General features: G+C 42.9%; 39 protein-coding genes and 1 pseudogene (2 of these 40 cut by a window edge). 18 read left to right on the top strand and 22 right to left on the bottom strand.

Annotated elements, in window-relative coordinates:
• A protein-coding gene (locus QWZ01_RS02660) for a phospholipase D-like domain-containing protein (protein ID WP_290321672.1) crosses the window boundary here: on the top strand, nt 1-1,703 show its 3' portion. The gene continues 10 nt to the left of window position 1, outside the view; only the last 1,703 of its 1,713 coding nucleotides appear in the window; the start codon falls outside the window, past its left edge; the stop codon is at nt 1,701-1,703.
• A 15-nt stretch (nt 1,704-1,718) separates the two neighbouring features.
• On the opposite strand, the gene QWZ01_RS02665 is transcribed toward QWZ01_RS02660, so the two are convergent.
• Nucleotides 1,719-2,699: a GlxA family transcriptional regulator gene (locus QWZ01_RS02665; RefSeq protein WP_290321673.1), complete on the bottom strand. Its 981-nt coding sequence runs from the start codon at nt 2,697-2,699 to the stop codon at nt 1,719-1,721.
• Nucleotides 2,700-2,845: 146 nt separating this feature from the next.
• Here QWZ01_RS02665 and QWZ01_RS02670 point away from each other — a divergent pair, with 146 nt between their 5' ends.
• Complete coding sequence (locus tag QWZ01_RS02670) at nt 2,846-3,787, top strand: SRPBCC family protein (protein WP_290321674.1); 942 nt, start codon at nt 2,846-2,848, stop codon at nt 3,785-3,787.
• Nucleotides 3,788-3,832: 45 nt separating this feature from the next.
• Here the strand turns inward: QWZ01_RS02670 and QWZ01_RS02675 are convergent, their stop codons facing one another.
• The gene (locus QWZ01_RS02675) at nt 3,833-4,768 is read right to left on the bottom strand and encodes a ketopantoate reductase family protein (protein WP_290321675.1); all 936 of its coding nucleotides are present in this window, start codon (nt 4,766-4,768) and stop codon (nt 3,833-3,835) included.
• A 180-nt stretch (nt 4,769-4,948) separates the two neighbouring features.
• Here QWZ01_RS02675 and QWZ01_RS02680 point away from each other — a divergent pair, with 180 nt between their 5' ends.
• The 5 genes from QWZ01_RS02680 (at nt 4,949) to QWZ01_RS02700 (ending at nt 10,579) form a co-directional block, all read left to right on the top strand.
• The gene (locus QWZ01_RS02680) at nt 4,949-5,749 is read left to right on the top strand and encodes a DUF5995 family protein (RefSeq protein WP_290321676.1); all 801 of its coding nucleotides are present in this window, start codon (nt 4,949-4,951) and stop codon (nt 5,747-5,749) included.
• A 165-nt stretch (nt 5,750-5,914) separates the two neighbouring features.
• Nucleotides 5,915-6,772: an alpha/beta fold hydrolase gene (locus QWZ01_RS02685; protein ID WP_290321677.1), complete on the top strand. Its 858-nt coding sequence runs from the start codon at nt 5,915-5,917 to the stop codon at nt 6,770-6,772.
• Nucleotides 6,773-6,828: 56 nt separating this feature from the next.
• On the top strand, nt 6,829-7,059 hold the full coding sequence (locus QWZ01_RS02690; protein ID WP_290321678.1) for a DUF4287 domain-containing protein: 231 nt from the start codon (nt 6,829-6,831) through the stop codon (nt 7,057-7,059).
• 696 nt (nt 7,060-7,755) lie between these two features.
• Nucleotides 7,756-9,606 (top strand): DNA topoisomerase 3, encoded by a 1,851-nt coding sequence (locus QWZ01_RS02695; RefSeq protein WP_290321679.1) that lies wholly within the window; start codon nt 7,756-7,758, stop codon nt 9,604-9,606.
• A gap of 370 nt (nt 9,607-9,976) precedes the next feature.
• Nucleotides 9,977-10,579 carry a phosphatase PAP2 family protein gene (locus tag QWZ01_RS02700; protein WP_290321680.1) on the top strand — a complete coding sequence of 201 codons (603 nt, stop codon included), beginning with the start codon at nt 9,977-9,979 and terminating at the stop codon, nt 10,577-10,579.
• A 266-nt stretch (nt 10,580-10,845) separates the two neighbouring features.
• On the opposite strand, the gene QWZ01_RS02705 is transcribed toward QWZ01_RS02700, so the two are convergent.
• The 4 genes from QWZ01_RS02705 to QWZ01_RS02720 form a co-directional block, all read right to left on the bottom strand.
• Nucleotides 10,846-11,667, bottom strand: a complete 822-nt coding sequence (locus tag QWZ01_RS02705; protein ID WP_290321681.1) for a DUF4249 domain-containing protein — start codon at nt 11,665-11,667, stop codon at nt 10,846-10,848.
• A 5-nt stretch (nt 11,668-11,672) separates the two neighbouring features.
• Nucleotides 11,673-14,354 carry a TonB-dependent receptor gene (locus QWZ01_RS02710; protein ID WP_290321682.1) on the bottom strand — a complete coding sequence of 894 codons (2,682 nt, stop codon included), beginning with the start codon at nt 14,352-14,354 and terminating at the stop codon, nt 11,673-11,675.
• A 188-nt stretch (nt 14,355-14,542) separates the two neighbouring features.
• Complete coding sequence (locus QWZ01_RS02715) at nt 14,543-15,517, bottom strand: FecR family protein (protein ID WP_290321683.1); 975 nt, start codon at nt 15,515-15,517, stop codon at nt 14,543-14,545.
• Nucleotides 15,518-15,594: 77 nt separating this feature from the next.
• Entirely contained in the window at nt 15,595-16,185 is a 591-nt protein-coding gene (locus QWZ01_RS02720) for an RNA polymerase sigma-70 factor (RefSeq protein WP_290321684.1), read from the bottom strand.
• Nucleotides 16,186-16,496: 311 nt separating this feature from the next.
• On the opposite strand from QWZ01_RS02720, the gene QWZ01_RS02725 reads away from it, so the two are divergent.
• Complete coding sequence (locus QWZ01_RS02725; protein WP_290321685.1) at nt 16,497-17,357, top strand: hypothetical protein; 861 nt, start codon at nt 16,497-16,499, stop codon at nt 17,355-17,357.
• Nucleotides 17,358-17,432: 75 nt separating this feature from the next.
• Here QWZ01_RS02725 and QWZ01_RS02730 read toward each other — a convergent pair whose 3' ends face one another.
• Both QWZ01_RS02730 and QWZ01_RS02735 read right to left on the bottom strand, forming a co-directional pair.
• Entirely contained in the window at nt 17,433-20,597 is a 3,165-nt protein-coding gene (locus tag QWZ01_RS02730; RefSeq protein WP_290321686.1) for a glycoside hydrolase family 2 TIM barrel-domain containing protein, read from the bottom strand.
• Between the two features lie 181 nt (nt 20,598-20,778).
• Nucleotides 20,779-21,525: an SGNH/GDSL hydrolase family protein gene (locus QWZ01_RS02735; RefSeq protein WP_290321687.1), complete on the bottom strand. Its 747-nt coding sequence runs from the start codon at nt 21,523-21,525 to the stop codon at nt 20,779-20,781.
• Between the two features lie 144 nt (nt 21,526-21,669).
• On the opposite strand from QWZ01_RS02735, the gene QWZ01_RS02740 reads away from it, so the two are divergent.
• Both QWZ01_RS02740 and QWZ01_RS02745 read left to right on the top strand, forming a co-directional pair.
• A complete protein-coding gene (locus tag QWZ01_RS02740) occupies nt 21,670-22,968 on the top strand; it encodes an esterase-like activity of phytase family protein (protein WP_290321688.1) in 1,299 nt (432 codons plus the stop codon).
• Nucleotides 22,969-23,480: 512 nt separating this feature from the next.
• Nucleotides 23,481-26,063, top strand: a complete 2,583-nt coding sequence (locus tag QWZ01_RS02745; protein ID WP_290321689.1) for a BamA/TamA family outer membrane protein — start codon at nt 23,481-23,483, stop codon at nt 26,061-26,063.
• Nucleotides 26,064-26,151: 88 nt separating this feature from the next.
• On the opposite strand, the gene QWZ01_RS02750 is transcribed toward QWZ01_RS02745, so the two are convergent.
• From QWZ01_RS02750 to QWZ01_RS02785, 7 genes and pseudogenes are all read right to left on the bottom strand, one after another.
• Nucleotides 26,152-28,884, bottom strand: a complete 2,733-nt coding sequence (locus tag QWZ01_RS02750) for a S8 family peptidase (RefSeq protein WP_290321690.1) — start codon at nt 28,882-28,884, stop codon at nt 26,152-26,154.
• A gap of 149 nt (nt 28,885-29,033) precedes the next feature.
• A complete protein-coding gene (locus tag QWZ01_RS02755; RefSeq protein ID WP_290321691.1) occupies nt 29,034-29,876 on the bottom strand; it encodes a M57 family metalloprotease in 843 nt (280 codons plus the stop codon).
• A gap of 575 nt (nt 29,877-30,451) precedes the next feature.
• Nucleotides 30,452-31,482, bottom strand: a pseudogene (locus QWZ01_RS02760) (Atu2307/SP_0267 family LLM class monooxygenase).
• A gap of 182 nt (nt 31,483-31,664) precedes the next feature.
• Nucleotides 31,665-32,588: a PorP/SprF family type IX secretion system membrane protein gene (locus QWZ01_RS02770; protein ID WP_290321694.1), complete on the bottom strand. Its 924-nt coding sequence runs from the start codon at nt 32,586-32,588 to the stop codon at nt 31,665-31,667.
• Between the two features lie 56 nt (nt 32,589-32,644).
• Nucleotides 32,645-40,846, bottom strand: coding sequence for an MBG domain-containing protein (locus QWZ01_RS02775; RefSeq protein WP_290321695.1), 8,202 nt, complete (start codon nt 40,844-40,846; stop codon nt 32,645-32,647).
• Nucleotides 40,847-40,918: 72 nt separating this feature from the next.
• Complete coding sequence (locus QWZ01_RS02780; RefSeq protein WP_290321696.1) at nt 40,919-41,890, bottom strand: methionyl-tRNA formyltransferase; 972 nt, start codon at nt 41,888-41,890, stop codon at nt 40,919-40,921.
• Between the two features lie 27 nt (nt 41,891-41,917).
• Nucleotides 41,918-42,463, bottom strand: coding sequence for a phage tail protein (locus QWZ01_RS02785; RefSeq protein ID WP_290321697.1), 546 nt, complete (start codon nt 42,461-42,463; stop codon nt 41,918-41,920).
• Between the two features lie 492 nt (nt 42,464-42,955).
• On the opposite strand from QWZ01_RS02785, the gene QWZ01_RS02790 reads away from it, so the two are divergent.
• A complete protein-coding gene (locus QWZ01_RS02790; RefSeq protein WP_290321698.1) occupies nt 42,956-43,654 on the top strand; it encodes an aspartyl/asparaginyl beta-hydroxylase domain-containing protein in 699 nt (232 codons plus the stop codon).
• A gap of 5 nt (nt 43,655-43,659) precedes the next feature.
• Nucleotides 43,660-44,604, top strand: a complete 945-nt coding sequence (locus QWZ01_RS02795; protein ID WP_290321699.1) for a sulfotransferase family protein — start codon at nt 43,660-43,662, stop codon at nt 44,602-44,604.
• 42 nt (nt 44,605-44,646) lie between these two features.
• On the opposite strand, the gene QWZ01_RS02800 is transcribed toward QWZ01_RS02795, so the two are convergent.
• From QWZ01_RS02800 to QWZ01_RS02810, 3 genes are all read right to left on the bottom strand, one after another.
• Nucleotides 44,647-45,249 (bottom strand): FMN-dependent NADH-azoreductase, encoded by a 603-nt coding sequence (locus tag QWZ01_RS02800; RefSeq protein WP_290321700.1) that lies wholly within the window; start codon nt 45,247-45,249, stop codon nt 44,647-44,649.
• A gap of 122 nt (nt 45,250-45,371) precedes the next feature.
• Nucleotides 45,372-48,377, bottom strand: coding sequence for a lantibiotic dehydratase (locus tag QWZ01_RS02805; protein WP_290321701.1), 3,006 nt, complete (start codon nt 48,375-48,377; stop codon nt 45,372-45,374).
• A gap of 104 nt (nt 48,378-48,481) precedes the next feature.
• On the bottom strand, nt 48,482-48,634 hold the full coding sequence (locus QWZ01_RS02810) for a hypothetical protein (RefSeq protein WP_290321702.1): 153 nt from the start codon (nt 48,632-48,634) through the stop codon (nt 48,482-48,484).
• Between the two features lie 74 nt (nt 48,635-48,708).
• On the opposite strand from QWZ01_RS02810, the gene QWZ01_RS02815 reads away from it, so the two are divergent.
• Nucleotides 48,709-49,815: a sensor histidine kinase gene (locus QWZ01_RS02815; RefSeq protein ID WP_290321703.1), complete on the top strand. Its 1,107-nt coding sequence runs from the start codon at nt 48,709-48,711 to the stop codon at nt 49,813-49,815.
• Nucleotides 49,793-50,563 (top strand): LytR/AlgR family response regulator transcription factor, encoded by a 771-nt coding sequence (locus QWZ01_RS02820; RefSeq protein WP_290321704.1) that lies wholly within the window; start codon nt 49,793-49,795, stop codon nt 50,561-50,563. Before QWZ01_RS02815 ends, QWZ01_RS02820 begins: the two co-directional genes overlap by 23 nt.
• A gap of 2 nt (nt 50,564-50,565) precedes the next feature.
• Here QWZ01_RS02820 and QWZ01_RS02825 read toward each other — a convergent pair whose 3' ends face one another.
• Nucleotides 50,566-51,297: a LytR/AlgR family response regulator transcription factor gene (locus QWZ01_RS02825; protein WP_290321705.1), complete on the bottom strand. Its 732-nt coding sequence runs from the start codon at nt 51,295-51,297 to the stop codon at nt 50,566-50,568.
• Nucleotides 51,298-51,477: 180 nt separating this feature from the next.
• Between QWZ01_RS02825 and QWZ01_RS02830 the strand changes: the two genes are divergently transcribed.
• Nucleotides 51,478-51,696, top strand: a complete 219-nt coding sequence (locus tag QWZ01_RS02830; protein WP_290321706.1) for a hypothetical protein — start codon at nt 51,478-51,480, stop codon at nt 51,694-51,696.
• Nucleotides 51,697-51,757: 61 nt separating this feature from the next.
• Here the strand turns inward: QWZ01_RS02830 and QWZ01_RS02835 are convergent, their stop codons facing one another.
• The 3 genes from QWZ01_RS02835 to QWZ01_RS02845 form a co-directional block, all read right to left on the bottom strand.
• Nucleotides 51,758-52,297, bottom strand: coding sequence for a hypothetical protein (locus tag QWZ01_RS02835; RefSeq protein ID WP_290321707.1), 540 nt, complete (start codon nt 52,295-52,297; stop codon nt 51,758-51,760).
• A gap of 579 nt (nt 52,298-52,876) precedes the next feature.
• Nucleotides 52,877-53,272 (bottom strand): response regulator, encoded by a 396-nt coding sequence (locus tag QWZ01_RS02840; protein WP_290321708.1) that lies wholly within the window; start codon nt 53,270-53,272, stop codon nt 52,877-52,879.
• A gap of 42 nt (nt 53,273-53,314) precedes the next feature.
• Nucleotides 53,315-55,546 (bottom strand): PAS domain S-box protein, encoded by a 2,232-nt coding sequence (locus QWZ01_RS02845; RefSeq protein ID WP_290321709.1) that lies wholly within the window; start codon nt 55,544-55,546, stop codon nt 53,315-53,317.
• Between the two features lie 274 nt (nt 55,547-55,820).
• Between QWZ01_RS02845 and QWZ01_RS02850 the strand changes: the two genes are divergently transcribed.
• From QWZ01_RS02850 to QWZ01_RS02860, 3 genes are all read left to right on the top strand, one after another.
• The gene (locus QWZ01_RS02850) at nt 55,821-56,423 is read left to right on the top strand and encodes an RNA polymerase sigma factor (RefSeq protein ID WP_290321710.1); all 603 of its coding nucleotides are present in this window, start codon (nt 55,821-55,823) and stop codon (nt 56,421-56,423) included.
• Between the two features lie 70 nt (nt 56,424-56,493).
• Entirely contained in the window at nt 56,494-57,450 is a 957-nt protein-coding gene (locus QWZ01_RS02855) for a FecR family protein (RefSeq protein WP_290321711.1), read from the top strand.
• A gap of 183 nt (nt 57,451-57,633) precedes the next feature.
• A protein-coding gene (locus QWZ01_RS02860) for a SusC/RagA family TonB-linked outer membrane protein (protein WP_290321712.1) crosses the window boundary here: on the top strand, nt 57,634-57,671 show its start. 3,208 nt of this gene lie beyond the right edge of the window; the window shows 38 of its 3,246 coding nt (coding positions 1-38); the start codon lies at nt 57,634-57,636; its stop codon lies off the right edge, out of view.

Below are 57,671 nucleotides of genomic sequence, written 5' to 3' on the forward strand. Positions count from 1 at the left end.
AAGATGAATTTCAGGTAAGCGGCACCAACGATAAAGCATTATTTACGTTGAAACTGCACCGCGGCGAGGGCATGGCCCTGATAGCCATAAATTGGAAAACCGGCGAACCTTCGCTTGATTTTGTAGGCTTCGCTATAGAATATCAGGAACCGGGAGGCAGTAAATTCTTTGCACTTAAAAACCGGCTGTCGTTCCCTGGCAATACCGGGATAAGCGAGAATCTAAAACTATCTACAAGGCTATCACCTATACAGAAATTCAGGTGGGTGCATTTTCCGCGTAATGCAGAAATGCCGGGCGAATTTATCTATCGGGTTTCCCCTGTGTTTATGAATAACCTTGGCGAACTCAGCTACGGCGATTACCAGGAAGCTGCCATCGCGTTACAGCGTGAAACCTACCCCGGCTTCCTGAATGTGGCTTTTACACGCGGCTTTGTTGCATCGCAGGCATTTGTAGATAATTATGATAAATACGGCCCCATAAGTACACTGCTACCCTCAAAAGCAAAACTGGGCCTTACCTTTAAACCCACTCACCCTAAAACAACAGAGGCCCTTAGCTGGATGGGCTTTGAAGCCCGCAGTGCCATTATAGAGGTGCTTACAAAAGCCATTAATGACCCTAAGGCTAAGGTAGATGTAATTGCTTATGACCTGAATGTACCTGATGTAGTTGACCTGTTGGAGCAACTGGGCAAAAAGCTGCGCTTGATTATCGATAACGACGGTGCTCATGGCAAAACCGACTCGGCCGAAAAACAAGCTGAAGACCGCTTAACGGTCAGCGCGCTTGAGGTTAAAAGGCAGCACATGGGTAAGCTGCAGCATAACAAAACCATCATTGTTAACAGCCCTACCCTCAAACTGGTTGTTTGCGGTTCAACCAATTTCTCATGGCGTGGTTTTTATGTACAAAATAATAACGCTATTGTACTTACCGGTAAAACCCCGGTAAAACTTTTTCAGGCGGCTTTTAACCAATATTGGGCAAGCAACAAAGCGGCAGACTTTGGCGCTTCTGCCCCGGCCCAATGGCATCCGCTTGGCATAAAAGATGTACATGCCAGCGTAAGCTTTTCACCGCACGCTGCCGATAATTCGGTATTGGATAGTATAGGTTCTGATATAGCCACTACCAAATCAAGCCTTTTCTATTCCATGGCTTTCCTCGCGCAAACCAGTGGCCCTGTGCGTAAGGCCCTTACCGATGTAACCCTGAACGAACATATTTTCGTTTACGGTATATCTGATAAAAAAGCCGGAGGCTTTGAACTCCTCACTCCCGATGGCAATTATGCGCCGGTAAGTCCGGCTTCTTTAGAAAAAGATGTACCTGAGCCCTTCAAGTCTGAACCAACCGGCGGTGGCGGCACCCGCATGCATCATAAATTTGTTGTGATAGATTTTAACCTGCCTACGGCCCGGGTTTATATGGGCTCGTACAATTTTTCGTTTGCTGCAGATGGCACTAACGGGGAGAATTTACTATTGATAAAAAATCGCAAAATAGCAGTTTCTTACATGATTGAGGCACTGCGCATATTTGATCATTATGAGTTCCGGGTGGCGCAAAAGGATGCTAAAAAAGCACGCAAAAAACTGAACCTGCAGCCGGCACCTCAAAACCCAGATATACTCCCCTGGTGGAAGGAGGATTACACCGACCCTATAAAGATCAAGGACCGCTTATTATTTGCCTGACGGTAAATGTGATTTTTATGCGAGCGATTCCTTATTGTATTTGCTTCTGTACTCCAAAGGCGATAATCCTGTAATTTTTCGGAACAGTTCACGAAATGCCTTTACATCAGAATAGCCTACCTCGTACATGGCTTCATTAATTGTTTTACGGCTGGTTTCAAATATCCTTTTGGCCGATTCTATTTTTACCCGCTGCAAATACTCCAAAGGCGTGTTTCCTGTAGCCTTAATAAACCTCCGGTCAAAATGCCGCCGCCCTACGGCAAACCTTGCGGATAGGTGTTCAACAGATATTTTTTCGTGCAGGTTATCCTCCATATATGATTGTGCCTCTTTCACCATCTCATCGCCATGAAGTTTTTGTCCTTTAAAAATAATAAACTCCGATTGGCTTTGCCTGTCCATCTCTATCTGAAAAACTTTGGAACAGTAAATGGCGGTTTGCCTATCGTAATATTTCTCAACCAGGTAAATCAGCAAGTTCAAAAATGAGTAAGCACCGCCATTGGTATAAATGCCGTTCTCATCGGTGATCAGCTTATCGGTTTGCAAATTCACTTCAGGAAACATCTTCCTGAAAACATCGGCCACAGCCCAATGCGTTGAGCAGGCTTTACCATTCAGCAAACCGGTTGATGCCAGCAGAAAAGCGCCGGTACAAACGCTTGCTATTTCGGCACCCTTTTTATTTTGTTCGGCAATCCAGGTTACCAGTTCGCCATTGCCCTTTAAGGCATTGTTATAATTATGATTTAATGACGGAATGATAACCAGATCGGTTTTTGCTATGGCCGATACATGGGTATGCGGTTTTACCGTAAACAGGCCATCATAAAACTCCACCTCTTTTGAAATACCGGCCAGTTCAATTTTAAACAATTCTTTATGCCCGGTTTCTTTCCAGTACTCATTGGCCCTTGTCAATATCTTATATGAACCTACAATACTGCTCAGGTTATTCGGCCCGTCGGGTACAAGTATCGTGATATGTTTCATGGCTTAATTTTTTATAGTAAAGATAAAGCTTTACCCCTGTCCAAATCAACCCGTAACAAAGTCCATTTTACACCCTGTTAATTGTTTATGAGGGTCTTAACTTTATATCACCGTTACAAACTTAAAGTTCAACAATAATTTTAACCATGGAAAATCAAGATTTCACTGTCACCATTTCGGTACCCCAAAGCCCCAAACAAGCACTCGATGCCATCACCAATCTTCGCGGATGGTGGTCGGAAGAAATTCAGGGCGATACACAAAAGCTTAACGACGAATTTATATACCATTTTCAGGATGTTCATTATTGCAAAATGAAAATGATAGAGCTGATACCCCATCAAAGGGTGGTTTGGCTGGTTTTGGATAACTATTTCAAATTCACTGATGATCAGAGCGAATGGGTAAATACAAAGGTAGTTTTTGACATTTCACAAAAAGATGGTCAAACGGTGATCAAGTTTACACATGAGGGCCTGGTTCCGCAGCATGAGTGCTACAAGATATGTCACGACGCCTGGACCGGCTATATCAAAGATAGCTTATACAGCCTTATCACTACCGGCAAAGGTAAACCCAACTCAAAGGAAGATGAAACCTTTAATACCCAGCTGGCCGAAAAATGGAAGCTGGAGAAACAAAAACAGGATTTTACCACCTCTTTTTTAGTTGATGAAACCGCTGAGGAAGTATTTAACGCCATTAATGATATTAAGGCCTGGTGGTCAGATGATTTTACAGGTAACTCCCAAAAACTGAATGACGAATTTGAGGTCCGTTTTGCAGACGTTCATTACTCAAGGCAAAAATTAATTGAGGTGATCCCTGATAAAAAAGTAGTTTGGTTGGTTACCGATAGCGATCTGAGCTTTCTGAAAAATAAAACCGAATGGACAGGGACCAAAATTGTTTTTGAAATTTACACTAAGGACAACGAAACACAACTCCTTTTCACCCACATTGGTTTGGTACCCGAAATTGAATGTTTTAACGATTGTTCAAAAGGCTGGAATTACTACCTGCAAAGTTTATTGAGCCTGATAACCACAGGAAAAGGGCAACCCAACCTAAAAGAGGCCACTATATAAATTAAGAAGCCCTTCTGATTAAAATCAGAAGGGCTTCTTAATAATTCAGTTAACAGGCCCCATAGCCTCCATAGCACGGATAACACTGAACAGGACTTCGTTAACCGGCGTTGGTATATTAAAAGTTTTACCAAGCGCTATAACTTTTCCGGCAAAAATATCCAGCTCGCTTTGGCGACCGGCTTCAATATCCTGCAGCATGGATGTTTTACCGGCAGGATTAAGTCCGTCCACAATATGCAGAAAAGCATCCATGTCTGTCTGGTCAATTCCAATGCCTGCTTTTTTGCCTATCGTTAATACCTCATTAGCTGCGGTCACCATTAGCTGGCGGGCCCCTTTATTTAGCTGAAATACACCGTAAGGCGCTTTAAGCACCGCGGAAACCTGGTTAATACCCGTATTCATCATAAATTTGGCCCATAGCGCCCTTTGCATGTCAACAGGAATTTTAAAGGGAATAGCCGCTTTTTCAAACAGCGTTTTTATGGCTGCAACCCGCTCAGAATACACCTCATTATTTTTTTCACCAAAATATATCCAACCCGGAAATTGGTAGTTAACCGAGTTGCCTGTGCGCACCGCATCCATCCCAACACCGTAGGCATACAGCAAATGCTCCATACCTATCTCCGCGCCAATGATTTCTTCGCTGGAGATACCATTCAGCAGGGATATTACTGTAGTATCCTGATTAACAAACGGCTTAATATCATCAATGGCCCTGGCAAGCTGATGAGCTTTTACAGCAATAATGATCAGGTCGGCAGGTGCCTGCACTTCATCCCCCAGCGATACATAAGTAAAATCATATCTTTTATCATTGATAGTAATACCCTCCTTATTAAACCTGGCTATCCGGTCGGCATCAGCAATAATTCTTACCGATGCTGGGTTCATATCATATAAATGCGCCGCGTATAAACTGCCTAAAGCCCCTAAACCTAAAATATATGTTGTAGCAATTTGCCCATTGTTCATATCCCAAAAGTATAATTATTAAAAAAACTTAACATCGGGTTATTGTAATTTATATGCTTTGCTAACCTTACTCATTTAAACGGCTCTCATTTTACGCCGTTTTAAACATCTTCATATCAGCTTATTTTATTTAAATTTATAAGGTCAACTCAGTATATAAACCTAACCAATCTTAAAAAAATGCAAGCTACTACCATTAGCCAGGTTATTGACGCGCTTGAGGCCATCATTACCGAAAGCATCAATACCAATAGCCGAGTTGGTTACTTTGCTGCCTTGTACTATAAAGTAACGGCCAGTGTGAGGGATGGTATTGCCAAGGGCCAGTTTGAGAATGGGCCCCGCATGGAAAAATTTGATGTGCTGTTTGCCAACCGCTACCTTGATGCTTATGCCTCCTGGAAAAATAAGCAACCGCTTACCGGCTCATGGCGCGTGGCCTTTGAGGCTACCGAACAATCATCGGCACTGGTTTTACAGCAGTTATTACTGGGCATGAACGCACACATTAACCTCGACCTTGGTATTGCGGCCGTAGAAGTATCAGGCGGTAATATGGATGGGGTTGAGCGGGATTTTGATTCTATCAACACCATTATATCTGCGTTAACTTATGAAGTGATCAATGAGCTTACACGGGTATCCCCGCTGCTGTCGCTCCTGGGGCTGCATTCCTCCAATTATTCCATACTCATACAGTTCAGCATTGGTAATGCCCGCGATGGCGCGTGGTGCTTTGCAGAGGATCTGTTAAAAAAACAGGGCACCAGCGGTTATGCCGACTTTATTAATGACCGTGATAAAACCATTACCCAGCTGGCGCAGGGCCTTGCACATGCCACCGGCATTATGCGCCTTACGCTTTGGATAATTCATGTTTTTGAGTGGAAAAAACCTGCCAACATTATCAAAACCCTGCATCAGTACCAAAAGGAAAAAATTGTGATTAATACGGCTAATACTGTCCCGGTGGCGGTTTAATTGGGGTATTTACTGTTTTAGCGTAACAATTAAGTGATTAAACCTATCCAATTATTATAAAAAACTGCTGCTGTTTTAATTGTCGCAATTGCCCCGATAATTGTCGGATATGCCCATTTAGCAATTAAAACACCGGCCGTACATTTGAATATAAAATTTATACAGATGAAAAACGCAGGCAACACACTCAGTCAAATCCCATTGTTAATTATGGCCATGATGACTGCAAGCACCATACAGGCCCAAACTACCGAAGCCGGGCAATACGCCAACATAAACGGTATTAAAATGTATTATGAAATACATGGCACAGGCAAACCGCTGGTGCTGATACATGGCGGCGGCTCAACCATTAAAACCTCCTTTGGTAAAATAATGCCCATACTGGCCAAAACTCACCAGGTTATTGCCGTAGAGTTACAGGCTCATGGCCATACCAGCGACAGGGACGCGCCCGAAACTTTTGTACAGGATGCCAATGACGTAGCCGAACTGCTAAAACAACTTAACATTCCTAAAGCTGATATTTTTGGTTTTAGCAATGGCGGCCAAACGGCCATGCAACTGGCTCTTGATCACCCGGGCCGGGTAAATAAGCTCATCATCGCTTCGGCGTTTTATAAACGCGATGCAGCGCCCGCAGGCTTTTGGGAAGGGTTTAAAAATCCGCAGTTCAGCAGTATGCCGCAGATTTACAAAGATGAGTTTGCCAAAATAAACAGCGACCCGGCTGCCCTCATGAATATGTTTAATAAGGACGCGCACCGCATGTTCATGTTTAAAGACTGGAGCGATGAGGAGCTCAAATCAATACAGGCTCCTGCCCTTGTAGTAATTGGCGACAGAGACCTTGCCAGCGCCGAACATGCAGCTAAGATGGCCCGCTTATTCCCGCATGGCAGGCTGGCTATATTACCAGGAGGCCATGGCGAGTATTTTGGTGAAATGTACTTTCCGGATAAAGGAAGCAAAATACCCGAATTATTTGCTGCCATGCTTGATGAGTTTTTAGCCGATTCCTGAAACAAAACCGTGCTACTTTTTTAACAAAATAATAAACCTTTAAAACATCCTGCAACATGTCATTTCAAGGATATCTTACCACCATCAAATCAAAAACGGGCAAAGGCCCCGCAGATTTCAGAAAACTGGCCGAAGAGAAAGGCTTTACCAAAAACGGCGAGCTTACACCGGCCACCAAGGCCGGCGATATCACCAACTGGCTTAAAAATGATTTTGAACTGGGTCATGGCCATGCCATGGCTATTTATGCCCTGCTCAAAGGCATCAAGAACGAGGATAGTGAATAGTTGTTAATAGTTTCGCTACAAATGCAAGGCAGAATTATAGAAATTGCATAGCATACAAACGACTCACCCGGTCTACGCTTCGCTGGACCACCCTCTCTTCGCCTGCGGCGGAAAGAGGGTAAGAAAAGGAAATTTGTCATTGCGAGGAACGAAGCAATCGCGAACTATGCAAATTTGCTCTGTAAAGTTCGCGATTGCCACGCTACGCTCGCAATGACAAGATTGTTTTACCCTCTTTGTGGCTAAGCTGTAGAGAGGGTCGACAAGCGTAGCGATGTCGGGGTGAGTCGATAATAACCTGATTTGATGCAACCGCGTATACCCTCCCTGCCATTACACAATTCCATCGCACCCCTCCCGAAGGAGGGAATTAAAAAATATTCAAGGTATTTTCGCTAATACCAACATGCTGTTCACTTGCTTTGGCTAAAGCCTCTATCTTATATTTATTATCCGTTGGCTAAAGCCAACGGCAATGAATGAAATCAATCAGGGAATGTGTTCAGAATGGTTTTACGCTGAACCGGCCATTATTTTTAATTCAACTCCATCCCCATTTATGGGACGGAATTGAGAGTTGATCGGGCAATGGCTTTAGCCAAACCCTTTGCCCCCATTCATTTTTCAACAGTCATTGCAGCGCTGGCTTGGTTTGTCTACCTTTCGCCCCTTATATTTTTTTGATAACACCTGCCCATGAAAGTTATAATTGCCGAAAAGCCATCCGTTGCCCGGGAGATAGCCAAAGTATTTGGCGCTACCACCAAAAAAGATGGCTATATGGAGGGCAAGGGATACACTTTTACCTGGGCATTCGGCCACCTTTTACAGCTGGCTCCCCCGCAGGAATATGGCTTTTATGGCTGGAGTATCCAAAACCTGCCCATGTTGCCCCCTAAGTTTAAGCTCAGCATCCGCAAGGTAAAAACCAAGGACGGTATTGTTGAAGACCCATCGGTAAAAAAACAGCTTGATACCATTAAAGCGCTTTTTGATGAGGCTACCGAAATTATTGTTGCTACGGATGCCGGGCGCGAGGGTGAACTGATTTTCCGTTACATATATTATTATCTGAAATGCAAAAAACCTTTTAAAAGGCTCTGGATCTCGTCGCAAACAGACGAAGCCATTAAGGAGGGCTTTCGCAACCTGAAACCCGGCAGCGATTATGATACCCTGTTCAACTCGGCACATTGCCGTTCACAATCAGACTGGCTGGTGGGCATGAACGCCACGCAGGCACTCAGCATTTCGTCGGGCACACGGTCTGTGTTATCCTTAGGCCGGGTGCAAACCCCAACGCTGGCCATGATCTGCTCACGCTATATCGAAAATAAAAACTTTGTGCCCCAGCTATATTACCAGGTGAGCATTCAGGTTGATAAGGAGGGGCAGGTTTTTAAAGCCATCTCTGCCGATAGTTTTAAAACTAAGGAAGAGGCCCAAACAGTAGTTGATAAAGTTGAGGATGTACCTGCCGGTTTCCCGAATGGCGGCCATATTGTGAGTGTGGAGGCTAAGCCCCGCAAAGAGCCACCTCCACTGCTGCACGATTTGAGCAGCCTGCAACAGGAGGCCAACAAACGCAAAGGTTTTACAGCCGATCAAACCCTTAACCTGCTGCAAACCCTGTATGAAAACAAGTTGGTTACCTACCCACGTACGGGCAGCCGCTATATTGGTGATGACGTTTTTGCTACCGTACCGGCACTGATCGATAAATTTAAAGATCATCCTGATTTTGGGAAGCAGGCTACCTTTTTAACAACTGCCAAGCTTAACAAGCGCAGTGTTAACGCCAAAAAGGTTACCGACCACCACGCTATTTTGCCTACCGGCGAAACCCCTTACCAGTTATCTAATGATCTGCAAGCGGTTTATGATCTTGTAGCGGCCCGCATGCTCGAAGCTTTTCACCAGGAATGTATCAAGGAGATCACCAAGATCACTGTTCAATCAGGGGCCATATTTACAGCCAGCGGAACGGTGATCAGCTCGGCCGGATGGCGCGCGGTGTTGAATGAGCCCGATGAAGAGAAAAAGGACGAGGAAAATGCAAGCCTTCCCAAAGTACAGCAAGATGAACGCCTGCCGGTTGTGGACAAGGCCTTGCTTGAAAAACAAACCAAGCCCAAGCCATTATATAACGAAGCTTCACTATTAAAGGCATTAGAAACGGCGGGAAAGGAAATTGAGGATGAAGAGTTGCGCTATGCCATGAAAGATAGCGGGCTGGGCACACCGGCCACACGAGCATCTATCATTGAAACACTCATCAAGAGAGATTATATTACCCGTGAAAAAAAGAACCTGGTACCTACCGAAACCGGACTTAACGTTTATCATGTGGTAAAAGATCAGAAAATAGCACAGGCTGAATTGACAGGCAATTGGGAAAAACGTTTGGAAGAAATCAGGTCGGGAGCATCAGTTAATGACTTTCAGCAGGAAATAAAAACCTATACCCGCAACATTACGCATGAATTACTGCAAGCAGGCAAAACTTTAATGGTCAAAAACAAAATAACAGCTGATATTAAACCTTAAAAGAATAAAATTTTTACTTCAAGTTACTAAATCGTTATTTGTTGGTAATTTTTTGGATAAAAAGTAACTCTGGTATATTGGCCTATGGATATTTTTTTTATACTTGCGGTATCTATAAGGGCAAACGCTCTGTTTGCCAATTGTGATAAGGTTTAGGTTGAAAGTCCCCGGCGGCGAGCGCTTAGGGGACTTTCGTTTTATATAGCCAAATATAATGATATGGTTTCAAAAATGATATTACCTTATTATTAATTTTTTAATTATTTAAATTAGGAATTAACATTACATAATACCCAGTAAATCAACTAACTTTGAACTGACTAACGCACAATTAGTAAATTATTATTCTTATTACAAACTATCAGTATTCATGAAGCTGATCAAAAAAACATATTTTTTTTCGCTGATATTCCTGTTTTCACTGTCAGTTAATTCCCGTTTAGTGGCTCAGTCAAGACTTCAGCAATGGGATGACCGCATCATGATTGATCTGCAAAATCAGCGCACGCCCGAACAAACCGGGATATTCCTGTTTCTGAGCAATACACATCTTTATGGAGATATAGGCGTACCGGCAGGCTTGCTGGTAGGCGGTATTATAGGTAATGATAAACAAATGAGGCAAAACTCATTGTACGTAGCCAGCAGCACAGTACTAACAACCGGGCTAACCTATTTAATTAAACACATTGTTAAGCGCCCAAGGCCTTTTGTGCAAAATTTGAACATTACCCCGGTTTACAGGGCTGGCAGCACCTCATTCCCTTCGGGGCATACTTCCAGCAGTTTTTCTACAGCAACGGCTTTATCCAGGGCATATCCTAAATGGTATGTGATAGCGCCCGCGTTTTTGTGGGCAGGCTCAGTTAGTTACTCGCGCATGTACCTTGGCGTGCATTACCCAACAGATGTTGCAGCCGGTGCCGCTTTGGGTGTAGGCTCAACCTTTATTTTACAATCCCTTAAAAAATAACCCGTTATTTATTTGTCGGAGTGATAACCACATCTATTCGATGCTGCCGCTCAACAGACTGTTTTCTACTTACCCCCGACATCGCTGCGCTTGTCACCCCTCTCTTCGCCTGCGGCGGAAAGAGGGGTTAAATGTTGGCTCAAACAGATTGATGTTTTTCCTTTTCCCACCCTCTTTACGGCGAAGCCGAAAAGAGGGTGGTCCAGCGCAGCGTAGACCGGGTGAGTCTATTACACGACATGCAATCTTTAATGTCGCCCCCTAATCTAATTAGCAGGTACCGTAATAGTTTTACGCGTAATACTGTACGCGCTGAAATACCCAAGTGCGCCGCCGGTGATATTACTCATGGGGTTTGATGGCGCCGCGTTATTACCATCGCCTGAGGCACCGTTGGTTAAGCTGTAAAAGTATTTATACACAGGCTTGTCTATACATTCCATTTCAACCGTGAGTTGCTTGCCGGTGCGGATCTCCCGGCTTGGGGCATCATTGTCATTGTTAAAATTTAGTCGGCTGTTAACCGTTTGGCCGTTGGTAAATTCATCCTCATCAACAAATACAGTTTTCTCCTTTACGCCATCAATGTATTGGATAAACCGGTAATAATTTTGAACATCTGTAGGGTCTTTATAGGTCACCGTAGCCAGGCGTTGTTTGGTTTTATCCTTGTTGGTTGAAAATTCATCATCAACAACATAAATACTATCAAGAGCAACCGGCTGCGGCATGGTACTTACCGATGTGTAGGTTTTGTCATTAACCTTAACCGTTAAGCTGTAGGTATGGCCCGGCAGGCCCTTAAGCGCCGTGTTTTGATAAACTCCACTGCCGGTTGCATCAAATTGGTAAACATTACCATCACTTTCAATGCTTACCCGGGCACCGCTTACTCCGATGAAGCTATTATCGTCAGTAAATTTTTTCGACTGGCTGATAAGCACTTTGGCGCTACCCGCCTCACCAGATAGAGTACCTTCTATAACATATTGAGGAGCGCTGTTGTCGAGTTTAAGGTCAATAGCCTTTTCGCAGGAACTGAATAAACCCAGCAGCAGTAAAAAGGCGAAAAAACGTATGGTATGCATAGCCATTAAAATTTAAAGTTGTAAGTAATAGAGGGCACATAGGTAAACAAAGTGGTTTTAACCGCTTCGGTCCTATTAGGATCATCCTTGTTATCTCTGAAAAATATACGGTAGGCATTACGGTTGCCGAAAGCATTATACAAGCTAAAAGTTAACTCCGAGCTGTATTTTTTGGTTTTCTTCAACTGCTTGGTAGCCCCCAGGTCGAGCCGGTTATAGGCCGGCAGCCTTGATCCGTTACGACTCGTGTACAGGTAATAGTTTGTACCATCAATCTGATACTTGCCGCTGGGGTAAGTAACCGCATCGCCGGTATAGAAAACAAAATTGGCAGACAAGGTCCATTTTTCGTTCAGCTTATATATACCTACTACGGCCAGGTCATGAGTTCTGTCTTGCCGGGCGTTGTACCATTGGTTATCATTAATGCCATCAATCAGGCGTTCAGATTTGGAGAGCGTATAACTCACCCAGCCCGTTAAGCGTCCGGTTTTTTTCTTGATCAAGAATTCGGCGCCATAAGCCCGGCCCTTACCGTATAGCAATTGTGTTTCTATAGGCTGGTTGGTGAATATATTTGCGCCGTTTCGGTAATCAACCTGGTTTTGCAGTAGTTTATAATAAGTTTCTACAGTAAATTCATACTTATGCTCGGCCAGATCGCGGTAATAGCCTATCGAAAACTGATCGGCCAGTTCGGGCTTGATGAGATTGGTACTGGCTACCCATTTATCTGTAGGTGAGCCTGGAGTTGAGTTACTGATAAGGTGCAAATTCTGCGCGTTACGTGCGTAGGATGCCTTTACCGAACTGATGTCATTCAACTGAAAAGCGGCCGCCACCCTCGGCTCGGGGTTTAAGTAGGTTTTAACCACCTGGCCCGAATTGTAGTGTTTAAAATCGGTTATATCACCATCGGAATTAACATTGTAAAAAGTACCTGCGCCCAAAACACTGAAAGCAGATAATCTTAAACCATAGGTTAAGCTAAAACGGTCGGTAGCTTTCCAGGTGTCGCTTACGTAAGCCGCGTTATCCAGCGCGTAACGGGTTTCGAGCTTTTGCGATACGATGCCCGAATTGCCAGTGGCTGATATTTCACCAGGTTTAATGGTATGGTAAACACTGTTTAAGCCAAAACTCAGGGTATGATCACCGCCGATGTCATACTGCATATCCTCCTTAAAATTCCAGTCGTGAATGCGGGAGGTGATATTGTAATTGTTCACATCCTGCTTCAGCTTAATTTCGTAATCGTAATTGCTGTAAATAAATGATGTGTTGGAGAAAAAACGGTTATTAAAAATATGGTTCCAGCGTAGGGTAGCTGTTGTGTTACCCCAGTTAATACCGTTCACATTATCGGCCGATAGCACATCCTTACCAAAATAACCCGAAACATACAGGCGGTCCTTGTCCCCTAAAATGTAGTTTGCCTTGGCATTAATATCATAAAAATACAACTGGCTGCGGTTTATCGTAGTATCCTTCGCAAATTTCAGGAACACATCGGCATACGTGCGGCGGGCCGATATCAGGAAAGATGATTTTCCCTTTTGAATGGGGCCCTCTACATTAAGTCTGGCTGCAATTAAACCTATCCCCCCGCTTACACCAAATTGCTGGTTATTGCCATCGTTCATTTTAATATCTATAACTGATGATAGCCTGCCGCCATACTGGGCAGGCATATCGCCTTTGTAAATGCTTACATTTTTAATGGCATCGGAATTAAAGGTGGAGAAAAAGCCAAGCAGGTGCGATGCATTGTAAACCGTAGCCTCATCCAACAGCAGCAGGTTTTGATCGGTTGCACCTCCACGCACATAAAAGCCGCCGCTGCCCTCCCCGGCCGATTTGATGCCGGGTAACAGCTGAATGGTCTTGATCACATCATGTTCGCCCAATAGCACCGGTATATCATTTATTTCTTTGATGCTTAATTTTTCCACGCCCATTTGCGGGCTTTTTAAATCGCGGCCGCCTTGCGGGGTGGCGGTGATGGTAACAGTTTGCAGCTCCTGCGCGTTATCTTCCAGGGCTATATTCAGTTTTTTATCAGCTGTGAGCGAAATAGGTATCATCACCGTTTTTTGACCAATGGCACTAACTATCAACTGATGATCGCCGGCAGGTAGCGTTAACGAATAAAAACCATATCCGTTGCTTGAAGTGCCCTGCGCGCCGTTGGCTACGCGAACAGTAGCACCTATCATGGTTTCACCAGACTGTTTTGATGTAATTGTGCCGCTTATGGTAAATTTTCCTGTTGCCGGTTTTGCCGCCGGGTCGGCGCCCAACTTTTTTGGCTTCGTCGCATCGTAACGGATCAGTACATCCTGATCCAGTTCTGTAAAGCTATATGGATAAGCAGCCAGGGCGACATCAAGCACCTGCCTAAGGCTTTGCCCCTTTGCATTAATAGTAATTTTAACATTGCTGGCGGCCACAGCCTCATTATAGGTAAAGCGCACACCACTGGCAGCTGTAAGCTGGTCGAGCGCCTGCTTTAAAGGCACATTATTTAAATTAATAGTAATCGTTTTTTCTAAGGGTGATTGAGCAAAGGCATGTTTGCTGCCTACCGTGGCCATCAGTACGATGCAAAAAAATATTCTTAAAAGTTGGTGGAGCTTCATTAAAGGATAGATCAGGTTAGAGAACCACGGCGGTCCGTTTTTTTTCATAAATTTAAAGCGTTTAATATTAACCGGTCATTAGTTTTGGAAGGCAATGACTGATTGCAGGATTTAAATACATGCCCGGTTCCATTTCCCGAACCGGGCTTTTTTTTCATAGATGTATGCAGGGTAAAGAGCTAAAATTTCATAAGTATCTATTGTGAAAACATAAAAGGGTAAATAAATGATGTGTTTTAAGGATGCAGCAGGTAAGTGTCGTTCTGTTTTTCCCAGCGCACTTCCATAACAGCGCAAAGCTTATTAAGGGTATGATCAAGTGGCGCTGTGGTTTCCAAACGGCCGTAGAAAGCTTTGGCCGATAACTCAGGCGACAGGCTTATACGAATGCCATACTGAACTTCAAGCTCATGACTAACATCCTGTAACGATGCACCTTTGAAATCAAAGATCCCCTTACGCTGATCAAGGAATTTTGAAGCGGCAGGATAAGCTTCTTTTACCAGCCTGCCTGTAGCTTTTTGGTAAACGGTTCGTTGGTTAGCAACCACCATCTCAGCTGTTTTGCTGTTTGCGGATGATACGCCAACCTTGCCGCTAACAACGGTAACTTCGATAGCGGCCGTACGCGGGTAGGCCTGTATATCAAAACTGGTTCCTAATACTACTGTTTTTACAGCGCCCGACTGGATTACAAAAGGATGATCGGTATCATGTACAACTTCAAAATAGGCTTCGCCTTCAATATTTACATGACGTTGCTTACCCCTGAATTTATCAGGATAACTAATTGTGCTTGAAGGGCTGAGCCAAACCTTTGAACCATCGGCCAGGGTTAGCTGCCGGTATTGCCTTGCTGTACTTGCAAACTGTATTTGTTTTACAGGATCAATGGTATTCAATATAGGCTCGCGGAAAATTAGGCCGAGGCCAATGGCCAGTATAACAACAGCGGCTGCGGCCAGGCTGCGCCATAGCGGGAATATTTTTGCGGTGCTGGCAGGCTGCTGCTCATCTATTTTCGCGTTAAGCTTACTTAAAATGGAATTGCCCATCTCCTCCGTAGAGTTATAATGGCTATTGGTTATCAGAAGCTCCTCATCATTAAAATCAGCATACCACTCCTCAAACCTCAACTTTTCGTCGGGTGTAAGGGTACCTGCCAGCCATTTGTGGGCAAGTTCCTGGGGGTTAAAGCTTTTATTGTTCATAGCGACTTTAGGCGTGTTTTGATACTATAGTCAACTAATGCACCCTTTACCCTTAGTGGTAAATGAAAAATTTTCAATTATTTTTCAAGCAGGTATATCAGCAATGGAACAGATATATTTAATGTTTGGCGCAGCGTGCTCAGCGCCTTGGTCATGTGAGCCTCAACCGTTTTTTCGGCAATGTTCAATTCGGCAGCTATTTCGGCGTTGGTTTTCTGCTCTTCACGGCTCAGCAGGAAAACTATCCGGCATTTTTCGGGCAGGTTGTTGATGCTTTGCTCCAGTTGCCTGCGTAGCTCTTTTTCAGATAGCCATTGGCTGGTACTATCCACTTCGCGCGGGGCGCTGATGGTTAGGTGATCAATATGCCGTCTTTTACGGTATTGTTTGTCAAGATGATTGATGATCCGGTACTTAACCGCTACTGACAAATAGGTATTAACAGAATGAGTAAGTTGCAGGGTCGACCGCCGTTGCCAAACGCTCAGAAACACTTCCTGCACTGCTTCTTCGGCCTCGTGTTCGTCATCCAAACGGTTCATGGCTACCGTGAAAAGTTTGTCCCAGTAGCGGTTATACAGCTCCGTAAACGCCAACCGGTCACCCTTTTGGATCAGTTCCAATAACTGGTGGTCGGTAGTTGTTATTTCTGGTTGGGGGCGCTCCATATATTTGGTAAGACTATAAAAGGCCGTTTTCGTTACACGGCAGATTACAAGTTTACAAGAAATCTAAGTTACACAAGTAAACGCATAAGCTTTATCCGTTATTTTACGTTGAGGCTATAATTAAAAATATTAAGTTTATTATCAAAATCGGCAAACACAGAATATGCCGGTTGCTCCCTCCTGCAATTTTGGGCAAAGCCTTGTCATTTTTTTACCGATTATATTTTTTAAGGCAGGCAACCCAACATGGTTTTTGCAACGTATTCAAAATACAAACCATTTATTATTAATCAATTAATTACCCCTCCACTATGAAATTACGTAAAAATGTGCCCCTCGTTATGGCCGTCGTCGCGATCATGATCGCCGGCTGGTCGTGTTCTAAAAAAAACAACAGTATGGATAATCCCAGTGTTCCGGGCAATGCCGTTAAGCTGGCAGCAAACCCAACCTTCGGGAATATCATGACCGATGAAAAAGGAAAAACCCTTTACTTTTTTGCCATTGATGCAAACGGCGAATCGGGTTGCAGCGGTGGTTGCTTAACCGTATGGCCGGTTTTTTACCAGGCGAACTTAACGCTTGATGCTGGCCTCGACCAGAAAGATTTTGGCACCATAACCCGTGCCGATGGTGCAAAACAAAACACCTATAAAGGCTGGCCCTTATATTATTTTAAGGATGATGCCAACGCCGGCGATGTTAAAGGCGACAAGGTAGAAAACACCTGGTATGTGGCCAAGCCTGATTATACGGTAATGGTTGCCAATGCCCAGCTTTTGGGTGTAGATAATGTAAAATATAATCACCTGTATCAGCCCGGTACTGAGATAACCCAATACATTACCGACGATCGCGGACAAACGCTGTACTCATTCAGCAGGGATAAATCCAAAACCAACACTTTCACTGCTGCCAATTTTAGCAACAATACCGTTTGGCCGATTGACAGTGCAAAAACAATTCAGAATGTGCCGTCAATTTTAGATAAGACTCAGTTTGAGGTGATCACTGTTTTCGGTAAACCGCAACTTACTTATAAAGGCTGGCCGTTATACTACTTTGGCCAGGATATGGGTGTACGCGGCAGTAACAAAGGCATAGCATTCCCAAGACCAGGCGGCATTTGGCAGTATGATAATGCCTCATCGGTGGCAGCACCAACTAATTAAAAACCTTCATAACAAAAAAACGGGCAGGGAATTGTAAATTCTCCTGCCCGTTTTTATTTCAGATTAAATGTAAGCTTATAAGTGCAGCTCGTAGCTAAAGTTATCTGGTTTAGAGTATACCGTATATTGCGGCAAAGGTCGTGGGCCGCATGAGTTTGAACCCACACCCATGGTATGCGCGCTGATAGTTAATACGGTAGCTTCGCTTTTCGGCAAATCTATTTTGTACTCAACAGGCTCCATTTCTTCATCGCTATGAGGTTGTGCCGAAACCTGCAGTAAGCCGCCATTACGCTTAACGGTTAAGGCAGCACCATTCTTTCCGCTCAGCTTAGCCCAGCGAATATCTTCGTGATTGCCATTTTCCATTGGTTTTTCATAAGGAGTAACCTGCTGCTGCACTGTGCTTGAATATACACCTACATCAAAGCCGCTTTTACGATCATTATAGTTTTCCATAGGGCCACGACCGAAATAAGCAAACTGGTTAATATCTGTTTTCAGGAGCAAACGCACCCCCAGACGGGCCAGCACCACATTAGGATCACTGAATGATACATCATTATCGGCTTTAATAACTCCATTACCGGTTATGGTGTATGTAACCTTATGATGAACGGTAAAGCCTTGTTTACCTGTACCGGTTAAGCTGGCTGTTATTACAACTTTACCTTTTGCTTCCTGCACCGCGTTAACATTATCCGTTACCCAGGTAATGGTTTTGATACCATTTTTTACCCAGCCTTTATCGGCCCACATATCATCGTTACGGTGTGGTGCTCGCCATAAGTGCAGCATAGGGCCGCCGTTATCAGCTAATACATTGTTACCATTCTTTTCCAGCTTGGTGAATGTGCCTGTTTTTTTGTCGAACTCAATTTTAAAGTCTTTGCCTTTTACCTTCACCTCATTTGTTGAGTTGGATAATTCGAGCTCCTGCTGTGCAGCCGGATCTGCTGCCGCAGTAGCGGCAATTACAGGTATCTCTAACTGTTGCCATGCTGCTTCAAAACCTTTTTTCGCCCAAAGCTTATCGGTTGCGCTGGTGAATGATACGCGCAGAAAATACTCCGCACCCGGTTTAAGCTTACTTACAATGGTATAAGGTATCTTGATGTCTTTCTGCTCGCCCGGGTTTATCTTACCTATATCAAAATTACCCTTGGTAGTAACTACACCGTTTTCGCTCAACTGCCAGTTGCCAACAAAGCCATCCAGGTTAATGAACTGGTAACGGTTGGTAATTGTAACAATGCCGTTCTTAATATCTTTTGGCGTTACGGCTATCCACTGGTAAGCGTGTTTTAGCTCAGGGTAATGCGGTTTAAGCGACCTGTCAGATGCTACTACACCTTTGTGTATAAAGTACTGATCATTAGGATATTCGCCAAAACCCCCACCAAAAGCAATAATCGGATGCTTAGGGTTACGCCTGTTCCATACACCCTGATCCTGCCATTCCCAAATGGCACCGCCCAATAGCGTAGGGTATTTATCAAACAGGTTGTTATACTCATCAACCGAGCCCATGGAGTTAAACATGGCATGCGCGTACTCGCACAGGTAAAAAGGTTTGGTTAAGCTATCGGGCTGGGCATAATTTTCTACCTGTTTCAGGTTGGTATACATCTCGCTTTCAATATCTGCAGGGTTATCTTTACCTACACCAAAGCCCTGGTAATGTGTAGGGCGTGTGGGATCTAAACGTTTAACCTCGGCCAGCGCTGCCCTGAAGTTAGAGCCTCCGCTACCGCACTCGTTACCTAAAGACCATATAATAACCGATGGGTGATTTTTAAAGTTTTGTACGTTGGCTACGTTGCGGTCAATAATGGCGTCCTTTATTCTTGGGTCTTCATTAAATTCGTCCCAGGCACCATGACTTTCCAGGTTGGCTTCGGCAACCAGGTAAATACCATATTGGTCGCACAGTTCATACCAGCGCGGATCATCAGAGTAATGGCAGGTACGCACATGGTTACAGTTGGCCTGTTTGATCAGCACAAGATCTTTGATCATCTGTTCTTCGGTAACAGCGTGGCCAACTTCCGGCCAGTTCTCATGCCTGTTTACACCTTTTAATTTGATGCGTACCCCATTGATGGTAAATATGCGCCCTTTGATCTCAATAGACCGGAAACCTGTTCTTGATGATATAGTTTCTGTTGTACCGGCACCGTTTTTTAAATTCAATACGGTGGTATATAATTTAGGTGTTTCTGCGGTCCATTTTTGTGGGTTGCTTACCGGGAAGGTTATCTTAACGTTTACTTCTTCGCCTGGTTTTAATGCAGGCACTGCACCTTCGGCGGTAGCGCCCTTTACCAATACACCGCCATTATATAACGTAGCCGAAAGTTTATTGGCTTTAGTGGCGCTGGTGCTGTAGTTTTTCACTTTGGCGTTTACCTCAACAACGGCATTTTTGTATTGTTTATCCAGGTTGGTTTTCACAAAATAATCCCTGATATGCTCTTGTGGAGTACTCCAGAGCGATACATTGCGGAATATGCCGCTCAAACGCCACATGTCCTGATCTTCAAGATAACTGCCTGTGGTGAAACGGTAAACTTCGGCAGCTACCATATTTTTACCGGGATGCACGTATGGAGTAATGTCAAATTCGGCAGCGTTACGGCTGTTTACGCTGTAACCAACTTTTTTACCGTTGATCCATAGAAAGAATCCGGCATCTACCCCATCAAAAGTTAAAAATATACGGCGGCCGTTCCAATCGGCTGGTACCTCAAAATCGCGGCGGTAGCTGCCCACCGGGTTACGTTCGGCATAGGCGGTATATTTTTTAGGCGGTTCGCTCATTATATGAGGAAAATCCTTTTTAAATATATAGGTGTAGTTGCTGTAATAAGGAGTTCCGTACCCCTCTATCTGCCAGTTTGATGGCACTTTAATATCCTTCCAGCCAGATACATCGTAATCTGCTTTATAAAAATCAACCGGACGCTGTTGCGGCCAGGCAACCCAGTTAAATTTCCAGAGGCCGTTTAAGTTGCGGTAAAATGTTGAAGCATGGCGATTAGCCTTTAGTGCCTCCTGCAAATTAGCATAAGGCATCAGTGAAGCATGTGCGGGCTCCTTATTGATACCGATGTTACGCGGATCTTCAATTTCGGCAGGTACGGGAGCATCGCCCTTAACAACCGTATCGCGAAGATTAGTTCCCGCTGATGCAGCCATGGCAAAACTCAGAAAAGTGGAAAAGAGGAGTAGTTTTTTCATAGATAAGTAGATATATGGCACCTATGCAGGCAACGGCGCTATATGTAATAATTGGTTTACTCGATTTAGCAGGGCTAATATATAATGTATAATTAACATTTAAAACGAATGGTTGAAAAAAACAAAGCCAACTATCAGTATATCCAGCTTTGTTTTTCAGTAAGCTCCAAATCTCAATAGGCTATTTCAGCGCCTTACTGATGGCTTGTTCTGTAACACCCGCCATAACCTTATAGCCCGCTACGTTAGGGTGTACGCCATCTGTGGTTAATTCGGCTTTTTGCCCGTTCCGTTCATCGGCAAAAGGAGTAAAATAATCAAGTAATATGAGATTATTTTCGGCAGCGTAAGCTTTTATGAGTTTATTGAGCGCCATGATCTTTGGGGCGGGTTCAATCCCCTTGCGCCAGGGGTAATCAAACACGGGCAGATAGGCGCATAATATCACCTTTATCTGGTGCAATTTTGCCAGCTCTACCATCGATTTGATATTATCCATAATACGCTCGTTGGTAACATGGCCTGTGTTTCCTGAAATATCATTACTGCCTGCCAGTATAATAACCGCTTTAGGTTTCAGATCGATAACATCCTGCCTGAAACGGATGAGCAGTTGCGGAGAAATCTGTCCGCTGATACCTCGGTCAAGATACGGGCGGCCATTAAAAAATTCGGGCACTTTTGCTTTCCAAAATTCAAAAATGGAGCTGCCTAAAAAAACAACCCTTTTCTCGCCGGGCTTGGGATCACCAAGAGCTTTGTTTTCATTAGCATAATGTGATAGCGCTGCCCAGTCGTCTTTGAAATCTTCCTTTACCACAGTCGAAGCCTGTTTGTTATTTAACGAATCGGCATTGTTTTGTTGGGCATAGGAGCTGATGTTAAAAAGCAATCCCAGTGCTATGAGTAGGGTTATTTTTTGGTTCATATATTTATCATACTGATGTTCTCTTTCCTCAAAATACCCGCAATCAATTGTTTTAAAGTTAACATTTGCTTTACAGGTAAGGGCTTAATTTGTAAATCTATATATAAACGAAACTATATATAATATTTATAAACCCAATGCTCTATGAAAAAAACCTTATTAACCCTGTTTGCATTTACCGCTGTTACATTAAGCGCGTGTAAAAAAGATCATCCCATAATCACTCCCCCAACTACCACTTATCCTGATATGGCCGAAGCTGCAGACCCTGCCATTTTAATGACCACTGCCGATGGCGTAAAAGCTTATAACGGCGGTTTTGGCTCGGCGGTGGCTGCAGATCCTAAAGATCCTAACGTTTTTTATTTACTTACAGACAGGGGCCCGAACGCAGCCGGCTCAGTTACCGACGCCATTGTTTTTGGCAAAGCCGACTTTACACCAGAAATAGGCAAATTCAGGCTGAAAGATGGCAAACTGGTATTGGAACAGACCATTGAACTAAAAAATACCAACGGTGTTAAACTAACCGGCTTGCCGAACCCGGCGGGTCAGGGTGCTACCGGAGAGATTGCTGATGACCTGACAGGTAAAATACTTTCTCCTGACCCTGATGGTATCGACTCTGAGGGTATGGTTTTAGCTGCAGATGGCTCATTCTGGATCAGCGATGAGTACGGCCCGCATATTGTACATTTTGATGCTACCGGCCGTACCATTGAGCGAATTAACCCATTTGGTACAGGTACCGGTGGGCGTAAATTACCTTTAGTGTTTGCAAAACGCAAACCTAACCGTGGTATGGAGGGGCTTGCCATTACTCCTGATGGCAAAACGCTGGTGGGCATGATGCAATCGCCTATGTTTAACCCTTCCAAGTCAGCAGTAAGCAATTCTGTTGTGTTACGTATTTTAACCTTTGATATAGCATCTGGCGCTACCAAACAGTATGCTTATTTGATGGATAATGTTACACTTACCGGTGTAAGCGATATTGTTGCCGTTAATGCTACTACCTTCTTAACCGTTGAGCGCGATGGCCTGTATGGCGGTGATGCTACCAACCCTGCCACATTTAAAAAGGTATTTAAAATAAGCCTTGATGGCGCTACAGATATTTCTGACCCTGCAAACGGCGCTAACGGAAAGCTTTTTGACGGTAAAACTGTTGAGGAACTGAACAACCAGGCCGGGCTGCAGGCCGCAGGTATTACTCCGGTTTCAAAAACTGTTGTTTTAGATCTTTTAAAAGACCTGCCAACCGTTTACCCGCATGACAAGGCCGAAGGGCTGGCCATATTACCGGGCAATATATTGGTTATATCCAATGATGATGATTTTGGAATATTGGATAATGGCAAAGGCGGCTTTGCAGCCAAAATATTACCGGCCACAAAATCTGTGGATCATAACAGGTTGTACTTCAAAAAAATTAACTTATAATCATATTATTTAAATTCATAAATAAAAATACCGTGTTTTAACGGGTTGCCCAAACCAATAACTCTTATTAATTTGCCAAAAAATTCATAATAATAAATGTCGTCGTAACTACCTTCATGGCATTTCTTATTTGAAGTTTGAGTGTAAGCTCAATCAAAAATATTAAGGGTTTAATTAAATACCCGAGCATGTAACCTTGAGAAACAAGCAAAAAATTGAGCATGTAGTTGGTGATATGCTCAGTAGATGGTCCTGACCGGCCTCATTATAGCATTACTCCTTAACAGGGTAATGCTTTTTTATTTCGGCAAATTTTCGGCTATAGTGTCAGCCTACTGTTTTAGTGCTAAAAAAACAGCACTAATTTTCCGGATATGTCGTAAATTAGGATTTAGTTAAAACCATCGCTTTCAACACTTTAATTTATCACATATTCTAAATCGCCGCCTGCTAACCTTTTTTTATTTTCCGGCGAGGTTACATTCCTTAAATTTGTTTAAAACTAAACCCCTATGCTAAAAAAAATACTTTTAACCTCTCTGTCGGCTGCTGCAGTTATGCAGGTGCAGGCCCAAAAGATTGAGCCATCGGCCTGGCAAAAATTCCCGGATAGTACTACGGTAAAAGTTCATGCATCATATGATAATGTTACTGGTATACACCGCTGGCTATTTGGCGAAAACTACCGTAAAGAATGGGCTATGCCTGTAAAGCTGCCCGTACTTAAACTATCGCAGATAAACGGCGGCCTTTCTCCAATTAAAGAAGGCGGCGGCATGGAGTCAAAATCATTGCGCCTGGAAGATAAGAGCGGCAGGGAGTGGGTATTGCGCAGCGTGGAGAAGATACCAGACAAGTTACTGCCCGACAACCTCCAGGGCACTTTTGCCGTTGATTGGGTTGGCGACGAATTTAGCGGCCAACACCCCTACTCGGCGCTGATCGTACCTCCGCTGGCTCAGGCCGCACGTGTACCGCATGCCAACCCTGTAATTGGGGTGGTTGTGGCCGATCCGGCGCTTGGCCAGTACAGTAAAACGTTTGTAGGTACCGTTTGCCTACTGGAAGAACGTGAACCTACGGGCGAATCGGACAATACGCTCAAAATGGAGCGCGAACTGGTAAAAACCTATGATAATCGCCTTGATGGAGAAACATTTTTACGTGCACGCCTGCTCGATCTGCTCATTGGCGACTGGGATCGTCATGAAGATCAGTGGCGTTGGGCTACTACTAAAAATGAAGAGGGAAAAGGAAAAACATATACCAGCGTTCCGCGCGACCGTGACCAGGTTTTTCACCTTACCGAAGGTATTTTCCCATCCATAGCAGCTGTATCATGGATAGACCCCTTACTTGACGATTTTGATGGGGAGATACCACGTATAAAATACTCGTTATTCAAAACCCGCTTTGCAGGAGCTTTCCCCGATGCGCATATGAGTTACGAAGAGTACATGAAAGTGGTGAACGAGTTTGTAAAGGCCGAAACTGATGAGGTATTGGAAGCCGGTCTTAAACGCCTGCCTATTGAAAACTACAAATTCAGGCACGATGAATTGTTTGCCAAACTCAAAAAACGCAGGGATAATATTCCTGCTGCCATGAGTCAGTATTATAAATTTGTTTACCGCATAGTTGATATACGCACTACTGATAAAGATGAACAGGTAACCATTAGCGATGCTCCTAACAAAGCCATGCGCATTACTGTCAATAAACTGGGTAAATCCGGACAGGAAAAGGGTGTCTTTATGGATATGACCTACAACCCTGACATTACTAAAGAAGTGAGACTGTATGTTTCGGGTGGTGATGATCAGGTCACCGTAAATACGGCCAACACTCCTATTAAACTAAGAGTGGTTGATAGTATTGGCAATAAAACCTTTGACATTAAACAAGCAGCCAAAACAGTAAAGGTTTACGGTCCCGAAACAGGTGCTAAATTTACCGGTGACGAAGGCCGCGTAAGCAAACATTTTTCAAACGACACGGCTAACGTAAGATTTTTACCTACCAACCTTTACAACGTTTGGATGCCGCTGGCAACTGCGGCCATTAACAAAGACGACGGCTTTTTACTGGGTGTAGGTTTTAAATATACCGGTCATGACGGTTTCAGAAAACTGCCCTACTCTACCGTACAGCAGGTAATGATCACTCACTCTTTTGCTACAGACGCGTTCCGTATCAAATATAATGGCGAGTGGATTGATGCCATTGGCAAGGCAGATTTTACCCTGCAGGCTTATGCACAGGCACCGGACAATACCGTAAATTTCTTCGGCCGTGGTAACGAATCGGTGCTTGATAAAAGCATCAAGAACTACCGTAGGTTTTACCGTACCCGTTATGATATTTATCAGCTTGACCCCGCCTTAAGGTGGACATTAGGCAAGGGAACTACCATCAGCGCAGGTCCGTCATTCCAGTTTTACCGCCTTAACCCCAATGATAACGACGGGCGCTTTATCCAAAAAACAGCTTTGATCAACAGCTATGACAGCTTAACAACTGATAAAAATAAATCGCACTTAGGCGCCCTGATCAACTTTGAAAGTGATCATAAAGACAACGCTATATTGCCAAAAAGCGGTTACTATCTATTGATAAAGCTACAGGGTTATGGGGGCCTTAACAGCTATTCGAGGTCTTACGGGCAGCTGAGGTCTGAATTTACTTATTACCAAAAGTTAACTTCAAGCGGCTCTATCGTACTTTCTGACCGTGTTGGCGGCGGTGTGAGTGTGGGTAGCCCGGCATTTTATCAATCCATGTTTTTGGGCGGACAGGGCAATTTGTTAGGTTATCTGCAAAACCGTTTCGCGGGCCAGCACATGGTGTATAATAACCTGCAGGCGCGTGTCAAACTGGCCGATATTGCCAGCTATATACTTCCGGGTCAGTTTGGTTTAATGGGCTTTTATGATGCAGGCCGCGTTTGGATCAAAGGCGAACATTCTGATAAATGGCACACCGGTACCGGCGGCGGTATTTTCTTTGCACCCGCAAGCTTAACTGTATTACAGATCATGGCCGGCCACTCTCAGGATGGCTGGTATCCATACATTGGTCTTAACTTCAGAATATAAATCCCCAAATTAACAATTAAAACAAGCCCTTTGGTAAATTATCAAAGGGCTTTGTTTTTAAGTACGATTTGAAATACCGCAATATGATTTAAACCTTGATTAACTTCCCCTGGTATATAATTTTTCCCTTCAAGGTAATCACATAAATATATACCCCAGGGTTAATATTAAGCTGGATCACGTTGTTCAGTTCATTAATCGTTTTATCGAAACTTACCCTGCCGCCCGCGTCAAACAGCTTAAATTCATAGTCATTAATATCCCCGCTGAGTATATTCAATTGGGTATGAACCGGGTTAGGATACAGCGTAAATTGACTGCTTTGCAAAAATGTGGCGTTAGCCAGATCTGAGTAAATAATTTTACCATCATTGGTTATGAGCTTAACCCGGTAGTACTGAATGCCTTTTTTAGGATTAAAATCTGTAAACTGGTAGGCCAGGGTAGTACCTACTACCGTAGTACTTAATGGCGTGTAAGCATTGGTACCTGTAAGCTTTTCCCAGGTTATCGATTTCAAATTAAAAACACTGCCTATTTGCAGGCTAAGCACTATAGAGTTACCCAACACATCGGCCAGCAGACTTTCAACATAGCAGCCCACACCCTGGTTATTAACATCAATGGTAATACTTTTAAGTCCTTCAAAATCGGCTCCCTGCGCGCTTACAGCAAAATAAGCTGATGATTGCTGTGCTATGGGTACAACAATGCTGGTATCGGTAGTAGTGGTAAACTGCTGCAATAAATTATTTTTAATGTTGTATACAACATAGCCTTTACTACCCTGCTGAGGTTTCCAGTGCAGTAAAGTTCCATCTGTACAGTTATAGCCCACCTCCATATTTAATGGCTTTGAGATGCTGAACTCTTTACTGAGGTGAGCCTGTCCGTTAATATCCATTTTTAATATTGCGGTGGTAAAAGCATTAGGCGGAGTCCAGTTATAATATTTATTTTTTAGCGTAGTACTACCGATGGAGTGCCAGGTGTTGCCATGATCATAGCTTACGCTTAACTGACCTGTTGTAGCACTAAATGAGTTTTGCCAGCGCAGGTAATTTTCATCGGCAGCAAAAAGCTGATCACGGCCGGATGGGTACGTCCACTCAAACTGATTGGCTTTAACCGGTTGATACGCCACATAAAAAGTTTGTGAACCGGCAGGTATTTTACTTCCCCTCACATGAATTACATAGTTACCCGCAACCGGATTTTGAAGCGTAACCTGTTCCGTATTATTCAAGGTATCCCTTTGTCTTTTAGCAGGGCTCAGTAATGAATCAGCTGATGGGTACGAGTTGAGGCTCCAGGGTAACAGCGTTTGCCCGTTGGCTGTAGTAACATACAGATCAAGATCATTAATGAGCGCTGCCGGGGCATTAAGTGTAGCAGCCGGATCATTCCAGGCCAACGAAACTTTGAGCTCACTACAACCTGCGGGTATGTTAATGGTATAGCTGATCTGCTGCTGATTGGTCAGTGTTCCCTTCTTAAAACGGCTTTCATTTATGGTACGCAAAGCTTCCAGGGCACTGAGTTGCCCGTAACCCGTTTTATAGTCTGGACCCGGCGTGCCAATATCATCGGCCGAATTGACAAGTACACTTTTCACCAGCGCTGCCGAAGGCAAAACGCCTGACTGCTTTTTGTAAGCTTGCTGCAACAATGCAACCGTACCCGAAACTAATGCAGCTGCTCCGGAAGTGCCGTCTTCGCCATTAGCTACCAGTTCGGGCTTAATACGGCCATCGTAAGCCGGACCCGCGGAACTCAGATCTTCTGCCGTTCCCGAACGGTCTGTACCCCCTACTATTAATACGTTTTTGGCCTGCTTGAAAGTGCCGGAAAGGTTAGCTGCACCCGTTATTCCATTATATACACCCATTGTTGGAGCCGAGTTACCGATGTTCCCTGACGAAAAAACGTGAACCAACGAGTCGGTTTCATATACCTGCTGGTCATAAGCCACAGCTTCGGTACCGTAATAATTTTCAATACCCGTTCCGTACGAATGATTTTCAACACTAATGTTAAATGCCTTAAAAACGGCAGTACTATCGGGCAGTAACCGGGCAAAATCTGAAGAGCTAAATCTTACGTTAGGTGCGACACCCAAACCCCTTATAAATGAATTGCCGTTGCCGCCAATCAGCGTAGCCATAATAGTGGCATGACCAGAGGTGATCTTAGCTGCCTGAAACGAACTAAACGACCTACCAAGCAAGTCCAGGTCATCATCGTACCGCTGCTCTTTAACATCAACGTTTATGCCGCTGCCATCCGTGCCGGGATAGTTATTGGCAATCGCCGAAATATTATTCAGGCCCAGGTCAATATCATTGATGATCAGCTCCTCATGAGCCTGCCTTACCAAGTTGGCAAAAGCAACATAAGGTTGCTCCAACAACTCAGGCAAACGCTGTAAAGAGATATTTAACATAATCACATTGCCCGGCTTAACGGTAACACTACCATATTTCTTCAGGTCGGTAATGATAGAATCAGTTGGAGCGGTAACAGAAAGCTCAATTGTCTGGTTACTGTTGGGGTGCTTTTGCCAAAGCTGCAGCAAGTTATCGGTTGCTTTCCACAGTGCATTTGCCGGTACCATGGTTTCTATGTTTTCTCCTGTCAGCATTTTTGCAGATGCTTTAACCACATAAAAGTTATAGGAAACCCTTTTCAGCAACCTCAGCTTTTGAAAACTGGCAGCCGAAGGCTTTTTGAATTTAACAAGATAATATCCCGGCGTATCGTTTGCCTTTGTAGATGCTATGGCTTGGGAATGGTACAGGTTTATAATGGCTTTATCGCTCATAACCTTTTGGGCCAATGAAACTTTAAAGCATAAACAAACACCAATTAAACAAAGTAATTTTTTTACCATACCATTCAAAAAATAAAGGGGAGTAAAATGCTCCCCTTCGTTATTTCATGCCTTATCAGTAAGAAGCAATTACAATAAAGTTAATACAAATATCTTAATGCTATTTTATCATTGGTGTTGTATGAACGATCGCCGCCGTTTGAGCAGGCCAGCATGAAAGAAGTAGCATCGCCGCTGCTTGGTGTACCAGGAATATGGACGGCTCCTATACCTGCCGAGCCCTCGTTAGATGCTGTACCACCGCAGCTAAAGGCACGATTAAAATAATCGGTATGGCGCAGGCCTATACAGTGGCCAATTTCATGCTCCACAACGGAACTCAGGTACCCAACATTAGGGCTGGTGCCATAAGCCTGCGAATTGGTATTCATCATGATCTGGTTATAAGGGTTGCCTGCCGATGTTGGGAAGCCCGACGACCCTAAAGTAATAAAGCCATCGCTTGGTCCCTCATTAAAACCTATCACCTGGATATTGCCACCGCTGCTAACAAATTTAAAATGCAGGGTAAGGTTTAAAGCGTTATAACGGTTAATGGCATTAACTGTAGCCGTTTTATAAACCGTTGGCAAATTTGATATGGAGATAGAGATAGTACGCGGTAATTTTTTTACCAGGTTATTGGTGCGGTATTGTTCAGTTTCGGCAATACGCAGGGTTGGACTGGTAACCTCTTCCGAAAAGTTTTCGGGGGTAAGTAGTATATCGCCCTCCACCAGGTAATCATCGCCGCGCTTGTGAACATCTGTTGTGCTAAAACCCATATCCGAGATCTTCTTTAACACATCTGCTGAAATCGCATCTGTTGAAGTTGTAGGGGTTGTTGCGCTGTCAGCACTTTGGTTATTCTTTGTACAAGCAGATAACACTAAGGTTGAAAATGCCATGCATATTCCAACCTTTAACAATTGGTTCGTTTTCATTATTTCAATAGTATTAGCTTATTGATAAATAATACTTAATAAGATATTTTTATAATAAGAGGATTGTTTATTACTGGAATTGAACATAAATATATTCAATTCCAGCACCTTTATGTAATGCAAAATAATTTTTCCAAATTCAAAACACAGTAAATTTTCTATCACACACAAATAAATAAGTTTAAATAAGTTATTTTATTTAAAATATCCATAAATAAATACCAAATAAACACGATTTAAATACAAATAAATATAATAAATTCATTAAAAGAGTAATACAGCTGCCACCCCGGGTCTAAAAAATCAATATAAACACCATACACATAATTAATTATAAACAAAAATATAATTCAAGCATACCCAACAGGATATTGTATTAAATATAAAATAACACGTTAAAACATATATATGTATTATTGCGATATACATAATAAGGATAGCCCAAAAACTAACCGTTATATTATTGGCTAACCATTAAAAGAAGTTGATGTTTTAAAAATTAAGACACAGTTTTCCCTACCCACTTTAGTTAAGCAGAAAAAGAACACAACAAAAACTGTCAGGAAACTATTAAGCTATAGGTGTTTATTAACTTGTGGAATAACGTGTTTACCGATGAGTTCGATTGACCTAAGTAGCTTTTCCTGTGGCAGCGCCGCATTATCCATTTGAAAAGTAACCCTCGAAACCCCGCCCAAAGCTTCACTGTGACGGAGTATTTTTTCGGCCACTTCATTCGGGTCACCAACTATGAGTGCCCCAGTTGGGCCGGTTTGGGCATCATATTGGCCGCGGGTAACGGGTGCCCATCCCCGCTCCCGGCCTATCTTTGTAAACGCCTCGGCATAGCCAGGAAAAAAGTCATTATTGGCCTCCTGCGTTGTAGCTCCTACATAACCTAAAGAATGTAAACCAACCTTTAATTGCTCAGGAGTGTATCCGGCATTTTTACCTGCCTCCCGATAAAGATCAATCAATGGGCGAAAGCGATGGGTTTCACCACCAATTATGGCTACCATAAGCGGTAAGCCAAGACTTCCGGCACGAACAAAAGATTCCGGCGTTCCGCCAACACCCAGCCAAACAGGTAATGACTGCTGAACCGGCCTCGGATAAATTACCTGTTCGCGCAAGGGAGCCCTGAATTTGCCCGACCAGGTGACCACCTCATTATCACGAATCTGAAGTAAAAGCTCCAGCTTTTCGGCAAAAAGCCTGTCATAATCTTCTACCTTATAGCCAAAAAGCGGAAAAGCTTCAATAAATGAGCCACGGCCGACAACCATCTCTGCCCTTCCCTGCGAATAAGATCTAACGTGGCAAAATTTTGAAACACCCGTACAGGGTCGGCCGCGCTAAGCACCGTAACCGCACTGGTTAAACGAATGCGCTTGGTTTTGGCCGCAGCGGCTGCTAATATCATGGCTGGTGCCGAATCAAGAAACTCCTTGCGGTGATGCTCGCCAATGCCAAATACGTCTAAACCAGCCTCATCCGCGCGTTCTATCCGCTCAAGCAGGCGAGCCATAAAATGTACATTATCTGAATTATGGTGTGATGATGTTACCAACGAAGCTGCAGCAAAACTGTCGATTCCTATTTCCATGATATTTTTTTAGCCAGTTAAATTATGGGCATATATTAGCCGTTCAAAAGAACAACCAATACCCCATTAAAACAAACTTTATTACGCAAAAAACGCCGGTACCTCATCGCGATTACACCGGCGTTACATCACCCTTAATATAAATCCTGGAAAAGAATTATACAAGTCCGTTAAATACCTCCCTATTTCTGAAACAGCTTTATTTTAAGCCCAAGCTCCACTGCACCAGCCGAGTAATTACGGATAACACCGGTTTCAAGGTTGTAAGTGAAATTCACAGCAAATGCCTTTTGATTAAATACAACACCCACACCTTCAGTGTTATTGCTATGATATATGGTTTGCAGCGATAAAAAGTAATTACTCATGGTGAAATTTAGGCCGGCATCAAAAATATTAGTAGCGCCCTTTACCTTCCTGAACCCAACCAAAGGTTCAAATATGAGGTTACTATATTCATTATCGGCATGTATTTTATAGCTAACCGCCGTGAAGAATAATACCCGGTCTACATCTATCCGCTCAATGGAGTTTCTGAAAAACGTGGCCTTTAAATTAGGCAAAGCCGCCTCAACAAATAAATTATTACTGGTGTAGGCTACTCCAAAATCCCCATCAAAATAGGGTTTAGCCTGATTATAGCGGGCTATTTGCTCATCTGTATCATCACCTATTATTTTGCTCTGATCAATCCGTGCATCGTTAACACCTAATGATAGCCCGAAGTTTAACTTCTGATTATTTTCACCAAGGGGCAAATGGTAGGCATAAGTACCCATTACCCGGGTTTGCCTGATCAGACCCGCCTGATCATCGTTCACATTCAGGCCCAAACCTACCCTTTCGGTTGCCTGGTAATCGCCTGTAAAAAACTGTGATTTTGGCGAACCCGGAAAAGTGCTCCACTGCTGGCGGTAACCCACATTAAGGTTCAACCCTTGCTCTAAACCGGCCATGGCTGGGTTAACAATATACCTGTTTTGAAAATAGATAGATTGAAACGGATTCAACTGTGCCCGGCTGCACAAGCTTGCGCAAACAAGCATTATCGTTGCCAGCAAAGGCTTCATGATCATTATATTTTTATTCCGTTGGAAGTTTTTCATAGCATTAATAATTTCTTTATTCTCGTTATTCGCCTTATCTCTTTTAGTTCAACCTGTTACCTGTTTCTTACTATGGTTATATACCCCTTGAATTTGCGTTGGCCCGGACCAAGATCAACCGTGTAGTAGTAAGTACCTTCGGTAAGCGGCGAGCCGCCATATGTTCCGTCCCATTCATTGTTATAGCCATGTTTGGTATAAACCGTACGCCCGCCACGGTCATAAACCACAACCGAATTGTTAGGGAAAAGCTGTATGTCTTTTATTACCCAGAAATCATTTTTACCATCGCCGTTCGGTGTAAGGATATTAGTACCCACAATTAGGTCTTGTGATTCTCCGCGATAAATAGTTACGGTATAGGTACTGGTTGTAATACCATCCTGCGCGGTTATCACTACGGTAATGGTATTGTAACCTACATTAAGCGGGAAGCCAGTTGATGGGCTGCCATTAGGCGCCGAAGTGCCGTTTATTTTAGCAGTAGCAGTTCCCTCAAAGGTTAGGGTAAGCTTGATAAATTCAACCCTGTTATCAACCTGTGCCGTGTAAGCCGGGGTTGAGGTTGAGAACGACGGTGACAAAGTGCCTGAACTCAATACAAGATCATTAAGTGTAGCGATACTAAGCGGTTTAACTGTTAGCTCACCTCCTACGTAATTGAAATTATAATTATCAGATACACCACCGCTGACAGTAATAGGGTAATCTCCAGGTGCCGATGTAGTGGTGGCACTTGTTTTAAGTACCGGCACTGTTGTTAAACTGGCCTCATTATCGCCATTTACAAAACCATTATAAGTAGCTGTAAGCGCAGGGTTTGAAGTACCGTAAAGCCTGTTCTTGCTATCGGCCGTAAAGGTAAGATCAGCCTTATTTACAGTTAAAGTTCCCTGAACATATACAATACGGTAATTGATAATAGCTGCCCCACTAACCGTAATTGGATAAGTTCCCGCCCCCGATGAAGCATTTGCGGTGGTAGTGATAACCGGTGCTTTGGTTAAAGTTGCACTGTTATCGCCATTAACAAAACCGCTGTAGCTTACGCTCAGAGTCGGATTGGCCGAACCATAAGTTTTACTTACATTATTAACTGTGATAGTTAGTACCGGCTGGGTAACTGTTAATACACCCGGTTTATAAATAAATGAGTAGTTAGGTGATACCGCCCCGCTTACCGAAATAGGATAAGTATTAACGGGAGAATTGGTAACTGCCGTAGTACTTATATTTGGCGCGGTGGTTAAATTTGAGGCATCATCTGTACCTGCAAAACCACTGTAGGTTATGGTAAGCGGAGGGTTAACTGTTCCGTAGGCCTTGGTTATATTATCTGCCGTAATAGTTAATACAGCTTTGGTTACCGTTAAAACGCCCGGCTTGTAAACAAACGAATAATTGCCTGAAGCTGCTCCGCTTGCTGTAATTGGATAAGTATTTAAAGGTGACATAGTAACCGCTGTGGTAGTAACTACCGGTGCTGTGGTTAAGCCCGATGCATTATCGGTACCCACAAAGCCTGCATAGGTTACGTCAAGCGCAGGATTATCTGTACCGTAAACCTTGGTAGCATTTTTGGCCGTAATAGTTAATACTGCTTTGGTAACTGTTAATACACCCGGCTTGTAAACAAATGAATAATTATTTGATACCGCTCCGCTTGCCGTAATAGGATACGTATTTACAGGAGATGTAACAACCGCAGTAGTACTTACTGTTGGCTTAGTCGTTAAACTCGAGGTATTATCTGCACCCATAAAACCGCTGTAACTTACCAGAAGCGCCGGATTAGCTGTACCATACACCTTGGTAGCATCATTTGCCGTAATGGTCAGTACCGCTTTAGTAACTGTTAAAACACCCGGTTTGTAAACAAACGAATAATTGGCAGATGCAGCCCCGCTTGCTGTAATTGGATAAGTATTTACCGGTGATGTAGTAACCGCGGTAGTGCTTGTGGATGGCTTAGTAGTTAAACTCGATGCATCATCGGCACCTGCAAAGCCGCTATAGCTTACACTTAATGCAGGGTTAGCCGTACCATAAACTTTGGTGGCATCATTAGCAGTTATGGTAAGCACTTTTTTAGTTATGGTGAAATTAGCATTCACATAACTTAATGTGTAATTACTGTTTAATGCGAGGGTACCCTGTTTTATGGTATAAGTCCCAAAATTTTCTCCTCCATCACGGGTGAGGGCACCTGTAAAGGCATCCGTACCTACCAATGCCCCGGTAGTTATACTGTAAGTTAAGGCTGGATCAGCATCGCCATATATTTTGGTTTTGGCATCAGCTTTTACAATCAGCGCCAATTTGTTTACAATGATATTTCCCTTGGCGTATGTAATGGTATAATTGCTTGCGTTAAATGTACCACCTGTTGCTGCACTTGCACTTACCGACCCGGTGTAGGTAGTAACCGGCGCATTTGCCACGGCACCTGTACCATAAGCAATGGTTACGCTGCCAATGGTTTCTGCGTTAACCAAACCTGTGGTGCTGAACGCGGTTGATCCAGCAGCTCCGGTCAATAACTCACCATACGTTTTTGTTTTGTTATTGGCCGTGATGGTTAATGATGCCGGGGTAACGGTTAATGTACCCGGTTTATAAACAAAAGTATAATTAGATGATACCGCTCCGCTGGCTGTAATAGGATAAGTATTTACAGGCGAGTTGATTACTGCCGTGGTGCTTATGGTTGGCTGAGTTGTTAAACTCGAAGCATCATCAGCACCCATAAAGCCGCTATATGTTACCGTAGGTGGAGGGTTTACAGAACCATAGGTTTTTGTTTTATCGTCGGCCGTTATAGTCAGCACGGCCTTGCCTACAACGATATTGCCGGCCACATAAGTGATACTATAATTACCTGCATTAAATGAACCTCCGGTTGCCGCGCTTGCTACTACCGATCCGGTGTAGGTATTTGCAGGTGCACCTGCGGCTGAACCTGTTCCGTAAGTAATGGTTACGCTACCTATGGTTTCTGAATTAACCAAACCTGCAGAAGTAAAATCTGTTGAACCGGGACCGCCAGTAAGCGTTTGACCGAAAACCTTGCTTTTGTTATTGGCCGTGATAGTTAATGGTGCCGCAGTTACGGTCAACGTTCCGGGCTGGTAAACAAATGTATAGTTTGAAGACGCCGCACCACTGGCCGTAATTGGATAAGTATTTACAGGTGAGGTGGCAACCGCTGTGGTTGTTACAGATGGCTGTGTAGTTAAGCTTGATGCATTATCTGCACCCGCAAAACCGCTGTAGCTTACTGTGAGTGATGGTATGTTTGCTCCGTAAACCCTTGTTTGGTTATCAGCAGTAATAGTTAATACTGCCGGGGTCACGGTTAAAGTACCGGGCTTATAAGTAAAGGTATAATTAGCCGATACCGCACCGCTGGCCGTAATAGGATACGTATTAACTGGTGAAGTGGCAACCGCTGTAGTGCTGATAATTGGAGCGGTAGTTAAACTCGATGCATCATCGGTACCAACGAAACCGCTGTAACTTACCGAAAGCGTGGGAATAGCTGCGCCGTAAACCTTGGTAGCATCATTAGCTGTAATGGCCAGCACTGCCGGGGTTATGGTTAATGTTCCAGGCTGGTAAACAATGGTATAGTTAGCTGATACTGCGCCGCTTGCTGTAATAGGATATGTATTTACCGGTGATGCAACAGTTGCTCCGGTGCTGATGGTTGGTGCAGTTGTTAAGCTCGATGCATCATCTGTACCTACAAAACCATTGTAGCTTACTGAAAGTGCTGGAACAGGCGCTCCATATACTTTAGTGGCATTATTCGCGGTGATGGTCAACGCAGCTGGACTTACAGTCAAAGTTCCGGGTTGGTAAACAAATGTATAGTTTGAAGATACAGCACCACTGGCCGTGATCGGGTAAGTATTTACAGGAGAGTTTACAACTGCCGTGGTGCTGATGGTTGGTGCAGTTGTTAAGCTTGAGGCATCATCTGTACCAACGAAACCGCTGTAGCTTACCGAAAGCACTGGAACAGGTGCGCCGTAAACTTTATTGGCATCATTAGCCGTAATGGTCAACGCGGCCGGGGAAACCGTTAAAGTACCGGGTTGGTAAGTAAATGTATAATTAGCTGATACTGCTCCGCTTGCGGTAATAGGATATGTATTTACCGGTGATGTAGTAACCGCTGTGGTGCTGATGATTGGTGTAGTTGTTAAGCTCGATGCATCATCTATACCAACAAAACCGCTATAACTTACTGTTAAAGTTGGCAGAGCCGCTCCGTAAACTTTTGTTTGGTTATTCGCCGTAATAGTTAATGCTGCAGGAGTTACAGTTAATGTACCCGGCTGATAAGTTATAGTATAATTAGCCGATGCCGCTCCGCCGGCTGTGATTGGATAGGTATTAACCGGCGAATTAGCTGATACCGGGGCGATAATGATTGGCTGAGCAGTTAAGCTCGCTGCATTATCCGTACCCACAAAACCACTATAACTTACAGAAAGCGCCGGAACAGGTGCCCCGTAAACTTTGGTATTGTTATCCGCTGTAATGGTTAATGGGGCTGGCGTTACATTTAAAGTACCGGGTTGGTAAACAATAGTATAGTTTGATGACACTGCCCCGCTCACTGTAATGGCATAAGTATTTACAGGTGACTTAGGCACAGCCGTTGTGCTAATGATTGGCAGGGTTGTCAGGCTTGATGCATCATCGGTACCCACAAAGCCGCTGTAGCTTACCGATAGTGTTGGCATAAGCGCTCCGTAAACCTTCGATTTGTCATCGGCCTTAATGGTTAACACAGCCTGCCCTACTATGATATTGCCGGCTACATAAGTAATAGCGTAGTTCCCCGCGTTAAATGTTCCGCCGGTTGCGGCACTCGCCACTACCGATCCGGTGTAGGTAGCTACAGGTGCTCCGGCTGCAGCGCCTGTACCGTACGTAATGGTTACACTGGCTATGGTTTCAGCACCAACAAGGCCCGATGAAGTAAACTCTGTTGAACCCGGGCCTCCGGTAATAGTCTGTCCAAAAGCTTTGCCTTTATCATTGGCAGTAATAGTTAATGGTGCTGGGGTAACCACCATATTTCCGGCTATATAAGTCAGCGTATAATTGTTGCTAATTGCCAGGCTTCCTTGCTGAATAGCATAACTGCCCACATTTTCACCCGGAACACGGGTAAGCGAACCGGTAAATGTATCTGCAAATTTTAACGTTCCGCTGGTGATCTTAAAACTCAAGAAAGGATCAGCAGCTCCATAAATTTTATTTTTGGTATCGGCGGTTAGGGTTACAGCAGCTTTATTGATGGTGAAGTTAGCCGCAACAAAAGTCAGCGTATAATTGCTGCTCAATGCAAGAGATCCCTTTTGAATGGCATATGTACCAAAATTTTCGCCGGGAGCGCGGGTAAGCGATCCGGTAAATGCATCAGTGCCTACCAAGGCTCCGGTGGTAATAGCGTAGGTTAAGGTAGGATCAACATTGCCGTATATTTTATTTTGCCCGGTGGAGGCGGTAACGGTTATTGAAACTTTGTTAACGGTACTGACAACTGTAGCCACATTAACATTGGCGGCACCTGTGGCGCTTAACACCACATTGCCCGAATAAGTACCCGCGGCAGTACCCGCAGCCAGCCTGATATAAACCGGAGTTGAGGAAATAATACCAGCTGTACCTATTGTAACAGTAGCTGCAAAACTTGCATTATCAGCACTTACCTCAAAACCTGTAGGCGCGGTAGCCAAGATCCCTGAACCCACACCTACACCTGATACACTGAATGTACCCGATGATGAAGCCGTACCGTAAGTAGTTGTTAAAGCAGATAAAGTGCCTGTTGTACCGATAGCTGCCGGGGATATAGTTACAGTTTTGGTAACGGGCGCACTCAACAAACTGGCATCACTTACCTTAAAGCTTATAGTACGGGTTAAGGTACTGGGTGTTGAAGAACTATTTTGATAGCTGATGGCTCTTAAGGCTGCTTGCCATTGCGCAATTGTTGCCGAACCTCCGGCAGATGAAAGGGTAAATATGCCACTTAATACATTGTAAGATCCGGATATGTTGCCGGTATTTGAACTTGGAGTAAAAACAAGTGCATCTTCGGGAGAGGTCCAATTACCCGTAATACTAACTGTTCCCTGAAAAAGTGTTGTATTATCCACATCGCTTACCGTGATTCCATTATCAATAACCACCGGCGAACCGCTATAGGTAGTTGTGCCTCCGCTTGCAACCAACACAGGCGCCTGGTTTACTGCAGTTATATTGAGAGTTGCAGTTGCTGTGTTACATAACGAAGGTGTGCCGTTATCACATACCAGGTAGGTAAAAGAATCGGAACCTGAATAATTATTATTTGGCGTATAGGTAAAGCTACCATCAGCATTTAATACTATAGTACCATTTACAGGAGCTGTTATCAATGATGCGGTTAAAGTGTTGCCGTCCGGGTCGGTATCATTGCTAAGTACATTTCCGGTTTTAGCAGTATTTTGATTAGTTGTGTAAGTATCGTCATTAGCTACCGGGTTGGAGTTAGCATGTGCAAGCGTCACAGTTACCGTGTTGCCACTCACTGTACCGTCATTTGCTTTATAAGTAAAGGAATCATTGGTGTTGCCTGATGGCGTGTAGGTAAAACTGCCATTGGCATTTAAAACAAGCGATCCGTGAGCCGGGCCGCTTACTAAAACAGCTGTGATTGCATCACCATTAGCATCATTATCATTACTTAACACACCTGGTGCTGCTACTGTTAAAGGAGTACCAACGGTATAACTATAGTTATCAGCCACAGCAACCGGAGCAACATTTGCAGGTGAAAGCGACACTGTTACCGTGTTACCACTAACAGTCCCGTCATTTGCTTTGTAAGTAAAGGAATCAGAAGTGTTACCTACCGGCGTGTAGGTAAAAGCTCCATTGGCATTTAAAACAAGGGATCCGTGTGCTGGGCCAGTTACTAAAATAGCTGAGAGTGTATTACCATTAGCATCATTATCATTACTTAACACACCCGGCGCTGCTATTACCAATGGCGAACCTATAATGTAGGTGTAGTTATCAGCAACGGCTACCGGTGCAACATTTGCTGGTGTTAGGTTTACCGTTACCGTATTGCCATCCACCGTACCATCATTTGCCTTATAAGTAAATGAATCGGCGGTGTTGCCAGATGGCGTGTAGGTAAAACTGCCATTGGCATTTAATACAAGGGTGCCATGTGTAGGGTTGGTTACTTTAATGGCGGTAAGCGGGTTGCTATCAGGATCTGTATCATTACCTAAAACCCCTGGCGCGGCTACTACCAATGGCGAACCAATGGTGTAAGTATAGTTATCGGCCGCGGTAACGGGTGCCTGATTGGCAACTAGAGTTTTAAAAGTTTGATCTGCCCCGTAAGATGTGCCTATGGTGTTGGTTGCGTAAGCCCGGTAATGATAAGTAGTATTACCTGCCAGGCCCGATGCATTTGCTGATATGGCCCCGGTTCCGTTGCCATTAGCTAATTTATTATCGGTTATGGTTGGATTGGCGGTTGTTGAATATACTATCCCCTTATCATTTACAGTAGCCCCGCCATCTGATGAAACATTACCGGCTAAAGTTGCCGAATTTGCAGTAACCGCAGATGAGCCTGTTGTAGTAACCGTAGGTGCATTTGCTGCTAATGCTACTACAATATCATCATACCCAATACCAATAACGGTGCCGCTGCTGGAGGTAAACCGTACTTCATCAATATTGGCAAATGCACTTAACTGGGCCGATGGAATAGCTACCGGTAAGTTAACACTGAGTGCACCAGTAGACGTGGAACCAACTTCAGAGCCATTTCGGTAAGCATGCAAAGTAATTGACTGGGCACCACCTGCAGCAGCAGTTACATTGGTGGGTGAAACTGATATACCAGTTAAGGTAAAAAGCCCACCAGAAGTTCTGAAAAACCTTGAGTAATTAAGCACAGTAGCACCTGCTGCATTCCTTGTGGTTCTCACATAACTAATTCCGCTAATTGTAGCAAATGTAATGCTCAACTGCCCTGTTCCTACTCCCTGCAATGAAAAACCGTTGGCAGCCGGGCAATTGGCGTTGGTAAATGCTAAGGTTACGTTATCATTTGCAGATGCCAAAGTACTGTTTGTTGTAAAGCAGGACCAATCAATTGTGGTTTGGGCATAGGCGCGCAAACCGGGAATTATAAATAAAATGATTATGCAAAAAACAAGTAAAAGTTTTTTCATGGTGATAAGGTTGGTTTAGGCAATGTAAATACACCTGCTACCAGGTATATTTTAATAAATTATATGATCGTGTTATTCTGTTCCAATGGTTGCCGGCTTAAAATCGGGGGCATAGCTTTCAAAACATTGCACGGTTTTAAGCCCGTATGCACCGGCAAACCTGGCCGGTATATAATTGTTGCTGCCGATCTTAAAAAAATTGATATGCAATAGTTTATCACCATTACATACAACTGTAAAATCGCCATTATCATTAATTACAATGGTACCAGGCTTATATCTGTGCTGATAGGCCGTGGTAATGGCAGCATCTAAAATTTTTAATTCAAACCCGTTGATCATGGTAATGGCCCCGGTGTTCCAGGAATTACAGGCCTTGATCACATCAATGATCTCTTCAGCCTCCATCATATTCCAGTTGATCAGCACATCCTTAAGCTGCGGCTTATCATAATAAGCAGCTTTACTTTCATCCTGCTCAACATCGGTTAACGGCTTATTGGCCATTATGCCGTTAAGTATATCCGTTACCCCTTTTACCTGCAGCTCACCAAATAACTGGTATACATGATCGTAGCTATAGTGAGGCAGGTTAATAACATTATATTGCCATGCTACAGGTCCGCTATCCAGCTTATTGGTAAGCCGGTGGATAGCCAATCCAATTTCTTTATATCCCTTTCGCAGCTGCCAGAAAACCGGCGATGGCCCCCTGAACTGCGGCAGCCTGCCAAAGTGTATATTATAGATGCCATGCCTTACATGGCTCAGTTGTTCTGTTTTTACAATGCTGCTGTAGCCCGCAAAAAAAATAATATCCGGCTCCAATACCTGGCTCCAGTTATACAGGTCATCCTTCCCTTCCTCAAATGTTACCGGGATACCTGCGGCATTGCAAAAGCCCAGGGTTTCGGCTGTGTTTTGATCAGGAGCAGTTGATTTGCCAATGTATAACATAACCCCTGCTTTATTTTTATAGTGATATAAATTTGAAAGCAGGGGCATGTACAACATTGCCGAATTGGAAACGATTCCTATTTTCATCAGTTACAGTTCAGCAATTAGTATCAATTAGTTACGTGATGGAAAAACACCTTCCAGTGCAATAATGTAGGTTACCGCCAAATATGGCTGCATATTATTGTGCGGCTGGCTGCCACCTGCCTGCACAATCATACCTGGAGCCATGGTAACATTTGCATTTGCAGGTATGGCTTCTATGAAATTTGATGGTGCACCGCCAGCTGCCATATCTGTTGATACAGCCAGCAGAGTTCCGCTTGGTGAAGTCTGCGTTGCGGTATTGCTGCTTGCTGCAACCGCATGGCTATGCTGCGGCATTTGTGTGCTTAACAAAGTCACATTTTCTGTTCCGCTTGCTTCGCCAATTACCCTGTTAGTTAGGCCCGGGCCTTGTCCCCAGTGTATTGGCGCACGGCCACGCAGATCAGGTAATGCGAAAGTACTTGTTCCGTTACCGCCGTAAGTAGTACCCAATAATGAAAACAACGCTGAGTTTTGCGCTATTGACAGTATTTGACCATTACATAATGCCCAGCCACGTGGGGCAAAATTACCTGCAAATAATGTAATTGATCCAAGAATAGGAGTGTCCATGATTTTTAATTTATAGGGTTTAGATTATTAATTTGCAATAAAACTAACCAGACACTGAAGCATGACAACTTTTACATAATAAGCAATACAATATACATATTACGGGTTGTTTTTCATCTAAAAAATAAACACACTTAAACTTATTTGTATAATATATATACACCAAGGCCCTGATGCAATAAGCGGGATAAAATGGAAGGCATAATGAGAAACTATTAATATGCGAACAAATTATAGCGCAAAAATTGCATTAAGCAAGTATTATGGCATAAAATCTTCGCAAAATAGTATTTGGTGGGTTTTCATTTTTCAGCTTTAAGGTTTAGTATTGGGAGTAAATATAATAGGTTTTAATATATTATTATAATTTTTTTTGTTCATTTTATAATTAAACTATTAAGCACTAAATATTTACTATATTCCGTTGCAGATATTGCATATTTACTCTATAATAGGCACCTTTATCAAACCTGAACCAAAGCAATAACGCTTATGATCCGCTATGCCAAACTACCGTTGTATTTTGATCTGAATGGAATAAAGCAACAACTATCGGCTTTAAACAATCAATGGCAGGAGCATTTTAACACCAGTTATTACGAAGGCTCGTGGAAAGTGCTGGCCTTACGATCGCCGGGAGGCAATGCCCAAAACATTATACCCGATTTGATAGCAGATAGTGATTACCGGGATACGGCTTTTATGCAACATTTCCCCTCGGTATCTGCATTATTATCCACACTTAACTGCCCGGTAATGGCGGTGCGTTTTTTAAACCTACAGACTGGTGCAGTAATTAAACCCCATCGTGATCATGAACTGGCCTTTGAAAAAGGCGAAGCACGTTTGCACTTCCCCATCATCACCAACCCACAGGTTTCATTTACTGTTGAGGATGAAAGTATCCCTTTACAGGAAGGTGACTGCTGGTATATCAACGCCAACTTAACCCACAGTGTGGTTAACATGGGTACCGCCGACAGGATACACCTTGTTATTGATTGCCAGGTAAACAGCTGGCTAAAACAACTGATGAGCAGTGCCACCACCGTATCGCACCATACCGCGGATAATAATCTCCCTGACATTATCAGGGAACTGCGGATGCAGAATACCGATACATCCAATAACCTGGCCCATCAGCTGGAGCAACAGCTGTTAACCGTGAATATTAATACATCAATTATTTAAACCCTATGCCCCATCTGTCTCTGAAAAACTGGATCCCTTATAAATTTGATAAAGAGTTTTGCTATTGGCTAAACACCTTTAACGAACCTTTTACCGCTCCGTTTTTTGACGATACCATTAGCAGGTGCAAAAGATTAGCTTATGCACATGCCTCATTTAAACCAGTGAGCCATGTGGAGATGTTGAATGAATGGTCGGACGGTTTAGATTACCTTGAGCCAACGGCTTTTATTTTTCATATCTCGCGCTGCGGTTCAACGCTGGTATCGCAACTGCTGGCCACTACAGATGAACATATTACGCTCTCGGAAGTTCCCTTTTTTGATGACCTGCTCCGTTTGCCTTTCCAGAATACAGTTTTTGATGAAACCGATGTATCCGGATTATTGCGGGCTGCAATCCGCTTTTACGGGCAAAAAAGAACCGGGCGCGAGCAACATTTATTTATTAAAACAGATAGCTGGCACATCCTCTTTTATCAACAATTACGGGCTCTGTACCCTCATGTACCGTTTATTTTGATATACCGCAGCCCCGATGAGGTATTAACATCGCACCTGAAAATTCCGGGAATGCAGGCCGTGCCGGGTTTGATAGAGCCGCGGGTATTTGGATTTAACCCGGATGAGATCACCTATAATCGTCCGGATATTTATGTTGCGCAAGTATTGGAAAAATACCTTGAACAGTACCAGCATGTTCTTAATACCGACAGCAATTGCCTGCTTCTTAATTACAATGAAGGCCCTATGGCTATGATCAATAAGATAGCAGCCTTTACCAATACCACTATTAGCCAGGAAGTATTAGCTATAATGAGCCAGCGAAGCCAATACCACTCAAAAAGGCCAAATGAAGCCTTTACAGAAGAACTCCGGCCACAAAGGCTAACTTATATAAACCGGGCCATGGGGCTTTATGATGAGCTTGAAGCACTGGTATTAAAATAGAAAAGGCAGCCAAATAGCCGCCTTTTACTGAACTTGATTGTATTAATTTACAGAAAAGCTGTTAATTGCTTTTTCAAACGCGGTATCCTGAACTACAGGGATAGATAAGCCTTCAACCCTTACCACCTCAATATCGGTAAGGCCTAAAAAGCCTAAAATGGTTTTCAGGTAAGGTATAGCATGGTCATACGCCTGCATTGGGCCTTCGGTATAAATACCGCCCGAAGCCATGGCAATATATAACTTCTTGTTCTGAATTAAGCCCTGCGGGCCGTTTTCATCGTATTTAAAGGTAATACCAGCCCTCGCAATGTGGTCTATCCACGCTTTTAATGAAGCGTGGATGCTAAAATTGTATAAAGGCGCGCCAATAACTATAATATCTGCGTCCATTAATTGCGCAATAGCTTCGTCAGAATGTCTTGCAGCTTCTGCGCTTTCGGGGGTACGTTGTTCAACCGGGGTAAAAAAAGAAGCAAGGTGCGCCTCTTCTAATACCGGGAACTGCTCTTTTACCAGGTTTCTTTCGGTAACTGTGCTGCCTGGATAAGTTGCCTTAAGTTTTTCAACTATCTGGTTCCCCAGCTTAATGCTAACTGACTCTGACCCTCTTGGGCTGGAAATAATGTGAAGTATCTTTTTCATTTGGTGTATCTGATTAATGAAACAAAATTACCTCCATTTAACCCGTCTGTACCCCGGCTATCCTAAAGGATAGTAGTATCCTTTAGGATAGCGAGTAGCAATTATATCAGTAAATCAACAACTTACACCAACTCCAGTTGCCCAATGGCTTTGCGTGAAAGCAAATGCTTATGCATCATATAATAAACGGCAAGCTCCTGTTTACGCTGCTCGGTTATAAAAATGCGATTGAAATGCATATGTACTATATCGGCCAGTATTTGTAGTTTTTTTTCATTATTGAAACCTTGCATTTTAATTTTCAGAGTGCAAAGTGAGCTCATGAACTGTTCATGTTCGGCCTTTAGTTGAAGTCGGGTATAAAAATCTGTGTCATTTGGCAGTGGATCAAGCCGGGCTTTTAAACTCCGGTATTTTTGGTCAAGGGATACTTTAAGTGATTTATCGCCATTGAACTCAGCAAATAAGCTTTGCCACACCTGTGCAGTAAATTCAATTCGCTGCCCTGCCGAATCTAAAAACAAATGGAGCATGTCATTTAATGAAATGAACGCCAGTTTATAAGTTTGGCTGGCTGTTTCGATAAATTCGGTATTTTGAATGTATTTGCAGATAAGTGCGCTGCTTTTGTTAAATATATCCTCAATATGCTCAATGAGCAAAGGGTTATAGCGTTCCAGCTCCCGGTGATATACATGTGCCTGGTAATCCTGTATCAACTCTGCATTACCGTTGCGCTCAAATGATTGCCGCAGCCTGCTGATCACTTGCCCAATTGCACCATTTTTCAGCTTTAACCGCAGCCTGATGTGCGGCAACGGATCATGATAACGGATAAAAAACCAGGTATCCAGCTGCTCGCTGTCAATTTCGTTTAAAGCCTTTTGCAATGGTCCGCCCAATAAATGATTTGAGGCCTGTTCATGGCAGTAAATCTTCAAATAAACCCATGGGCTACCAAGAGCATAGGCCCGTTCGGTATTATTATAGTTTGTATCATCAAACAGCTGGGGCTTGTAAACCTCATCGATATTATTAATAAACGAAACAAACTGACTGATCATGGGCTTCCCTCCTGCCTCTGTAACCGGAAAGCTTTCAGGCATCAGATACTCCTGAAGCTGTATATTTTTTGTCCCCCTGACACAATTGAGCAAAAACAGTTTTTGATCGTGGCATTGCAGATCGAACACCAATTGCTGATCGCCCTGGGTAAGGGCCACATACCGGGGTAGATTTTTTTCGCGGATCAACTGATCTATATCTTTTGGTGATTTAATGTCGGCCTCTTTCAGGTACCATTTGGCGGCACTTATAATTACATCGCCTAAAGTAATGCGGGGATATTCATTTAGCCCAGGGAAAAACTGTTCGGGATCAAATGACAGGCTGCTTTGCACACCCTGGTATTGCAGATCACACAAAAAACGAAAGGCTGCCAGATCATGATGAATATAGTTATAAGCCGATGCCAGCCTCGGGATGATCTGCTTATTGAGTTTTATGGACCGAAGCACTAATTGCCCATTTCGACAGGAGATCAGCAGATCGGCCAGTGGAAGTTGGTATTGCTCGGGCACATTTGATCCGGCATTAATTACAATCTCATACGCATAAAGCGATGCCCTCCGGTTAATATTATCGGCATGTATGCCCGATACCTGGGCTATATCTGCAAACACAACACCTGGGTTTGCCGCTTGTTCCTGGCTAATGATACTTTTGGCGGTAGTTAATAACTCATTGCTCAGGCAGGTGAACCGGCCCATAATTGCGGTGGCGGTTACCCCTCCTGCCGATTCCAGGAACAACTGACGGCCCAACCCTCTAAAAAATACGGTAAAAGATGGCGGTAAGGGGTGTTGCTCCTGGTTGCCGGTATTCAGATCATCAAACGTTAATACAATACCATCGGGCGAACTTAGCGGACTAACCCATCGCCTGAAAAGCAACTTGTGTAAATCTGTCCATTGTACACTTGCTGAAGGCTCCGGGGTTTTGAAGACCAGATCGGTCAGCAGTTCATCTTCTACATATCGCGCGGCCAGGCCTGCATAACCTATTCCTGTTTCAGGATCAAGCGCCTGTAAAAGCGAAACCTCCCGGAGGTCATATCGTTTTTTAAACTCGTCGGTAAATTTTTGCAGTTGCACCGGTTGATTTGCGGGCAGCGCATGATAAAGGGCTTCCAGCGTACTTTTTATTTTTTGCTGATAATGCAGCGGTACGCCGCCCGCTTTAATTGGCCTGCTTGTATTAGCGTAAAAAAAATGCTTCGGAGGCGCAATCTCATTTGCCGTAAAATGATGGTTCATTTGCGCTGCAAGGGCCTGCACCTTTTCAGAGCTGTTATCTGTATTACTTGACGGTAATTGTTGGATAATTGTTTGAGGGAGGCTCGGGTACTGCCTGCATAATTTTGTCAGATAATCATCGCCGGCAATGTTCGGGTAATTATCGGCTTTGATAAACTGCAGTTCAAAAAGTGCTCTTATATAATCTTCAGCATCGGTAGCGCTCCACCCGGTAAACCCGGCAATATGTTGAGTAAGGGGTTGCAGGGTAGTCTTTAGCTTTAAAAAATCGATAATAAGATCAAGCAGTTCGTCCTGATCAATGGCTTCAAGGTTAAATTGAAGCTTTTTGAGGGTAAAATCTATATCGGTAGTAATAAACCGGTATTCGTTCATTACCCGGTAAAGGGTTGGGTTTAATTGTAATCCGGCATCGTTAAAACTATTGTGAAATATTGGCTCTGTAAGTTTAAGCACTACTTCCTGATCCCAGTTAAGATGAAGTTTAGCTGCTGATAAATGATCAAGCATAAGTGTATTGGCATCAACACTCCACTGCGTTGCCGAAAAAGAAGAAAAGCCGCCAAAGGGTGTGGGCCGGTAATGCATCCGGTTGATGTATTTAAGCAAGGTGAGCCGCTGCTTGTCGTTCAATGCCGAGGCGTTAAACTTTTTGCTTTCAAGCAAGGTAAATAATTCGGGACTGGCTAAGTATAACGCCCGATGAAAAAGGGGGTCTGCAAGTAATTCGGGCAGCCGGGCAATACTGTAATCAATAAAGCTATAGTAGGGCGACCGCACCATTACTGATGAATTAAACTGACAGTTTTTCATTTGTTTTATAATTGGGGGTAAGTTTTGGTGTTAAACACAAAAAGCGGAACACATCCGCTTTTTGTTTGAAGATCATTTACCTGACCGTACCGATCATCAATAAACTATCTGCCGGCGTTAAAAACAATCGCTGTTGTGGTGGTAATCAGCGTTGTAGTATCACCTTTGTCTGTAAAGTTATCGCCGTTACCAGCTTCAGTAAAACGATAAATTGGCCTTCTTTTAGGCAGATTTTTTTTCCAAACTTTCTTTTCCATAATTTTTATTTTTGATTGAATTTAAGGCAGTAAGTTTGCATGAAAAAAAATGTTACGCTAAACGGTAGATACGCATGGTAAAGGAGGTTTTGGAAAGGGTAAACACAATTAACAAGAGGTTAATTTACAGTCATATCATTGGCTGGTTTGTGTTTATTACTTACGAGCAAACGGCTGTTTATTTTATAACGCACCGAAGCACGCCTTTATTTGATAGCTTTTTACACTATGCACTTTATATACTATTGTTTTATTGTAACTACCTTATATTCTCGATATACACTACCACTAAGAAACTATTCGGGCTTAAACTGATCATCGGTATTATTTTGGAGCTTGTTGTTTATTCTATATTAAGCTTTAGTATCAATGTGATAATGGCCAAGGCTCATATAGCAACTACCTGGTCGGCAAGCAATGTGGTAAGTTTTGTAGCTGCCATTATTTGGCGGGCCATTTATTTTATGCTGATGAGCACCGGTTACTGGCTTGCCATTTACCTATATCATACCAGAACACATAACGATAAGCTTATTCAGCAACAGTTATTAACAGATAATCAAAACCTTGAATTACAAAAGCAGGTTGTTATTGCAGAAAACGCTTATCTCAAGGCCCAGATTAACCCTCACCTGTTATTCAACTCGCTTAACTTTGTTTATAACACCATCTACAAAATTTCTGATAAAGCCGCGGATGCGGTAATTTTGCTTTCAGAGATTACCCGGTATTCACTGCAACAATTAGATGCCCGCGGCGAACAAAAGCTGAGCGAAGAAATTAACCAGGTTGAAAATGTTATTAAGCTTAACCAAATACGGTTTAGGGAGCAGCTTCAAATTCAACTTAAAGTAGACGATATACCCGAAAACTTCAGGATTCCGCCGCTGGTACTGATCACCTTTATTGAAAACATTTTTAAATATGCCGACCTTTATGACCCTGCCAAGCCCGCTATGGTACATATATGGGCTACCGACGGCATCTTTCATTTTCGCTCGGTGAATCAATTTACTGAAAAGAAAAAAACCATTAGTCATGGCATTGGGTTAAACAATGTACGATTACGCCTTCAAAGCGCTTATCCTGAGAAACATAACCTGCGAATTACATCAGAAGATAATACTTATATTGTGGAGTTAGATATACAAATGGCCTATGCTGAAGAGCTTTATCCTTGATGACGAACAACATGCAATTGATGTATTAACCGATTATATTGACCGTACCCCTAATATTACATTGGTAGGAGCTGATGTATCGCCATTAAACGCACTCAAAAGTATCAGCAGCCTTACACCAGATATTTTATTTCTGGATATTGATATGCCCCAGATATCGGGCATGGATTTTTTGAAGATCATTAACGAAAATATATTTGTTGTATTAACCACCGGCCATACAGAATATGCTGTTGAAGCCTATACGCTTGATATTGCCGATTATTTATTGAAACCTATCTCGTATGACAGGTTTGCCAATTGCTGCCAGCGCCTCACCAAAAAAATCAATGAGCATAACCTGAACAAGTCTGAGCAGCACCAGGATTTTTTCTACATACAATCTGACATTAAATCAAAAATGATTCAGATTGTGATGGATGATCTGTACTATGTGCAAAGCCTTAACAATTATGTTATCCTTTATCATCAGAGCGATAAGATAATCGCTTATCTTACATTGAAGGAGATGGAGCAGTTTTTACCGGCCGACCGTTTTTCGCGGATCCATAAATCATACATTGTAAATGACTCAAAAATAAAAACCATTGAAATGGGACACGTTATTTTACAAAGTAAACCCGTTGTGGCCTTACCCATCGGGTTAAAATACCATGAGCCCTTTTTTGCCAAAATTCAGAAATTATTACTCAAAAGGGGATCAAAAGACAGTATAATACCTGGTAAACCCAGCAAGCCTAATACATAGGCTCAGGATGAAAGTCTTTTTGATACAGGTATTTGGTGCTGCAATTTATCGAGCAGCGTGTTTTTAAACGACAAGCTGATGGGTATCTCTACACCATTCTTCATGATGATCATACGGGGGGTGATATAGTTGATATGCCTGTGGCTTACTATAAAAGAACGATGCACACGTGAAAACTGGCTTTCGGGCAGATAGTTAATGATCTCGCTGATCATCATATAAATGGTGGTTGTTTCCGTTTCGGTAGTCACAATAACATAGTTTTTCTGACTCTCTATGTAAACAATCTCATTTAGTTCAACCCTGAGCATTTTACCTTCGTCGCCTTTTAAAAAGAGGGCATCGGTATCATCTTCTTTGTGGTTTTTTTCATTGGTAGTATTAAATGTTAACAACCGCTGAATCACCTTCAAAAACTTGGCATAGGTTACAGGTTTTAGCAAATAAGCAAAACCCTCACGCTCAAATGCCTTAAGTGCAAAATCCTCATGCCCTGAAGTAAATATTACTATACATTTTTCGCCCAGTAGTTCGGCCAGATCAAGCCCTGTTAGTATGGGCATATCAATATCGGTTATCAGTACGTCGGGAATAGGGCCATTCTTAATTTGGGCCAGGGCTGCGGTAGGTATATTTGAACTTCCTATTAATTTAAGCCCTGGGGTTTGTTCCACGTAATCGCACATGGTTTCCAGTGCATGAAATTCGTCATCAACAACAAAACAGTTTAGCATAGATCAAGGTTATGATCACAATTATTAGGTAAAAGTAGAAAAAATTAAAGGTTTGTACCAAAATAAGCCGCAATTAATACAACCCGATAAAATTACATCACTTAACAATTTGATAATTTATAATATTGAATAAGGTAAAATAAAATAGCGATATTTTTCAGTAACTTAATATCCGAAGCCATGATGGAAGCAGCAGAAGAACATGTGCGCAATAATGCCGGTATCAACCCGATATCAGTTCAGGAAAACAAAAACAACATAGCCGACCCTGACGATTTGCATGAAATGCAGGTTGATGATGATTTAAACGAGCCCGATGCAGAAGCGGATTATGCTCCCGGTCCGGGTGCTGGTGATAATCAGCCGGAAGATTCAACGTCGGCATCAGATCAGGATTAAAACAAAAGCATTAAGTCACTCAGCTTTGTCCTGATAGTTTTAACATCAAGAATTACGCGTTTTAATTCCTGAAATAGTCGCTGGCTTTATAAACAGCTTCCACCCATATTCCGGAATCAGGATTTAATACAAACTCGCTCACGCCAACCCTATTTGCCCCCGGCGCCCAATTGTAAGCATAGCCCATTCGTGTCCATGGGTAATAAACCCCGGTACTGGTGAGTGGTTGAAAATAGGACGTAATAACATAGTTATTAAACCAAAGTTTATATTCCAGGCTTACGTTTGTTGATAACGTACCTGAAGCACTTGGTACCGTAACGTCAGGGCTTCCTGCGGGCCGGAAAACATTGTTTACCTGGATATTGTTCATAAAGGTGGCCATTAATACATAGTTTTTACCGTGAATTGTTTTCCACTGCAACACCGGATTCGTTGCCGTTAGTGTCATCAATGTATCAATATTCCGGGTACTGTCGGCAACCATGGCTAGTTTAGTGGCCGCATTGTAAATCTTCGTAAATTCATTGCTTTGCGCGTTCGCCAGGGTACTTTTGCATACCATTACAAGCAGCAGGATAATTGCAGTTAGTTTTTTCATGATAAGAGGTTTTAGGTTATTGGTTTGAGCATAGGTAGCTCTCATTATTATTGTTCAAAGGTTAGGTAACAAAAAAACATCTGCCATCATTAATCATTCCTTATCAGGAAACTCATAAAATGATAGGATCAATATCATCTGCGGGGAATCCTTCTTACACCGGCAAATGATTTATAATAAAGTTAAATGTTATTTGTAAAAAACATTGCCTTTTAAGTAAAAATTTAACCTTCACTAAAGGGATTGATTTTATGTTTAAAAAGTTGAACAGTCAATGTTATCGAAAGAAAAAATGGTATTTAAAGCATTTTTAAATTGTAACGTTTTCACTACAATTAAGTATAAAGGACAACTTTAAGCAATATCCTAAGGCTCATATTACATTAATGGCAAGGAGTTTGTTTAGTATTACTGAGATTGTGGTTATATAAAATATCCGGTAATACTCATATTAACTATTGATTATTACCCCTTCGAGTCCGCTCATTTTTTTGGGCGGGCTTTGTTTTTAATAAGTCCCCAAAAGCTCAATACGATCTTGAGCTTAAATCTAAACTACAGAGTAATCCGTGGTTATTTTTATGTCCAAAATAAATCCCTGAGATGATCGAGCGTTAATGGCTTACTGATGAGCTGAGTTGGAACAACATGCTCGTGCGCACGGTCAATGTCGTATCGAAATATAGAAGATGTTAAAATGATTACGCTGCATTGTTTTTGGAACCCGCGCTTTTGATATTCATCTAAAAAACCCCAACCGTCCAATACCGGCATTCGCAAATCCAAAAAAATAAAATCCGGAAAAGAATTATCTTTTGAAACTGTTTTTTCAAGAAACCCAAGTGCCTCCGCACCATTAGTACAGGCAATCACCTCTGATTCAGGCGACAAACGATGGATCAATCTTTCGACAATGAAATTATTAATTTCGTCATCATCAATAATCAGCACTTGCGCAGGGTTGCAGAACGCCATAATTTGGTTTTGGTTATTTGTTTTTATTTATCGTGTTCGTTTTCAAGATGGTATTATGATCTCCGCAGGAAAACTATTCTGGATCTTTTGATGGATCAGGAAAATCATATCATCCATTTCTGAACTGCACTGGTTTAATAATCGTAATATTTCCTGCTTTTCGCTTTCAGTTCCCCGGTTGTTCAACAAGCTTATCAATCCAATCATATTAGCGACGGGCCGCCTAATTTCGTGCGAGCTCATCCAGGCTATATTCCTTAACAGTTCGTTCTGCCGGTTTATCTCTTCTTCCTTTTCTTTTCTGGAAGTTACATCCTGACATATTGTTACATATCCTGTATAATTACCGCTACTGTCATATGCCGGACTAAGCTTGGCCGAAACCCACACCTGAACCTGTGTTTTGCTAAAAACCATGAGGTCAACAGCAAAGCTTTCCCGCTTTCGCTGTTTTTCTTTCAATTGTTCTAAATCAGAAAAATCCAGGCCAGATCCCCCTAAGAATTCCATTGGGAACCGCCCGGCTACCTCATTCAGTGTGTAACCGGTCATCTCTTCAAACGCTTTGTTTACCCATGTAATACGCTGATCTGTATCGGTTATTATTATCATATTACTTACCTGGGTAATAATATTCGCAAGCCTCACGTTCTCCCTATTGGCCCGTTTTAAAGCATCGATATCCTTAATGGCGCCAATCAGTCTTACAGCCTCTTTCTTTTCATTAAATACGTAATATCCCTGATCCATCACGTATTTATAATTACCTGATCCGCAATTGATGCGATACTCGCATTCCCAATTGGTACTGCCTTGCCTGCGGATCTTTTCCTGACTGCTCACCACTTCTGCCAGATCATCCGGATGGATAAGACTACGCCACCAGCTCAGATTATGCGCTATGTCATCGGGTGATACTTCTACCAAATGTGTCAGGCTGGTATTATATTCTATATGGTCACGAACTATATCCATGTCATAAACAACGTCATGCGTGGCCTGGGCCACAAGTTCATAGCGCTCTACCGCTTCTTTGAGTTTAATATCTTTAAGCTTATTTTCGGTTATATCTGTAAAATAAACGGATACGCCTTCATCTGTAGGATATGCGGCGAGCCTAATCCATTTTTCAAGGATTTGGGAGTATTCTTCCAATTTAACGATCACCCGGCTTTCCAGTGCCTTTTGATACGCCGGATAAAACTTATTTTTCTCTTTGGGAAATAGGGAGAAAATATCTTCCCCAACAATATGGTCATGGTCTTTGAACAGCGAAAGAAACGCGTTATTCACACGGGTTACCTTCATGTCCCAATCTAAGGCAAAAAAAACATCGCTGATGCTGTTAAGTGTATGCTCAAAGCTGTGCAGGTACCGGTTCCGCTCCTCTTCCAGTTGCTTAAATTCCGTAACATCCTGTAGCGAGCCTAAAATTTTCAATCTTAAACTATCTGACGGATCAACTTTTGCTATCTGCCGAATATAGCGGGTACTCCCGTCAACAGCTACAATCCTATGGATCACATTCATAGGTTTATTGTTGCTAATTAACTCCTGCAGCGCATTGATCATCAATTGCCTGTCTTCCGGATAAATATGTTTTATGTAAATATCAAATGCCTCTCTCGGGTCGCATTTTTCGATACCCGTGATCTGGTATAACTCGTCTGACCAGATGAGGTTGTTATTTTCAGGATAGTATTCCCATCCGGCTATTTTTGAAATGAGCTGTGTTTCCCTTAGTTTACGTTTTTCAATAAGCAGATCGGTATTGATCTTTTCTAACTGCTCTTCAAACTGCACCCGTTCCGTAATATCTTTAGCCATAACCAACACCCCTTGTTTATTGGAGAAATTGATCTTATGGGAGGTGATATTAACATCAATCAGTTGACCGTTTTGCTTAATATGGCGCCAGCGACCACTCTGATTAAGTTTATCTGATATTTCATGGGCCGCATTCTTCGTTTTTTCCGCGTCCTCCGCCGGACGAATATCTAATATCGATTTACTTAAAAATTGTTTTTTACTATATCCATATGAAGCTACCGCCGCATCGTTCACCGAAACTATTTGCAAAGTTTCCGAATCATATATCCACATTGGGTTGGGATTTGATTCATATATATCACGGTACTGCTGTTCGCTCCGCAACAATTCTTTTTTATCTGAGTTGATAAGCAGGTACAAAAACAGGCCGTTTATCGTAACAAAAAAATACCCCTTAACCGATCCGATCCATAACAGCTGGGCATTGGTCAACGTGCTTTCCATATTAAAAAGCAGGCGATCGCTGCATGTGATCCACACCAGGCTCACAATTAGATATATGCACGCAATTTTTAAAGCACCAAATCTCATAAACGGTATAAGTTCAGGATTGTGGTTAAACGGTGAGATTAATTAATAGTTACATTTTAAAGTGAGATTTACTCAAACCCGGCGCATTATAAACCGGATAAATCATGCACCTTTTTCATTAAACCTTAATATAGAATTAACCTCATGACATATCCTGAAGTGATTATCTTTGCGCCAGATTTGAGCAATGGAAACAGCTTTACCCAAAATAGATACCGAGCTGTTAGAAGGACTGCGGAATGACGAAGCAGGAGCTTTTGAAAATTTATTTAATAAACACTGGCGAAGTTTATACGAAAGTGCCCGCCGGAGGCTTAAAGACGAGGTCGCGGCCGAAGATATAGTTCAGGATATTTTTGCCAGCGTTTGGCAAAGGCGTCATACACTTGAAATTAACACCACTGTTGAAGGTTATCTGCACACTGCGTTAAAGTACAAGATCATTAAACTGGCAAGTTCGGCCAATTTGCATGAAGAAGCTGTTCAGCACCTGTTACACCGGATGGAACAGATGGAGGAAACCATTCTTGATGTTTTAATTGCCGAAGATGTAAAACACACCTTAAAAGATGCAATCGCATTTTTCCCCGAAAACATGCAGAAAATATTTATGCTTCGGGTTGAAAACTATAACATAACCGAAATTGCCGAAGCACTTGGATTATCAAAGCAAACCGTTAAAAACAATAATACGGAGGCGTTAAAGCGCTTGAAAGCTGTTATGCTGACCAAGCACCCCGATATTAACAAATCATTTTATCTCCTCTTGATACTGTTAATGAAAAATTAACGTAAAGAAAACAATTTCTTGAAGTACTTTTTTCCCTCGAGTGGCACTATCCTCTTGTAAACGGAAAAAAGTGCAACATTCAGTATTTAAAAAACTATTACAGAAATACCTCGATAAATCCTCATCAAGGGCAGAACGGTATGTTGTTGATTCATGGTATGATTCTTTTGATCATGACAAGGGTACAGCTAATCAAGCGTTAACCGATGAAGATGCCGAAGCCATCAGATTAAGGTTGTTGCGCAAAATAATGCCGGCTCCCGTTATCAAACCATGGTTCAGATCGTCATGGGCAAGGGCGGCAGCAATATTAATTATCCCTGTTTCGGCAGCACTGATCTATTTGAAAACTTATCAAGATCACCCATCAAAGGCACAGCCGGTAACTGTTATAACTTATACAACAGGTGCAAAACAAATCAAAAAAATAATGCTGCAGGATAGTACAGTAGTATGGCTCAACGCCAACTCTGCTGTACAGGTAAAAAGCGACTACGCAAAAGCTAACCGGAGTTTGACTTTAACGGGCGAAGCTTTCTTTGAAGTTAAACATGATGCCAGTATTCCCTTTATTATTGATGCCGGCGGTATCTCCATTAAAGATATTGGGACCTCCTTCAACGTAAGTGCCTATAAAAGCCTGAATACCATAAACGTAGCTGTAAACACCGGCGTGGTTCAGGTAATGCGCAACAAAGCTCAGCTTGCCTTATTGCAGCCCGGTAAAGGGTTATCCTTCGATAAAATAACCCAAACAATTAAACTGGCTAATATCGGCATAGCCCAAACCGATTTATGGAGAAGCGGTAAAACTGTGCTGACCAGATCAAGCTTCGATGAGCTTGCCCAGGGTATGCTTAACCTTTATGGGGTGAAGCTTAACACTACTGACTCAAAAGTCAAATCATTTAAATACAATTTAACACTCAGTTCAGCGCAGTCAGAAAAATCAGCCCTGGAAATGATCTGCCTGATATTGAACAAAAAATATAAAAAGGAGGCCCCGGATGGTATAATGATCTATTAAAAAAAACAGCCGGGAAATTGCACGCAACTCCCCGGCTTAATGATTTCCGGCGGTGAAACAGTTTGGTCGCTTTAACACTGCCGGCCAGTAACCTAATTAATCAATTACTAATCATTCAAATTTATGAAAGCCAAATCATTATCACAAATGGCTTCATGAGCTTGGGTGGAAACTATTCAATAAATGGAACAAAAAAAACTGCTATTGCAGAAGATTATGCG

Source organism: Mucilaginibacter aquaedulcis, assembly GCF_030409325.1.
GTDB lineage: Bacteria > Bacteroidota > Bacteroidia > Sphingobacteriales > Sphingobacteriaceae > Mucilaginibacter > Mucilaginibacter aquaedulcis.

What these genes read in the sequence shown, in the direction of transcription:
- QWZ01_RS02695 (WP_290321679.1), top strand. Translation starts at nt 7,756, where the DNA reads ATGAAAGTTATAATTGCCGAAAAGCCATCCGTTGCCCGGGAGATAGCC.
- QWZ01_RS02785 (WP_290321697.1), bottom strand. Translation starts at nt 42,463, where the DNA reads ATGGACACTCCTATTCTTGGATCAATTACATTATTTGCAGGTAATTTT.
- QWZ01_RS02735 (WP_290321687.1), bottom strand. Translation starts at nt 21,525, where the DNA reads ATGAACCAAAAAATAACCCTACTCATAGCACTGGGATTGCTTTTTAAC.
- QWZ01_RS02815 (WP_290321703.1), top strand. Translation starts at nt 48,709, where the DNA reads ATGGTAAAGGAGGTTTTGGAAAGGGTAAACACAATTAACAAGAGGTTA.
- QWZ01_RS02745 (WP_290321689.1), top strand. Translation starts at nt 23,481, where the DNA reads ATGCTAAAAAAAATACTTTTAACCTCTCTGTCGGCTGCTGCAGTTATG.
- QWZ01_RS02725 (WP_290321685.1), top strand. Translation starts at nt 16,497, where the DNA reads ATGAAATTACGTAAAAATGTGCCCCTCGTTATGGCCGTCGTCGCGATC.
- QWZ01_RS02775 (WP_290321695.1), bottom strand. Translation starts at nt 40,846, where the DNA reads ATGAAAAAACTTTTACTTGTTTTTTGCATAATCATTTTATTTATAATT.
- QWZ01_RS02840 (WP_290321708.1), bottom strand. Translation starts at nt 53,272, where the DNA reads ATGGCGTTCTGCAACCCTGCGCAAGTGCTGATTATTGATGATGACGAA.
- QWZ01_RS02720 (WP_290321684.1), bottom strand. Translation starts at nt 16,185, where the DNA reads ATGGAGCGCCCCCAACCAGAAATAACAACTACCGACCACCAGTTATTG.
- QWZ01_RS02825 (WP_290321705.1), bottom strand. Translation starts at nt 51,297, where the DNA reads ATGCTAAACTGTTTTGTTGTTGATGACGAATTTCATGCACTGGAAACC.
- QWZ01_RS02730 (WP_290321686.1), bottom strand. Translation starts at nt 20,597, where the DNA reads ATGAAAAAACTACTCCTCTTTTCCACTTTTCTGAGTTTTGCCATGGCT.
- QWZ01_RS02690 (WP_290321678.1), top strand. Translation starts at nt 6,829, where the DNA reads ATGTCATTTCAAGGATATCTTACCACCATCAAATCAAAAACGGGCAAA.
- QWZ01_RS02755 (WP_290321691.1), bottom strand. Translation starts at nt 29,876, where the DNA reads ATGAAAACGAACCAATTGTTAAAGGTTGGAATATGCATGGCATTTTCA.
- QWZ01_RS02795 (WP_290321699.1), top strand. Translation starts at nt 43,660, where the DNA reads ATGCCCCATCTGTCTCTGAAAAACTGGATCCCTTATAAATTTGATAAA.
- QWZ01_RS02770 (WP_290321694.1), bottom strand. Translation starts at nt 32,588, where the DNA reads ATGAAAAACTTCCAACGGAATAAAAATATAATGATCATGAAGCCTTTG.
- QWZ01_RS02835 (WP_290321707.1), bottom strand. Translation starts at nt 52,297, where the DNA reads ATGAAAAAACTAACTGCAATTATCCTGCTGCTTGTAATGGTATGCAAA.
- QWZ01_RS02820 (WP_290321704.1), top strand. Translation starts at nt 49,793, where the DNA reads ATGCTGAAGAGCTTTATCCTTGATGACGAACAACATGCAATTGATGTA.
- QWZ01_RS02790 (WP_290321698.1), top strand. Translation starts at nt 42,956, where the DNA reads ATGATCCGCTATGCCAAACTACCGTTGTATTTTGATCTGAATGGAATA.
- QWZ01_RS02685 (WP_290321677.1), top strand. Translation starts at nt 5,915, where the DNA reads ATGAAAAACGCAGGCAACACACTCAGTCAAATCCCATTGTTAATTATG.
- QWZ01_RS02705 (WP_290321681.1), bottom strand. Translation starts at nt 11,667, where the DNA reads ATGCATACCATACGTTTTTTCGCCTTTTTACTGCTGCTGGGTTTATTC.
- QWZ01_RS02670 (WP_290321674.1), top strand. Translation starts at nt 2,846, where the DNA reads ATGGAAAATCAAGATTTCACTGTCACCATTTCGGTACCCCAAAGCCCC.
- QWZ01_RS02845 (WP_290321709.1), bottom strand. Translation starts at nt 55,546, where the DNA reads ATGGAAAGCACGTTGACCAATGCCCAGCTGTTATGGATCGGATCGGTT.
- QWZ01_RS02665 (WP_290321673.1), bottom strand. Translation starts at nt 2,699, where the DNA reads ATGAAACATATCACGATACTTGTACCCGACGGGCCGAATAACCTGAGC.
- QWZ01_RS02780 (WP_290321696.1), bottom strand. Translation starts at nt 41,890, where the DNA reads ATGAAAATAGGAATCGTTTCCAATTCGGCAATGTTGTACATGCCCCTG.
- QWZ01_RS02740 (WP_290321688.1), top strand. Translation starts at nt 21,670, where the DNA reads ATGAAAAAAACCTTATTAACCCTGTTTGCATTTACCGCTGTTACATTA.
- QWZ01_RS02830 (WP_290321706.1), top strand. Translation starts at nt 51,478, where the DNA reads ATGATGGAAGCAGCAGAAGAACATGTGCGCAATAATGCCGGTATCAAC.
- QWZ01_RS02850 (WP_290321710.1), top strand. Translation starts at nt 55,821, where the DNA reads ATGGAAACAGCTTTACCCAAAATAGATACCGAGCTGTTAGAAGGACTG.
- QWZ01_RS02805 (WP_290321701.1), bottom strand. Translation starts at nt 48,377, where the DNA reads ATGAAAAACTGTCAGTTTAATTCATCAGTAATGGTGCGGTCGCCCTAC.
- QWZ01_RS02810 (WP_290321702.1), bottom strand. Translation starts at nt 48,634, where the DNA reads ATGGAAAAGAAAGTTTGGAAAAAAAATCTGCCTAAAAGAAGGCCAATT.
- QWZ01_RS02750 (WP_290321690.1), bottom strand. Translation starts at nt 28,884, where the DNA reads ATGAGCGATAAAGCCATTATAAACCTGTACCATTCCCAAGCCATAGCA.
- QWZ01_RS02715 (WP_290321683.1), bottom strand. Translation starts at nt 15,517, where the DNA reads ATGAACAATAAAAGCTTTAACCCCCAGGAACTTGCCCACAAATGGCTG.
- QWZ01_RS02675 (WP_290321675.1), bottom strand. Translation starts at nt 4,768, where the DNA reads ATGAACAATGGGCAAATTGCTACAACATATATTTTAGGTTTAGGGGCT.
- QWZ01_RS02710 (WP_290321682.1), bottom strand. Translation starts at nt 14,354, where the DNA reads ATGAAAAAAAACGGACCGCCGTGGTTCTCTAACCTGATCTATCCTTTA.
- QWZ01_RS02700 (WP_290321680.1), top strand. Translation starts at nt 9,977, where the DNA reads ATGAAGCTGATCAAAAAAACATATTTTTTTTCGCTGATATTCCTGTTT.
- QWZ01_RS02800 (WP_290321700.1), bottom strand. Translation starts at nt 45,249, where the DNA reads ATGAAAAAGATACTTCACATTATTTCCAGCCCAAGAGGGTCAGAGTCA.
- QWZ01_RS02680 (WP_290321676.1), top strand. Translation starts at nt 4,949, where the DNA reads ATGCAAGCTACTACCATTAGCCAGGTTATTGACGCGCTTGAGGCCATC.